The sequence below is a fragment of the Leptospira abararensis genome, assembly GCF_016918735.1.
Classification (GTDB): domain Bacteria; phylum Spirochaetota; class Leptospiria; order Leptospirales; family Leptospiraceae; genus Leptospira_A; species Leptospira_A abararensis.
In genome coordinates this window covers 115,343-173,013 of the sequence record NZ_JAFFPR010000055.1, presented here as the reverse complement: position 1 = coordinate 173,013, position 57,671 = coordinate 115,343, and the positions used below count along the sequence as shown (strand labels likewise).

The following is a 57,671-nucleotide window of genomic DNA, read 5'->3' as shown; positions in this document are numbered from 1 at the left end:
TTGTATTTGTTTATTTTTCCGCAAACCTTAGGCGTAACTTTGGGACTGGTTCGTGTTTACAAAAGGTCCGAATCCTTATCCAAAGAATTATACAAGAGAAAGGAAGCTCTCGAAAAAAAAGTCAAAGCCCGCACATTGGAATTAGAAAAAGCAAATCGTTGGAAAGCAAACTTTGTGTCTCTCATTTCGCATGACTTACGTTCGCCTCTGAATAGTGTGAATCAAATTTTAGATGTAATCGATTTTAGTTTTAGTGAAACTACAGAAGAAGAAAAAAAGAAGTTTTTAGAAATTTGTAAAACGGGAGTCACACAATCCCTTCGGATGTTAGAGCAGTTACTAGATGTGAGTCGGTTTGATGCTTTTGGAACCAAACTCATCCAAACTCGATTTTCAGTGAATGACCTCTTAAATGAAATCATAGAATCGGTAGAACCACTGGCAACATTGAAAGGAATTCGAATCCAAAAAGATACCCCCATCCAAGCAGAAATCATTGCTGATCGTACTTTGATAGGGGAGGTGTTTAAAAATATCCTCACCAATTCCATCAAATATTCTTATCTCAATTCCGAAGTATGGGTTGGTGTTTCTTTTCAGGGGAAATGGCTTTCAGTCGAAATTCGTGATCGTGGCTTGGGAATGAGCGAGGAACAAATTCACAAATTAACCGGCGAAGAAAATATCAAAAGTTTGCCAGGAACGGCTGGGGAACGGGGAACGGGACTTGGTTTACAATTATGCACAAATATTTTGGAAGCTCATTTTGGAAAATTAAGAATTAAGTCTGTACTTGGAGTTGGGTCTTCCTTTGAGATTTCTTTATCAAAGAGTACTAAGTCGGTTCTTCTGGTTGATGATTCTGGAAACTTTCGATCTGACCTAGCAGAAGTCATGCGAAGAAATCAGTGGATTGTGATTGAAGCTGGAAATGGGGAAGAAGCATTGTCACATCTTTCCCGAATTACACCCACTCTCATCATTACAGATTTACATATGCCTGGAATGAATGGAATTTCTTTAGTTCACGAATGGGAAGGCCGTCGCAATAAAAACCAAAAAATCCCTATCATTCTGATTAGTTCCGATGCTCCTCTTTCTGGTGGTGATAAATTTTTGGAAGAAGAAGGACTGGAAACGATTGTATCTGCTTATTTTTCTAAGATGTATAAGGCAGAGGATCTCTGCCAACAAATCGAATCGATTTTAGATTAATACTCGTTCCATGTGATTTTTAATGTGGAGGCTATGGGCCACATCATATTCTTCTTTGGTCAGTTCTCCATAAGCAAAATGGGGTCTTAGAGAAGATTCCTTGGCTTTGGAAAAATCATCGATTGCTTGGATGAGTCTTTGAATCCCCATTTTTAGTTCCGTAGTATTACTGATATCTTCGGCACCGGGAATTGGTTCTTCTAGTCCATGATTCATTTTGTTTTTGAAAGCAAAAATAGAAAAGGCAACCTTACCAACGGAACCCCGAAAGAGGGATGATTTCATTTCCGGATATCCATTCAATGAGTACTCAATGCTTTGGGCACAGTGGGCAAACACCTTTCCTGGACTCCAATTTCCTGAAAGTTTAAATTCTTTGGGGTCAGATCGTAATTGTACAAGCAGTGTGCGAAGATCGGAAAGATCGTCAGCGTCTAACCATGGAGATTCTTTCGCGGTTGTTTGTGGATTCGTTTCTTCCTCCGATTTGGATTCACTCAATAAAGGAAGTTGGAGGACAGTATACACCAAAGCAGATCGCTTGATAAACTCTTTTCGTTTCATTAGAATTCTCCTATTAATGTTTTTTTTCCGGTTTGGAACGAAGTTTCATATTTAAGAATTCTACCATCACAGAAAAACACATCGCAAAGTAAATGTAACCTTTAGGAATGTGTAGTTCCAATCCTTCACCGAGAAGGGCAACACCAATTAAAATCAAAAAACTCAGAGCTAAGATTTTGATAGTGGGGTGTCTGTCTACGAAATCCGAAATACTTCCACTGGATAATAACATAAACCCAACAGACAAAACAACTGCTGTGATCATAACTCCCAGTTGGTCTGTCATACCAACAGCGGTGATGACTGAATCTAAAGAAAACACAATATCTAAAATCATAATTTGGATGATGATTTTGGTAAAGGAAACTCTTTTGCCGTTCTCTTCACCTAACTCGGATTCTCCTTCCAATTTGTGATGAATTTCTGTGGTTGACTTTGCTATTAGAAATAAACCTCCCAAAATCAGAATGATGTCACGGCCACTGATGGAATGGTTTAGGACGGAAAAAACGGGAGCCGTCAGTTTCATAATTAAGGAGAGAGAAAATAATAAAAGGATACGTGTGAACATGGCTAACATCAGTCCAATTTGGCGCGCTGACTTTTGTTTTGTTTTGGGCAACCGCGAAGAAAGGATGGAGATAAAGATGATATTATCAATGCCTAGGACAATTTCCAAAGCAGTCAAAGTAAAGAGGGCAAGCCATACCGAGGGATCGGAGAGAATTTCTATCATAACGTATCCTAAAGTCTTAAAAAGAAAAATGGAATCAATCCAAATCTTAAACTTTGGTTCACAAAGCGGGACTAACGCCGGTAAAAATACCAACCTTCACATTCTTTCACCAACCGAACACCTTTCCAAACATCCAAATGTTCTTTGGTTTCTGTGATTCCCCAAGAAAACTGGTCGAAAGTTTTTTGGCCTAGTCCTTTGTCCCAAGTTTTGTTAGAAACCCACGGGTAGTAAATTCCTTCCTTTGTGAAGGGAACTAAAGTCCAGGTTTTGTCTGCAAAGGCATAACTGTATTTGATCGGCCAGTAAGTGGAGGCTCCAGGAATTGTGGAGTCAAACTCAGAAAGACATTTCATCCTGTGGACCCGTTTTGCTTCTCCTTCCTGAATTGTCTTGGCTAACAGAGGATACTTTTCATTATAAAAGAAAACGATCCCAATAAACAAAACTAAGGTGGCGACCGATCGAATGAGGGGTAACATTCCCACTAACCGAAAGACGAGAAAAAACATACAAAACGGCAAAAAGTATAAATAGCGGAAGTTAGGTTCTATTTGAAATATATAAAGAGCAACCACTGAAAGAAAAGGTGATAGAAGTAATACCAAATCTAAAAAATGTTTTTTGAATTCAAACCTTAGGAATAAAAACAAAATATAGATTACACAGAGAACAAAATACCAATAAAACCAATCGGCAAATAGGGGATGTTTGGTGATCGATTCTATTACTCCCGAAATCCAAGAGTAGGGATCTTTGGAAATCAAATCCTTAGCCACATGGATTCGGTCCATCGTGGGAAGTTCTTTGGAGGTAAAAATTCCAATCCCCCAGGTGCGAAGTCCTTGTTGCCAAAGTTTTCCTAAACCAAATCCAAGGAGTACTAGTCCGATGGGATAGATTGATTGTTTTCGCAAACGAACCACAACATAGACAAACAAGAAGGGTGCAACATTTACAAAGAACCAATACTCAGAAATCCAAATGAGAGAAAAAACGAGAAGAAATCGGAAAATTTGGATTCGATTTTTGGAATTCCAACGATGGATTTCATAGAGAGTGTAGGCTGCAAAAAGTAAGGTTACGGCATGAAAACTAGGGAAAAAAAACTGCCCGAGACTATTTGGCAAAATCCCTGCTATGGCCAAAAATCCTAAAGAAAATAGATAGGCTTTTTGGTTTTTAATCCCGAGAGCCTTTGCCAAATAAAATGGTATGATAAAAAAGAAAAACCCAAACGCAAAATGAAAGGAACCAACAGAAGAAAAAATGGGATAGATTAGGATCGCAAGTCCGATTTCCGGAAATAAACTGGAACAAGGTGGTAAATTCCAGCCCTGCAACCCTTTCCATCCTCCTATCCAAAAATCGCGAGCAAACAAATAAGGATACAAAACATCACTGTCAGTTCCCTCTCCTAAATGATTTTCATAAATGGCATCGTAAAACAAATGAAAGGTGCCAAAAAGTACCAATAGAATGAGAAGCGGTTTTAAGTTTCGAAATTTCATCACAAAATGACTGTTAATTTTAGCTAATCTTTCTCTTTATCTATCAAACTCGGATTCAAAATCAATCCTGATCCCATTCATTCAAAATATCCTTGCTCCAAAACATACCTGACATATACATTCAAAACAAACATGCATAAAAACATGTAAGAGGGATTAATAACTTGGACATTTTCGTTCAAAGGTTTTGAACCTTTCGGGAAAATCCAGCTCGACTTCGATCCGTTTGTCGGGAAGGAAGGGATGGGGAAATTCCAATCGTTTCGCAAAAAGTAAAAGTCCATATTGAGTATAATCTTTTGCGGACCTAGAATACAAACTGTCCCCCACTACAGGACAACCCAACTTCGCCATATGAACACGGATTTGGTGGGTACGACCGGTTTCCAAACCCAGTTTCATCAAACTAAATTTACGACCCGTTTGTGTTTGGACAATTTTTTCGGTTTTGTAATGAGTGATGGCCATTCGTCCATCTTCTCGCACGCACATCTTCACTCGTTCTACGGGATGACGGCCAATCGGTAGGTTGACTGTCCCTTCTCCTTCCACGGGGGCTTGGAGCACCCAAGCATAATAGGTTTTTTCCACCATTCGCTCTTGGAACATTTTGGAAAGTGCCGCATGAGCTCTATCGGTTTTGGCAATGATGAGAACTCCTTCTGTGGGTTTGTCTAACCTGTGCACAATTCCTGGACGACGTTCACCGCCTGTGCCTGATAGGTTTTTGAATTGGTGTAACAATCCATTCACAAGGGAAGGTTGGTCATCTCCCGGTCCACTATGGCAAGCGATCCCCGCTTTCTTATGGATAACCATAAATTCGTCTTCGTCGTAGAGGACAGGAATGTCCATAGCGATGGGTTCGAGTCGGGAAGGGGGTCTTGCGATCACATCCACGACATACTCTTCACCGAGAGTCACCTTATATCCGTTTTTAGAGGCCAATTGTTCTTTGGTTTTGTTTGTCACAAATCCTGAATCAATCCACTTTTGAACGGTAGAACGGCTGAGATCGTCTCCGGCATTGTCTTTTAGAAAGACATCCAGGCGACTTTGGTCATAATCTTCGGAAACAGTTACAAATATTTGCATTTTCGGTTGTTATCTAATGAAAAGAACTAAACTATGGAAACATTAAGGTAGGTCAACTGATGAAAAAAGGATTTTTTTTAAGCCTCATCCTCCTCGCAGGTCTTTCGCTTTCATTAACGAACTGTTCGTCTTCTGAAGAAAAAGAAACTCCCAAAGAAACAACTTCCACAACGGAAACAACCTCCACTGTTTCTTCCAGAGATCTGAATGCAGCTCTTTTGGACGAAATCAATGTAGCACTCAAAGACTACCGCTATCCAGACGGCGTTCGTCGCAGAGGTTTTAGCTACAAACAAGCGGACATCCAAGCAGAAGATTTCAAAACTTGGGCAAAAGACAATGTTTCTTACATCAAAGATGCTCTTGCAAAACTTCCTGAAGGTTATGCACTTGAAGTGACTGGTCATGCAGATGCTTCCGGTCCCGAAGAAGCAGAAGGTGCTAAAAAAGGAAATGGATACTACTCACAAATTCGTTCTGACGCTGTGAAAGATGCTCTTGTAAAACAAGGAATCCCTGCAGACAGAATCGTTACGAAAGCTTCTGGTTCCGCAAAACCAATCTCTGGTTTTGATGAAAAAGACGCGATCAACCGCCGAGTGACTTTCCAAGTCGTTTCTAAATAAGAAAGTTCACTTTCTAAACTAGAGATTTTCTCTAAAAGAAAACCCACCCCTTGGTGGGTTTTTTTATACCCACTCAAAGTTTAATCAGTAAATTCAATTGGTTGGTTTTGAGGTTGGGGCGCCTCGGATTGGTTATGCGAATCTAATTTTTTTCTGTAACGACCGCGCTATCCGCTCCAATCCTTCGGATTTCCGCTTCTATCGCTGGCGCGGAGTTAGGAACTGGAATCTATTTTAATCAACAAAATCAGGACTTAGTAAGATTTTTTCTACTGTTTCCATTCGGAAATCTGGTAAACTAGAGCACCATGCCAAACACTGCCCTAGAATACATCCAATCCTTACCAGAAGATCGAAGAGAGCCATTTTCTAAACTGCGAGACATCATCAAAAAAAATCTTCCCAAAGGTTTTGAAGAAACCATCCAGTACAAGATGATCGGTTATGTGGTTCCCAAAAAAACGTATCCTGCTGGTTATCATGTAACCTCGGAACTAGCACTTCCTTTTATCCATATTGCTTCACAAAAGAATGGGCTTGCTCTCTATCATATGGGAATTTATGCCGATCTAAAATTACTCAAATGGTTCCAAACCGAATATCCGAAACATTCTAAATCTAAATTGGATATGGGAAAAAGTTGCATTCGATTTAAAAAGATAGAAGAAATTCCCTGGAAATTGATTGGAGAACTTGTGTCGAAAATGAGTCCTAAAGATTGGATCGCACTCTATGAGAAAAATCAAATTTAATGATTGAATCTAAATCTATTTTGTTCCTGTTGCTAAAAACAGCGAAGCATCTTCCTTCATAAAAATATTTTTCCCATGATGAAAGGTTCTTATCTTTATATTTTTGAACCCAACTTCCTCGAGTAAGGATCTAAGTTCACTCTCCATAAATCCATTGTGGACTTTGGGGTGGTTTATCTTTTCATTTTTATCAAAATCAACCACCATCAGTTTTCCATGCGGATTTAAGATTTCATAAAAATATTTCAGAATATTTTTTGTATCGGGGATGTGCAAAAGGACAAGAGAGACAAGGATTAGATCCGCTTTTTTGGATTTTGTATTTTGCAGAAAATTGGAATGGATCACTTCTGCATTCGTAGTATTCGTTCTTTTGATTTTCTCCCTGACAATGTCCAACATAGGTTCCGAAGAATCGATAAAGACGATCCGACCAACTAATGATGACAAACTAAGACCTACAAGGCCGGTGCCACAACCGTAATCAAATAAGGTCTTTGTTTGGCTGTCCTTACATTCGTTTTGGACCGCACCCGCAATGACTTGGGCTAATTCTTTTCGTTCTGCTGTATCGTAATTGTTGGCGAGGTGGTCGAAAACATTTGGTTCCATAGTGGTATTGTATTAGACGGGAATGGAAAACTTAAAAGCATATTTTCCAAGTGCGAAAGTTAGGAAACGAAGCGGGAAATACACGTTATGCGTTCGGTGCTTCTACCTGATCGTTATGCTTTCAACTGTCGGCTTATAGTAAAGAATGACTGCTCCATTTTTAAAAACTTTTGTTTTAATAAGTTTAAGGTCTGTCTTAATGTTTAAGTTCTCAAATAATTGCAAACCGCTTTCTGCAATAACTGGGTGAATGCAAAGTTGAAGTTCATCAATCAAATTAAGTTTTATTAACTGAATAATCAAACTTCGACTGCCTACAAAAATATCTTTGCCCGATTGCTTTTTTAGTTCTAAAATTTTTTCTTCTATAGGTTTAGTCGAAAGTTTCGCACTATCCCAGCCCGTCTCTTTCAATGTATTCGAAAAAACAATTTTTTGTATTTTGTCTATGGCTACAGCAAAGTCATCCATTGATTTTTCTCCTGAAGGATTTTTTAGAAGTGATTGCCAAAATTGCATAAGTTGATATGTAATTCTTCCGTATAGTATAACTTCAGCAGTATTGAGTAAGTCAGCATAATGATAATGTATTTCTTCATCTGGAATTCCGGCGTTATGGTCGCAATTTCCATTAAGGGTCATATTGATTGCTGCAATTATTTTTTTCATAATTATTCCTTTAGTGAATTATTATCAAATTCATTCGGTAAATTGAATTGCAATGAAGATTTTTGGAATTCATAATATTTTGCAATGGCAAATTGCAAAATAGTTTAAACGATGTTATCAGAAAAAGCTAGGGCTTATCTTGAAGCTAAGTATTTAATTGATGTTAATTTTGTTTTTATAGTAAATCGATGGTTTTTGATTCACCTCTCGTCATAATTATACCCACCAATTAGAAATAAATTTCCAATTCCACAGGCGACACTTTCATTCTTAAATTTAGAATTTTTAAAAACGAAATATATACAATAGTCACCAATACAATCATTTAGCTTTTTGCCAGATAACTCTTTTAGGTAGCCTACAGTTGATTTTTATTAGAATTTACTACAATAGAGTTTGCAATCAAATCATGTGGAGTTTTCTTCGATTTATTGAAAAGTATAAATAGAATTGAAAGAATATAGTAATAAGTGGAAAAATTTGGAAAAAATTCCTGGTTCTCCAATTCCTTAAAATACTTTGAAAAATCGTAATCAGTTAGCGATTCTATAGATTGATTATAAAAATTAAGCATTAAATATACATTTATAGCGAAGAAGATATAAATGAATATGTGTGGAATCTCTCTTAATACTGAATTTCTGATATTAAGATTGTTGTTATTAGAATCGATAATCTTAATTTTTACTGCCAATTTTCCTAATGTTCCGCCGTATTTGAAAGCAAAAAATATTCTATATCCAATGAAGATAAAAGAGTATATTATAGTGGCAGCAAAATAATATATAAATCCAATTTTTTGAGAGTAAATCAGAGCTCCAATCATTATTGAGAGAAAAGGTAACATAATTAGAAAATCTACAATATGAGCCTTAATTCGTTTTCCTAAAGAGGCTAATTCAATAGCATCTGAATCATTTTCTTTTTCTATGTTCATTTTTCCCTACTTAAATTTTTGAAAATACTAATTTCATTTAACTCTATAAATTTGCGGTTCTAGCTAAATTTAATCACAACTAAACCCAAGTTTGTAGAGGCACCAGAAATTAATTCCTTAATTTCACATATCACTCGTTATTTGCAAATTTGTCAAGTAGGGAATACGATCCCCTTGACTTTAGGCATCAATCGGAAACCTAACTTGAATCCCAAAAGATCCCTTAAAAACTCACCATCATCCCCAGATAAATCCCTCTTAAAGTATCAAAGTTTTCCGATTTTTTCGGAAGATTCATCTCCCAATTTCCTGTGACAGAGGGACTAGCAGAACCTAAATTCTCTGTGCTGCGACTGAATTGAATTTCGCTATAATGGTAATAGGAAAATTTAGAGACAATCATATTGTAACCCACAAAGAATTTCATATGGGGGTGAAAAGAATAAGCGAGGGAACCATCAAATTCATATCCTCGAAAGATTCCTTCTGTACCTGCGGTGGATAAAGAATACTGGAACCGGTCTTCCGTTAGATTTGGTTGTTTGAAAAACCGAGTGCCTTGAGTGTAGAATAAATCTATTGTTAGGTGGAATGCTAAGTCATAAGGAAGTTCGTAGATACTTTGCGCAGAGACTTGTGGCCCATAAGTGAAAAAATATTCTTTGAAAGTTCCTTGCCCTAGATAATTTCCATATAGGTAACGATTGATATTACGAATCCCCCCACCCAGATAAAGTTTCCAATCTTTTGTGGGACTCAAAGATTGATAGGCATTGAATTCAAACTCCGAACGAGCCATTGGTGAAAGGTAATACCGGGAAATATTGGGTCCTTGTGATGTTTGTTGGTATAGGAGAGTGTTTGCGTTTACAATTTCCACTTCAAAGTATGAGAGTTCTAATTTAAAACCCTTCGCTAAATTTTCATAACTGAATACAAAGGGAATGAGAACCTTTCCATTTTCCTTCAAAGCAGAGCTGGAACGAGTCGGAACCAGGGATTCATTTTTATCAGTGAGAGATGTGTATTCATAAGGCAGATACTGGTAGGTCTGCCTTTTTAAGAGTAGGCTGAATTTTGAGGATTTACTTTTTTCGTCTTGTAAGGTATCTATTTTCGTCGCCGTTTCCTCTGCAAAAAGCATAGGACTGAAAGATAAAATTACAATGTAAATGAGGATCTGTTTCATTTTCCTTTGTTATAAACTGATTTTAAAAAAAGAGAAACGTTTTTTCCCATTTGGTTTTGGACTCTGTCTTTTGTGTTTCCCAAAGTCCCTGTAAAAATTCATTTACTGGAAAGAGAATTTTCATATGATAGAAGGATAGTTTAGAGGTTTCCATGCCAGAATTCTTTTATGCCGATCCCTTCCCGCTCGGGGAAGATACCACTCCTTACAAATTATTAACCAAAGACTTTGTAAGCACTGTCCCATTCGGGGATAAGGAAATTTTAAAAATTGAACCCGAGGGTTTGACTTATCTGGCACAAAAAGCCATGGAAGACATCGCTTTTTACCTTCGCCCTGGCCACTTGGAAAAAGTTCGCAAAATTTTAGATGATCCGGAAGCCACTAAAAATGATCGGTTTGTGGCAATGGCCCTTCTCAAAAATGCAGTGATTGCTGCAGACAAACAACTGCCTTCTTGCCAAGACACGGGAACGGGAATTGTTATGGCAAAAAAGGGCGAGTATGTCATCACCGGTGGCGATGATGCCGAAGCCCTCTCCAAAGGAATTTATAATACATACGTAGAGCGTAACTTGCGTTACTCGCAGGTAGTTCCTCTTTCTATGTATGAGGAAACCAACTCTGGTTCCAACTTACCGGCACAAGTTGATATTTATGCAACACCTGGTCAAAAATATAGTTTTCTATTTATGGCAAAGGGGGGAGGGTCTGCTAACAAAACCTATCTCTACCAAGAAACGAAAGCCCTTCTCAATCCGGCCTCTCTCGAAAAATTCATTTCGGAAAAAGTGGCAGGACTTGGAACTTCTGCTTGTCCTCCTTACCACATAGCAGTGGTGATTGGGGGAACATCTGCCGAGGCAAATCTAAAGACCGTCAAACTAGCGTCAGCTGGTTATTTGGATCATTTGCCCACAAAAGGAACCAAAGAAGGAACTGCTTTTCGCGATATCGAACTCGAAGAGAAGATGTTACTTGCGGCTCAAAAATCGGGAATTGGAGCGCAGTTTGGTGGAAAATATTTAGCACACGATTTTCGAATCATTCGTTTGCCAAGGCATGGTGCTTCGTGCCCAGTCGGCCTTGGAGTCAGTTGTAGTGCCGATCGCAATATCAAAGCCAAAATCACAAAAGACGGAATCTACTTAGAACAACTCGAATACGATCCGGCTCGTTATTTACCTACAGTCGAAGAATCGGATGTTGGAAATGAAACCGTTCACATCAATTTAAACCAACCCATGAAAGAGATTCTCGGAATTCTAAATAAATATCCCGTTAAAACGCGTGTTATGTTGTCCGGACGACTCGTTGTGGCGCGTGACATTGCTCACGCAAAACTCAAAGAAAAATTGGATAAGGGGGAACCTCTCCCTGATTATTTCAAAAACCATCCAGTGTATTATGCGGGTCCAGCCAAAACTCCAGAAGGAATGCCTTCCGGTTCCTTTGGTCCAACGACAGCAGGACGAATGGATAGTTATGTTCCTCTTTTCCAAGAGAAAGGTTATTCCATGATCTCTCTTGCCAAAGGGAACCGTTCCAAAGTGGTGACGGACAGTTGTAAGAAGAATGGAGGATTTTACCTCGGATCCATCGGTGGCCCGGCTGCTCTACTTGCCAAAGAAAACATTAAAAAGGTGGAAGTCCTCGACTTTCCTGAGTTAGGTATGGAAGCCGTTTGGTCCATTGAAGTAGAAAACTTTCCAGCCTTTATCGTAGTCGATGACAAGGGAAATGATTTTTTCCAGATGTTGAATTGAAAATTGATTTCTTAGAATGAACTGTATTAGGTGAATTCAAAACTTGTAACACGGTTTAAAAAGTGCAGATCAGAATTTTGAAACTGATACAAGGCAAACTAAGATGTGTAAAACGATCCAACAAAAAGTAAAATTTAAGGCTTCTCCAATAACGATCTACCAGTTTATTGCAGATTCGAAGAAAGTCACGGCCCTCACAGGGGAAACTGCGATGATCAGTAAACGGATTGGGGGTGACTTTTCTACAATGTCTGGAAAGGTATCTGGAATCATTGTAGACCTTCAACCTTCGAGAAGAATTGTGCAAGCCTGGAGAAGAAATGATTTTCCTGAAGGGATTTTTTCAATGGCTACGTTTACATTCAAAGAAACGAATGAAGGTGGAACTGAATTAACTTTAACACATCGCGGTGTACCAAAGGCTCTGATTCCAGATATAGAAGAAGGTTGGCGCCAAAACTATTGGGATAAGATTCGGAATGCTGTCAGAACTCTGTCTAGCAGCGGAGAACAAAAGAAATGATACAATCATTTCAAATCATCTCTTCCGGCTTCACCCATTCATCAAACTGTTCTGCCGTCAATATTCCCAACTGAATTCCTGCTTCTTTCAAAGTGGATTTTTCTTTATGGGCAGTTTTTGCAATCTTTGCTGCTTTATCATAGCCAATATGTGGGTTAAGAGCCGTCACAAGCATCAGTGAATTTTTTAAGTTATGTTCGATCGTTTCCAAATTTGGTTCTATCCCCCGTGCACAATGTTCTTCAAAAGAAACTGTAGAATCGGCTAACAACCGTATAGAATTCAGTACATTAAAGATAATCAGTGGTTTGAATACATTCAGTTCAAAGTTTCCAGAAGATCCACCCACGTTGACTGCCACATCATTTCCTATCACTTGAGCGGCTACCATCGTCATGGCTTCGGATTGTGTGGGGTTTACTTTTCCTGGCATAATGGAAGAGCCTGGTTCATTTTCAGGAATGGAAATTTCTCCAATCCCACAACGAGGACCTGAAGCCAACCATCGGATATCGTTTGCGATCTTCATCAGTGAACAAGCAATGGTTTTCAAAACTCCACTCACTTCCACAAGGGAATCGTGGGTAGCGAGTGCCTCGAATTTATTTTCCGCAGAGACAAAGGGAAGTCCTGTTTCTTTGGCAATGGCCGCTGCTGCTTTCACAGCAAATTCGGGATGGGTATTGAGGCCGGTTCCCACTGCTGTTCCCCCAAGGGCCAACCGGTATACAGAAGGTAATACTCGTTCGATTCTCTCTACCGAATATTTGAGTTGTTGCACATACCCAGAAAATTCCTGACCCAGTGTGAGTGGGGTGGCATCTTGCAAATGAGTACGGCCAATTTTGATGATACCAGCGAAGTCTTTTGTTTTTTGTTCCAATGTGTCATGGAGCGTTTGTAAAGCGGGGATTAGTTTGTGAACCAAACTTTCCGCGCAAGCAATGTGCATGGCTGTGGGAAAGGTATCGTTGGAACTTTGGGCTTTGTTTACATCATCATTGGGATGGATGGGATTTTTCGAACCGAGGACTCCCCCTGCGATTTCGATCGCTCTATTGGAAATCACTTCATTCACATTCATATTGGTTTGAGTTCCCGATCCGGTTTGCCATACCGCAAGGGGAAAATGGTCATCCAAAGTTCCAGCGATGACTTCATCTGCTGCCTTCGCAATGAGATCGGTTTTTTCTGCGGAAAGGATTCCCAATTCCAGGTTTGTCTGTGCAGCTGATTTTTTTAAAATCCCAAGAGCACGAATCATCTCCCTTGGAAATTTATCTGTTCCAATGCGGAAGTGGTGGAGAGAACGTTCGGTTTGTGCACCCCAATAACGAGTGGCATCCACTTCGATTTCACCCATAGAGTCGGTTTCGATTCGTGTTTTCATATTCCCTCGAGAATCAATTATAAATTGTATTCTTTATGTAGACAGAGCTGGGTTTGGGAATCGAAAAAGAAAAAGTCAGGATTGAAAAAGTCGTCACCCTCCCGTTTTAGAATCTACGGGAGGATCATCACCATAAAAATTAGAAAGGTTGGTAGAACGCAAGGTAAGCTGCAAACAAACCCAAAAGTGGAAACACAAACCAAAGGATTTTAGCAAATTTTTCTTTTTTAGAAGCCATTGCTAAAAGTCCACCAAACGCAAGCCAGATGACGATTTTCAAAATGACCCAAACTGGCATCGCCGCATGGGATATCCCTCGAAACTTCATGAGTCCAAATCCTGCAACGAAAAGAAGTATGAGGGCAACACCGTGAGTGATGGCAGCTACAGTTTTGAATTTGTTTTCCGATTTTTTCCCACCATTGATGGTGTAGAGGGTAACACCTCCGAGGGATAAAAATAACAAATACATTCCGAAAATATGGATGAGTTTATAAGCTTCGTATGACACAAAAGTCTCCTTAATTCTGCTCTATTCTTTCAGATAGAACCATTCCTTGCGAGATTTTTCTCTTTCCAGGGGAGGAAAAAGAATTAGGGTTTGGAGAATGGAATCTAAGAATTTGCAAGGTTCGGGAACTAATCCAAACTCGGCCCAATCAAAAAAAACACTCCTTGCCTTACGGGGAATTCCCGGATCGGGAAAAACTACCTTAGCAAAAACTTTGTCTTTATCCAATGGAGCACCCATCTTCTCGATTGATTCCTTTTTTGAAAATGAATCGGGTGAATATAGCTTTGATTTTAAAAAAAATCATCTAGCCTACAAAGAATGTGAATCAAAAACCAAAGAGGCTTTGAAAGAAGGAATCCCCTTTGTCATCGTTGACAATACTTTTACTTTAGATTGGGAACTAGAACCTTACGAACGTTTAGCGAAAGAATTTGGATATTTATTTTTTGTGGTCACTGTCGAAAACAGACATGGTGGAAAGAATATACATCAGATACCGGAAGAACAGATAGAAAAGATGAAGGCAAAGTATCGGGTGGTTTTGTAATCGGGTCGGGTATGAGAATTGATCAATCCTTACATTTCGAAAAATATATAAAATGTTTTTGAACCGAGGATCCTCTATTCAGTTTTTCTTTTCGAAAAAATTCACTCCTGGTAGTCCTCGAAAATCATTATCTTGAGTCCACAGAGTTGCTTTGTTTAATTGGGCCGTAGCATAAATGATGCTATCTGCCATAGGTATTGACTTTTCCGCACTGATCTTTGCGGCATAGATTGATATTCTAGAATCTAAATTGACGACCGTGCCGAGTTGCATATGAGCTACCATTTTTAGAGCAAGGTCCTCACCTCGTTCTTTATACACTTTTTTGAAGATTTCAAATAAGGACAAACTGGGCACAATTAAGATTTCTGTTTTTTCAATGGGTTCTGCAAATAGATGCGCTCGACTCGTTCCAGTGAAATATTCTAACCACCCAGAGGAATCAACAACATTCAAATCCGATCGCCATCCCTATCTAATTTTGGATCCATCCCGAATAGTGAACCCTTTAATTTTTTAATGGGTTCTATGGGGATGAGCTCCATTCGATTCCCAAAAGTTATGATTTCGAGTTTCATCCCAGCTTTGACACCGATTTGTTCGCGTATTTCTTTTGGAATGACTACTTGAAATTTTGGTGAGACGGTTACTTTACCCATATCGATACCCCTACCGTAATACTATATGGTAATCGATCAAATGTCAATGGGAATAGATGCTAAAATGTAGATGGATTTTCATCTAACAGAAACTGAGAAAAGGAAAATTAGTTTGAAGAAGGATTGGTGTGAGTTTTTCTTATTTTCAAAAACCAAGTAGGCAAAAAAAATCCGTCACTTAAACAACGTTAAGCGACGGATTTATGACAAACTAGATTATCTCCAGTTGTTAGTTTTAGGTTTTGCGATGTTTACTTTCATCTCACGGTTAAGGATGTTTTTTCCGTTAAGATCTTTGATCGCGTTATCAGCTTCTTTTCCATCTTTCATTTCGATGAATCCGAAACCTTTAGAACGGCCAGAATACTGGTCAGTGATGATTTTTGCAGAAGTTACTGCCCCGTGAGCTCCAAAAAGTTCACTGAGTTTTCCTTCAGTCATATCGTAAGAGAGGTTGCCAACATAAATGTTTACTGACATAGTTTTTATCCTGTTTGTTAAAGTTGACTCGGGAATTCTAGATTTACAATCGTCGGAACCCTTGACGGGATTTTGGGTAAGAACTCCAGAAAAATGCAGGGAAAAACTTGGGAAAGCTACCAGCGTGCAAGCTTGAAAGGACTACTTCGGCGGTGAAAATCAACAATACTCTGAATCTTCTGTCAGTCTAATTACCCTTTCTAAAAAAAGCAATCTGAAAGAAGACCCAGAGGGAAAATATCGAAAAAAGAAAATTCTAGTGGTGGTGGTGTCCGCCCGGACCATGCACATGGCCGTGTTGTAATTCTTCTTCCGTTGCTTCACGAATGGATTTAATTGTTACCGCAAAATGGAGGGTTTCTCCAGCTAACGGGTGATTGCCGTTTAGGATGACATCGGCATCCCGAACTTCTTGGAGATATAGAACCATTCTACCTTCTGGTGTGTCGGTTTGAAATTCCATTCCTACTTCTAACTCGGCTTCTTCTGGAAGTTCTGTTTTGGGAACTTGAAAGATCAGAGCTTCGTTATATGTCCCATAACCATCTTCAGGTGGTACAGTTACATTTTTAGAATCTCCGTTCACTAATCCTTCTAGTTCTTTTTCCAAACCGGGAATGATATTTTGCCAGCCGTGGAGGTATAATAACGGTTCGTCCGATTGGTCCAGAGTTTCTCCCTGGGCGTTCTTTAGGTGATAGGAAAATCCTACAACCATTCCTTTGCTGATGGTTTTTGACATATTCATTACACTTTACCAATGGAAAAAAATACTGCAACCGAATAAAAGGTTGGTACCAAATTGTAATCGAAGAAATTGAACCTTGGAAATATCACATCTATGAATTGGTCACTACTCATTCAAGTTTTAGGTGGACTCGGGATTTTCATCTACGGGATGAAATTACTAAGTGAGTCCTTACAACGTGTGGCGGGAGATCGGCTTCGTTCCTTTCTTTCCTCTATGACACGCAATAGAGTGTCCGCTGTTTTTAGCGGACTTTTTATTACATCTACAATACAATCCAGTTCGGCAACCACCGTTCTTGTGGTTGGATTTGTAAATGCTGGTTTAATTTCGCTCGCCCAAGCTATCGGTGTTATCATGGGGGCCAATATTGGAACCACCATCACCGCATGGATTGTATCCTTTTTAGGTTTTAAGTTTAACATTGCATCATTCGCTCTGCCTGCTGTTGCCGCAGGGGTGATCTTAAATTTTTCACGGAAAGAAAGTAGATCTGGTTGGGGAAGTTTTCTCATCGGATTTGGATTTTTGTTTTTAGGTTTGGATTATTTAAAAACAGCCGTTCCTGATAGTGCCAAGGATCCAGAAAGTTTTCTCTTCTTACAACAATACACAAATATGGGATTCAACACCATATTGTTGTTTGTTTTGATTGGAGCATTGCTAACCATTGTCATCCAATCTTCCTCCGCTTCCACGACGATTACCATCACACTTGCTTTTTCCGGTTATATACCAATTGATGCCGCTTATGGTATGATCCTTGGTGAAAACATCGGAACTACGATTACGGCAAACCTTGCCGCCATACCAGGAAACCGAAATGCTAAAAAGGCAGCCTTGGCGCACACAATGTTCAATGTGTTCGGAGTCTTATGGGCCTTACTTTTCTTTAAGATGTTTACGGGAATTGTAGATGACTTAATTCCTGGTGATCCACTCACAGATAAAGAATCCACAAGATTCCATATCTCTCTTTTCCATACGATGTTTAACATCACAAACACTCTACTTCTCATTTGGTTTGTGAATACAATCACCAAAGTAGTGAGTGCCATCGTAGATGGACTGGCTTCCAAATCAGGAAAAGATAAAGATTCGATTCGACTTTTGCAAGCTGGCGCTGTAAAAACTACGGAACTTGCGATGGTGGAACTAGTTGAGTTCACGAAAAAAATCATTCGTGATACATATGACTTCCTTCGTTTAACAGAACAAATTTTATTACAACCGTATGATGCGGCTCGTGTCCTTCAGGTATTAAAAAAAGAAGAAGAGTTAGACCAAGTGCGATCGGAAGTCCTTACTTACCTAAACCAAATCCAAGAGACCGGTATTACCGGAAACTATGCGAAAGATGTTTTAGGAATTATGGAAAGGGTGAAGGCCGTGGAAGAAATGGGTGATAACTTTGCATCGATTGCAAGAAAGATGCGAAAATCACACCGCCAAAAGGTATCTTTGGACAAAACGTTCGGTCATTCAGTAAAAGAACAAATGGATTTACTCAAACACCACTACGACATTCTACTTGTGAACTTGGAACAAAGTGAAACTTTTGATATCCTTGGTAATCCACAGATTCGTAACCAAAGCCGTGAATACCGTTTCCAAATGATTCGTTCTATCAAAAAGAACGATTCTAAAGTGAAAAAGAAAAAGTATCAGAAAAAAGAGAATTTGATGCCGGCTCTTCTTTATCGCGATATTTCTCGTAACTTGGATAATATTTCCAGATTATTGAATGCGGCAATTTATGCGGACGTTTAGTCCGCATTTTCTGTTATGTAATTTCAAATAGAATCAAAGTTATATCATCGTCTGCGGGACCTTCTTTGTTCCGTAGGCGAATGTGTCCATCAATCCCACCATACAAAGATTCCACCGACTCTGCTTTTCTTTCCAGTAACCAATTCAGTAGTTCCTCTTCGCCTGAATCTCCATTTTCCCACAAATCCCAAATTCCATCGGTAAATAATAAAATTTTATCTCCAGGGAATAGTTTATGAATTTCTTCATGGTATTGTACTTCTTTGGAGTAACCAATGAGTTTGCCTTTGGGGCGAATCACTTCGATGTTTGTAGAATTTTCATTGAACTTGTATAAGGCGGGATGACCTGCATTTGCAATCTTTAGCTGCTTTAATTCCAAATCGATAAAGATAGCGCTAGCAGTCAAAAATTGATTTTTATAATTTCCGGCAAGGGAAACGTTGATACTTTCCAAAACTTTCCCTGGTTTGTTAGCAAAGGCCAGAGTTTGCATATAAGCAATCTTTAACATGGCCGCTTCTATGGCTGCGGGTACACCATGTCCTGTCACATCGGCAATGAGTCCACAGATTTGGTGTTTGCCATAAACGGTAAGATCGTAAAAATCACCTCCGACTAAAGAAGCAGGAAAGTATCCCGTTTTGATGATAAGTCCAGGAAGTTTTGGAAGAACTTGCGGGAGCGTGGATTCTTGGAGTTTTTGGGCTAGTTTTAATTCTTTGCCATAAGCAATTAACTTTTGTTTGTTGATCTCTGCTTTGAATTGGATTTTATCTTTTTCTTTGCGAACAACTGATATCCTATCTCCTAGACCAAAGGCCATAAGCAAAACTTCGATCGCCATTCCCACTTGAAATGAATTTTCTGTGAATGCATTCACTGGTAAAAATCCCATATATCGGAGAACGGTGGCAAGCCCACCCACAATCACCATCAAGTATCCAGAAAAATAGAATCGTGCTGGCGGAAATTTTTTTATGAAGGCAATGTAATAAGAAACAAACAAAGCAAAAAATGCGAGTAAAAAGGAGAAAATATCTCCCGCTTGGTTCATAAGTCGATATGGTAAAAAAGGGAGGAGACAGATGCTAATGATAGGAATAGTAGCGAGAGCCAAAAACCATTTGTAAATTAGAGGAGCATTTTCCTTTAGATTCATAAAGGTGATACTCATCGGAAAACAAGTGAATAAAAATAGAAAGTAGAGGAGATTATGTACATTGTATACAAACTCAGGTGAGTTTGGAAAAAACAAAACAGGTAACAAACCTTGGAGAGAAAATTGAAACAAAATTGCAGAAATTAGTAAATATAAAACATAAAATATATATGCTTTGTCTCGTACCATAAAGTAGACAAAAAGATTATAAATACTCATCACACCAACAATCCCGAAAAAAATACCTTGGAGGAGAGTGTCGAAAGAGACAAAGGTATAAAAATTCTTTTCTTCTGCCACCATTAGCGGAACGGACATGGAACTATTGGTTTTGACACCTACAAAATAAGTAACTGTTTCGCTTGGTAATAAATCCGCTGCAAAACTAAATCCTCTATAGTCTCTGTCTCTGTTTTCAAAAGGATATCGTCTTCCTTGTTGGTTCTCGGATATATCACCTGATTCACGTAATGCGAAAAATCTAACATCGTCAAGCAAAGGATATTTGATATACGTGATGATTCGTTTGTATTGGTTTTCATCATTATGAATGATAAAACAAAACCAATATTGTTTGTCGGTGTTTCCGAAATTAGGAATGACTCCGCCTGATTTTTGTAAATCTGCCGTTTGGAACTGGTGAGAAACATCATCCACCGAATGAATGGTAGAACCTGCAGTAAAAAAAACTAAATGCTTAGAGAGGTCATAGGTAGTTCCATTCGTGACAGAAAGCGGAACTGGCTCTGTGTTTGGACAGTTTTTGGGGGTAGCGAATATGTTTGTATGAAGGAGACATAACAGAATTAAGGTGTAGGTCTGTTTCATACAGGAAGGTCACAACTATCAGACGAAGACCTTCCTTTGTAAATCTGTTTGTAGCGGAAAAAAAGGAATTAAGCGGTGACGGCAGGAATTCCTGCTAGGATACGAAGGGAGTCGTAAGCCTTTTCTTTTTGTTCCACTTTGGTTTTGTTCACAGCTTTGCGGATGATGACATCCCATTGTTTTTCTGGGTGTTCCATTTTCATGTTTTCCAGAAGTTCTAGAATGTTTTCATCATCGGCTGCGTTAAAAATCTCATCCGAATCATACCGAAACATTCCAAAAAGGGAATCTATGTAGTCACCCACGCTCATGGCTTCTTTTTCACCAGGTTGGATCTTTTTCTTTTCTGCTTTTCGCAGTTCTCGTTCCCTGCGTTCTAGTTCCGTGCGTTTCATCTGATGGCCTCTAGCTCGTTTGCATTGGTTCCAAGACCATGTTTTCAAAAGGCAGGAGGGGGGACACCAAATTTGTCCAAAAATTGGCTCGATTTTTGGCTTGGGTGGCTAAGTATGGGGTAGATGCTCTGCAAACGGTGGGTTGCCGGTAGTCTGGCCTTGTTCCTTTGCACCCAATTCCTATTTTTAGGAAGTGGGCTCCTTGGGTATTGCCTAGAGTCCAATTCTAAAATTTGCCATTGCAACCATGGATCTAAAAAAGAAAAACATGGGAATGCGGAAGACAAACTCTTTTCCGAAGGTCAGGACAGTTCTGTGTCAACGGCCCATTTGGATGAGCACGGCATCACAAAAGAACTCGCCCTGAAACCCAGTTGCCATGATGCCAAAGATGGCGAGGCCCATCTTTGTTCTTGCAAAAAGAAAAAAAAAGACGCGCTATCTTTGCGAACTCACCACCAAACTATGGATAGACCTAATTTAGCTTTGGGTTTTGCTGTTCCTGCTGTGATTTTTTATACAATTGATGAGTCTCCCTCCACTCTTCTGGATGGAAAAATCCCCACTTTACTTCGACCACCCCGCGCTTAAGTTTCTTTAACTACAATTAAGTCTATTGGTAGATGATTTCTTTATCTACTGATTCAAAGCAACAATCGTATTTTAGAATATTAGGTATTTATGAACATATTTAAGAAGTTTTTTATTATCCTTTCGGTATTAGGAGTTGTTTCCTGTGATCCGAATTCCAAATCAAATGACAACGAAACATTAGCATTGTTGGCCTTGGCAATTCCACAAGCTGTGAATTTGAATTTTGAGGCACTAGCGAATGGACAGACTTTAGTCACTGGCTCGAATATTAATGCAGATGGTCGAACGGTTCAGTTTCGTGACTTTCGAATGTATATTTCGGAAGTGAAACTTGTAAAAGCTGATGGGTCGACTACAGATGTGACTTTATCTTCTGACAATGTTTGGCAGTCCAATGGAGTGGCTCTGGTGGATTTAGAAACAACCCAGACAACGGAAACAAATACAAAGGTTTCGGGAACTGCGCTTGCAGGTAGTTATACTGGAGTTCAGTTTACTGTTGGTGTTCCAGAAACTTTGAACCATTTGGAACGTACCAATCAAACTGCACCTTTAAACAACGGCGCCATGTATTGGTCTTGGACAGGTGGTTATAAACATGCAAAGATTGAGTTTAGTCTAGATTCAGGAACAAATTGGACAAGTTTACATTTAGGGTCAACCGGTTGTTCTGGAGCGCCTAACTATGGGAACTGTACAGCAAAGTATAGAGCTTTAATTCAACTGACAGGCCAATTTAGCTCTACAAATCAAAAAGTTTCCTTTAACATAGACCAATTGATTAATAGTCATAATCCGGGTGCCGCCGCGTCATGTATGCCACTACCGATGATGGGGGGGCCTGCTCCTTGCACTACCTTAGTCCAAGCTTTTGGATTAAATACAAGTGGGTTGGTAGATAGTTCCCTCACCCAAAGAGTGTTTAGTCTAAAGTAATTTAGTTTTACTCGGTTGTTACGCTTTAGGTAGCGACCGAGTTTTTAAAGGATATTTTTTATGAATTCATTTCGTTTTCCTTTCATCATTTTTTTTAGTTTTCTTTTTGGGTGTAATGTTCTGCCGTTCCAGAAAAAAGAAAACAACCAAGATATGTTACTCGCAGCTCTTGGAATTTTGGCCACTGCATCGGACTGGGTTTGGGATTTGCCCCCGGGATTTCCTGTGCCGAATGTTCCTTCAGACAACCCAATGTCGAAATCTAAGGTCGAACTCGGCAGACATTTGTTTTACGAGAAGTCACTTTCGGGAAATGAAACGATGTCATGTGCTAGTTGTCATTTTCAATCTTTAGCATTTGCGGATGGAAAGGATTTTCCAACTGGAATCACGAATGATGCTCATCCCAGAAATGCACAACATCTATCGAATGTGGCTTATATGCCCAGACTCACTTGGAGTAATCCCAAAATGACAAGTTTGGAAATTCAGGCTCGTGCTCCTATGTTTGGAGAAAGCCCAATTGAACTTGGTTTGTCTTCCAATTCCTTTCTGGATAAACTAAAATCAAAATCTATTTACCAGACTCTTTTTCGAAATGCATTTGGTAACGCTGACGCTGCTGTCAATGAACAGAATGTAAGATTTGCTTTAGCGAGTTTTCAAAGATCTATGATTTCAGGAAATTCTAAATACGACCAATACACTTTTAGAAATAACAAAGCCGCTTTAACAGCTTCCGAAATTCGTGGATTGAACCTATTTAACGGGGAAAATGCGGAGTGTTTTCATTGTCATGGTGGATTTAATTTTACGGACACTTCCTTTCACGGTGGGGCGACAGAAGAATTCTTTTATCATAGCAATGGAATTCATAATGACGCATACTACGCAGGTGTTCCAAGCAACAAACGAGGGTTATTTGATTTAACTGGTGTTGCATCAGATACGGGAAAATTTAGAGCACCTTCCTTACGAAACATTGGTGTTACCTATCCTTATATGCATGATGGGATTTTTATGTGTGCGGATGCAAATAATCCAGACAAACCAGCGGGTGCCGGGAAATCAAAAGTAGACTGTGCTAGAGATGCACTCACCCAAGTGGTGGATCACTACCGTTCAGGTGGACAGGCACATTCAGTAAAAGATGCAACTCTGATTCGGGCTTTTACGATTACCAATTCAGAACGAGATGATATGGTGAATTTTCTTTTGGCTCTCACTGACGAAGAGTTCTTAACCAATCCCAAGTTCGCGAGTCCGTTTTGATGAAACGAATGAAGTTTAAGCCACTTTTAGTATTTCTGGTTGGATTTTTATTTTCCCACTGCACCTTCGGCTCAGTGGGAAATAGCGATGAAGAAAAGCTTACCATCCTACAGAATCTCATTTATTTCAACAATACTCAGTTGGTTTCTGTCGGAACAAACCTTCGAAGTTATGATGACCAAGCGGATGATAATTTAAACCAATTTAGTTTAACGAGCGCTGGACCTACTACATACAATATCACAATCCAATCAAGTTCTTACATTCAGTGGGAAACGGGAACGTATCGAATCAATCCGCCAAATCAGACGTTAGGTGTCTCGACAACTGCTTCGGAGAAGAGTTCTACAGCAACAGTGAAAACACATACACCCTATACAATACCCTTGGATTTACCAGCAGATGATTTGTATGGGAAAACCTATCCATTTTTATCTGCATCGACTGTTCCCAACATAACACAATTCAATAGTACGATGGAAACAGGAGCCAGTTTCCTTTATCCCAATACAAGGCTTTCGAACATGCCCCTGGGAGTGGTGGCAGTGGCCAATGTAAGTTGGGAAGAGATTTATATTCGGATGACAGTGAATGGAATAGATATAACAATTCTACTTCCACAAGGAAATAAATCTATCACACCCAAATGCAAAATTCCGATCAAATATGGACGTAGTGGTAATATTGAAATATTAATGTCACTTTCTTCTTTATTCAAAGACAGAACTGTCTCAGGAACACCAATTCAATTCTTAGATCAACTGCCCGGCGCTGGCCCCGTTGTTATATCTAAAGTCTCCAATATTCCTTTATACAATATCCTTCTCCAAAATCTCCAAGCCGAAGATATCGTTTTTAGTTTTCCTGGATGTTTCCCTGGAGTGGAACGATGAAACAAATTTTTATTGTATTAATACTTTCTTTTTTATGCATTCAGTCCCTATATTCGCATCACACGGGTTCGTCGGATAGTCCGAATGCAACGGCAAGATTTGTGGATCCCTTTACTGGGAAACGAGAGAAACCAACAAACTATTTAGTCATGACCCAAGATTATTACCAGTCCACACGAGAGAATAGCCATCTCTTTACAACCACGGCTTTTGCAGAGATGAATTTTTTTGATGGTCGGTTTGCTCTCAATGCTTCTGTTCCTTGGAATTATTACCAACAAAGAGGGAGAGAGGATGCGGCAAGGATGGGAAAAACTTACCTGGGTTTTAAATACCAACCCTTCTTTGATTTGGACAAACCTTACTTTTTTGTGATCGAAGGTTCTGTTGGTTTTCCGAGTGGACCCGACACGGATCGGTTTACTGGTGGAAATTATTATACGGGCTCAGGATTTATCAAACTTGGTTATTTGTATGAGAAGTGGTCTTTCGTTACAAAGATTGGTGGACTAAATCCGCTTTCTAGACCTCAACCAAACAACTTACAAGACAATGACGGAATTCCATTTTATCTGAGAAGGCCATCGGCTTCGCCACCGGAACCAGAATATGAATTTAAAAAAACCGCACTTGTGTCGGCTTATGTGACGTATTATTTGATGCAGGAGATTTCTCTTTTTACAGGACTCTTGTATCGCAATCCGTATAACGGTGTGGATTATTCCAAAGAAAAAGACAAAGCCAATCCCTCTTATTTTACGGAGGCCAGTGCAGGGTTTTCTTGGAATTTTTCGGAGAAGTATAATCTAAGTCTTGCCTATAGATACCCCTTACAAAGGGATCGTGAGTACAGGCTCTACCAATCAGCCTGGACATTTGCCTTTTCTATGGAGTGGGGAAGCGATTGACAACTGATGCCTTTTTTAAAACGTTCTAAGAAACTCTATAAATTTTATTCGTAAAAGGTAATCTATGAGCAACGTAGAAATCGTACCAGTAGGGGAACTTCCACCTATTGGAGTTGTGCCCAAAAAAATGCACGCGCAGGTCATTCGCCCGGAACGTTACGGCGAACCGAAAACTTCTTTCCAATCAGAAGTCATTGATGTTCCGGAGATCGGTCCGAACGAAGTTCTCGTGGCCACTATGGCTGCTGGAGTTAACTATAACAACGTTTGGGCAGCCCTTGGGTATCCGGTTGATGTAATCGCAGCTCGTAATAAAAAAGGCGAACCAGAAAAATTCCACATCGGTGGATCTGATGCTTCCGGTATTGTCTATAAAGTTGGTGCTGAAGTTAAGAATGTAAAAGTGGGTGACGAAGTCGTTGTTCATTGTGCAATGTGGGATCCAAAAGATCCATGGGTTCTTTCTGGAAAAGATCCGATGTATGCACCTTCCCAAATCATTTGGGGATATGAATCCAATTGGGGATCCTTTGCACAGTTTTGCAAAGTGCAAGACCACCAATGTTTACCACGCCCACAACACCTAACTTGGGAAGCATCCGCAGCTTATATGTTAGTTGCTGCAACCGCCTACAGAATGTTACACCATTGGAAACCGAACGATGTAAAACCAGGTGATGTTGCACTGATTTGGGGTGGAGCCGGTGGACTTGGTGCCATGGCTATCCAAATTGTAAAAGCAGCTGGTGGGGTTCCGATCGCAGTTGTTTCTTCTGATGACAAAATTGATTTTTGTAAAAACTTAGGTGCTACTGGTGTGATCAACCGTAACAAGTTTAAACATTGGGGAGCTCTTACTTCTGACATCAACAAACCAGAAGCATTTGTGGAATGGACCAAACAAGCACGTGAATTTGGAAAAGCCATTTGGGACATTGCTGGAAAAGGCAAAAACCCTCAAATCGTTTTTGAACATCCAGGCGAAACGACTCTTCCTACTTCTGTATTTGTTTGTGAAACAGGTGGTATGGTTGTGATTTGTGCGGGAACCACTGGTTTCAATGCAACAGCTGACCTTCGTTATCTGTGGATGAGACAAAAACGTCTGCAAGGTTCACACTTCGCAAACGACGACAATTGCCGTGATTTGAACCAACTCGTGATCGATAAAAAAGTGGATCCAGTTTTGGCAGAAACATACAGTTTTGAACAAACTGGTGAATGCCATCAATTGATGCGCGAAAACAAACACCCATCAGGAAACATGTCAATCCTCGTTGGTGCAAAAACTACAGGTCTTGGGAAGAAGTAATTCTTTCCAGGTTAGTATTTAGAGTACATGTCCCCGCCCTATTGAGACTGGGTGGGGTTATCCACCCGCCACCCAGTGGCTCCATCTACCATGAAACGTCCGTTTTGTGAACCAAGTTTTCATTTTCTTATTTTTTATTTTTGTAAAGTTCATGTTTTGACAAAGGAGAGAGGCAAATGTTTCCACGAATTAATTTAATTACTTTAGGGGTGTCCGATTTAAAACGCTCCATCGACTTCTATGAAATTGGCCTTGGTTGGAAACGATCAGAAGAAAGTAATGATAGTGTTGCTTTTTTCCAAATAGGTGCGGTCGTCTTTGGTTTGTTTGGTGAAGAAGATTTAGCAAAAGACATCGGTATCCCTTTTCAAAAACGTCAGGAGTTTTCGGGAATTACTTTGGCACAAAATCTTACAAGTGAAGCGGAAGTGGATTCAGTTATTGAGAAGGTGCGGGCATTAGGTGCAAAAATTTTAAAAGAACCGCAGAAAGTTTTTTGGGGTGGGTATAGTGCATATTTTAAAGACTTGGATGGTCATATTTTCGAATTAGCATTCAATCCTTTTTTCCCGTTAAATGAAAAGGGAGAAATCGTTTTAAATAAATAATTTTGAATCGAATGCACTTTGAATAAAAAATAGATATTAGCAAAGGGAATTTTATGAAACAAGCACAGATCTCTCGTTTTGGTTTGGATCATCTAGAAGTGATTGAGGTTCCAGATCCTGAAGATCCAGGTTCTACCGAAGTTTTGGTTCGATTGCGAGCTGCTTCACTCAACTACCGAGACTCCTTAGTTGTCGAAGGAAAGTACAATCCAAAATTTCCACTCCCTTTGGTTCCCTGCAGTGATGGAGCGGGTGAGGTAATAAACATAGGCTCGCAGGTGACAGAATGGAAAGTGGGAGATCGTGTCCTTCTTACCTTTGCTCCCAAGTGGATCGCGAGAGAAGCCACTCACTCCGAAATGAGACATACCATTGGAGGTCCACTTCCAGGAACCTTGCGAGAGTTAGCTTTAGCGCCAGAAACCGGACTTGTTCGAATTCCATCGCATTTATCTTACGAAGAAGCGGCAACCTTACCTTGTGCGGCCCTCACTGCATGGTCTGGACTTTTTCAATTTAGCAATTTAAAACCTGGGGAATTTGTCGTCGTACAGGGAACAGGTGGGGTTTCTATCTTTGCTTTGCAGTTTGCTAAACTTGTTGGTGCTAAAGTAATTCTTACTTCTTCCAGTGACGAAAAGTTGGAACGCGGAAAAGAATTGGGTGCAGATTTTTTAGTCAACTATAAGGAAACACCGGAATGGGGAAAGGAAGTTCGCCGTATCACGAATAAAGTGGGTGCTGATCATATCATTGAAGTAGGGGGAGCCGGAACTTTAGAACAATCCATTGCCGCCTGTCGTCCGTTTGGTGTGATCCATTTGATTGGAATTCTTGCAGGTAAATCAGGAGAATTGAATTTACTTCCGGCTGTTATGAACAACTTAAAAATCCAAGGCCTAGTTGTCGGAGGAAGAAAAGCTTTTATCGAAATGAACCAAGCGATCGAAGCCTCTGGATTACGTCCTGTTGTTGATAAAATATTTTCTTTGGATGAATCTGCGGATGCGATTCGTTATTTACGATCTGGATCTCATTTTGGAAAAATTGTCATTCGGATATAAAGAAAATCCTCCTAAGGAGTCAGCTGTCATCCACCAAACAAAAAAATAAAAGCTAGTCCACCCTGGCAATTTCCCTTGATTTTCGTTCGGTTAGTTGATACGCAATTAAACAAAAATTAAGTTATAGTTTTTAATTTATATTGAAAGTTTAACAGATAGTTGTTGACGATATACGGTCGTTAGCACCTAATACCTAAAGGTTTAATGTGAAATTCTATACTCTTTTCCTAATTTTTTCTGTATTCGTTCTAAATTGTTCGTCTTCAAAACCAGAGTCTTCTTCAGAGGATTCTTTGTTATTGTTGTTGCTCGCTGCACCAAGAAGTGGATCAAGTGGCACAGGTACAGATGGTTCTGCATGCACTTCGAATGCTAATTGTGCTTCTGGTTTTTTATGTGTAAGCGCTTTTAACTTAGATCAAACTTCTACTACCGATAGATGTAAAACAATCCCAACCACTAGCGGGAATATTGCGATAAATGGTACACCATCGAATGATTCGATTATAACACCTAGACCATTGGTTGACTTTGATCTGAATGTTACATCTGCTGGGAATCATATCATCACGGCATTTACAACAACTAGTACTGTTGATTTGGTATTGGAGCTAACAAACGCTGCAGGGACAGTAGTCATCAGTGCAACAGATACTAATCCATCTGGTAATAGTAGAGAACGCCTAAAGGAAAATTTGGCGATTGGCACATATCGTGTTAGAGTAAAAAGTTATTTTGTTTCTGGTAATTTCGGGGGGACTGTAAAGGTACAAGTTGTGAATAATCCAACTGCAGTAAGTAGTGGAGGTAGTTGTAATTTTTTGACAAATGCGGGTGGAAGTTCCTGTTTTGACTTTTCAGCAGGAAATACTTTTACTTCCGCACTCTGTGGTGCTGGGGGAACTTACAATGCAACAAGCAGTTGTGCCACGGTCAATGCAGGAGCTACTCCAACAATAAGCGGCAGATGTTCCTATTCTATAAATTCTACCACTGCAAATGGCCAGGGAATCGTTACTAGAGTGTATTATAGTGCCGGAACTGGAGTTGTTGCAGCTGTAAATAATACTGTCGCTTCTGGAGATTGTAATGGTAATACATTAGATAGTTTGGGAAGAGCTATTTTTCAATAATGCCAAAATCTCTAATTTTATTTTCGCTATAGGGAACAAATTATTTTTTTTGTTATTCTTTGTGTGATGTGTTCATTTCTATGATCTATTTGTAATATATAACTTATATTACAAATAGAAGTTCTTACTTCTGGGCAATTAATCTGTGTCAGATTTTGAATTCATTACAGAATTTCTTTCTATGTCTAACGCTATCACAGATAAATGGATTTCTATGAGAGCTAACACAAGAGAGATCACCATAAATAAAAGTGAAGAAGCAAATAAAATCCAAGCCACGATGTTATAAAAGGGAATCATACCCATAGAGCATGTACATAAAATCAAACTAAAGATTCCTGCACTTTGAGAATATAAAATCAAAGAAATTCGAAATCTTAAGTTGTGAATTTGTTTTTCTAAAATCTCAGATTTCGATTTTTCATATTCTGATAAAAGTTGTCTGGAAAGTTTAGCAAGTCCAAAAAAACGATTGGTATAAGCAAGCATCAGTAAAGAGATCGCTGGAAACAATAACCCCGGTATACTATAAGTTAAGTTGTCCAACTGGTTCTCTTATTTTGAAATCGTACAAAATGTTTTGCCATCGTAGATTTACGAATTTTGGTTTAGGTGGGAAATGAAAACACCTGGGCCTGCACTAGGCCCTGTGGTAACGAAAGTTAGAAGTCTATTCTTCAGAGAAAAGGTTGTTCAGCGAATCGATCAGAGTATCAACCTCTACACCGTAACCCATACAAACTTGTTCTATAGTTTCTACTTCATTGATGGAACAATGGGAACATCCACCTAAATGGTAGCTGGAGAAAACTAGACCTGCTTCTGGGTGGATTGCGATCGCCTCGCCCACAGTCATTTCTTTAAAAAAGCGCGGTTTTGTAGTTTCAGTCATCTTAAGAACCCTCAGAAAGGAAATTACTATACAAATATTGGACTGTGCTCTATTCGTCAATGGAATGTTTACCCAGGAAAACGGGAAATTTTATGTCAGAATTGAGGGAAGGTTTGAGTCAGCCCATTTCCTCTACCAGTACTTTGCCGATGGCTCCGATGAGCCCATCCACGGCCATTCCTGGAAGGTGGAAGTATTCTTGGAAGGGAATACAAACCTCCGGCCTGATGGCATCTCCTATGATTTCTTAACAGCGAGGACTCGCCTCACTGAGCTTGTGCATTCCATTGACCATATTCTAATCAATGACCATCCAGATTTTAAAGGGATCAATCCAACGTCAGAGAATGTCGCTCGTTGGTTTTATTACGGTTTGAAGGCCGATGTGAAATCCTCGGACGGGAGAATCCGTCGGATTGTGATCCACGAAGGACCTGAAAATCTAGCTTTCTTCGAACCCAATTTAGAACCATGATCTATCGGATTGGTAACAATGGTTAGGTACTACTCCTCAGTTTTATTCGTATGACTCTATAAAAAATCTGAAAAAAGAACATTGGCTTCAAACTACTTCCGTAGCTTAGTTTTTGACGTAAATTTTACTTCAGCGAACGTTCGTTTGTGATTTAAATTCGACATAATCTAAAGATCGATTGAAACTCTGCGAATTAAGACTGACATTCGTTCAACATTTGTCATATTTTTTTATTGCACTTGTTTTAGTTTTTTTCATAAAAATTTAACATCTTAATCGATTGCTTTTCTACCGGCTAATTATGAAAATCGATACAAGACTCCATGCCACTTACGGAAATCAAACATAGTTTAGGTCATATCCTGCTTGTGGAGGATGAAGCCATACTGGCTATCTCTCAATCAGAATTTTTGAAAAACAAAGGCTATTCCGTGCAATATGTATCAAATACAAGTGATGCTTATGACTATATAACATCAGGTGAGAAAGTAGATTTAATACTAATGGATATTAATCTTTCTGATGGTATGGATGGGATCCAACTTGCAGAAAAAATTCTTCTCTATCGTGAAATTCCAATATTATTTGTAAGTGGTTATTCAGATAACAAAATCTTGGATCGTGTTTGTAAAGTGAAGCACTATGGCTTCGTTCCAAAAATCTCCAGTCCGGATATTATAGAGTGTATGATTAGATCGGCACTCCAACTTTACAAAGCAGAACAAGCATTAGCCTTTCGGGAAAACGAACTTAGGATTACTTTTGAAGCAATGGGGGATGGTGTAATTGTTCTCACTCCAGAAGGATTCATTCGGGAGATTAATCACAAAGCTCTTGATATGTTGGGTTATCAAAAATCTGAAGTTTTAGAAAAGGACCTCAGTTCTTTTTTATATTTAGTTCAAGCAGACACAAGGTCTAGAGTATCTTATCCTTTTTTAAACTCTTCCCATGATCTAAAAACTACAGAACGAAGGAATGATTTGATTGTTGTTTCTAGCACAGGTCGCGAAACGCATGTTACTGAAACCATTTCACCCATTTTGGATACTGAACAAAATTTAAACGGAATTGTTATCGTTTTTAGAGAAACACCGGACACTCCCGTTATGGTTCCGCCAAAAGACGGGGAAAGTTTATACGCAAAGGTATTCCAACTCAGCCCTATTGCCATGGCAATCTCTACAGTTAAGGATGGAACCTATTTGGATGTGAACTCTTCTATGGAGAACATCTTTCAATTAGAAAAATCCAAGGTTGTTGGTAGAAAAACAGCAGAGTTTAAAGCATGGAGTAATCCTGAACAGAGCGAAAGACTAAATAAAATCTTTAAGGAAAAAGGCCGAATGTCCGGTGAAAGGATGTCTGTAGAACATTCCGATGGGAAAAAATTTGATGTTCTCGTGTTTAGCCAAGCTTTTGAAATTGCCGGCGAACGTTTCATTTTATGGATTAACTTAGACGTAACCAAAAATTTAGATATGGAAGACCGACTGGCAAAGTCTTTAGAAGAGAAAGATGTTTTGCTCAAAGAATTACAACATCGTGTTAAGAACACACTGGCAATCATTTCTGGGCTTTTGAATTTAGAATCTTTTAAGGTTGAAAATGAAGTCGCCAAACAGTCGTTTTTGAATGCTCAGTCACGTATCATGTCTATGTCTAAGGTTTATGAAAACCTATACCAATCAGAGGATTTAGAATCTGTAGATCTACGTAAGTACATTGAAGATTTAGTATTTAGTCTTCACGATATCTTTGTTCTCAACCCAACTAAAGTTCGATTTGATGTGAAGTTGGATGACATTCGTTTGGATTTAAAACGTACTTTACCATTGGGATTAATCCTCAACGAATTATTAACCAACGCTTTAAAGTATGCTTATCCCAATGATAAAGGTGGAGATATCCGTATTCAGTTATCACGTTCGAATGAGAGTATTATTTTATCGGTTGGGGACGATGGAGAGGGATTACCGGATTCAGTGAATATCGAAAAAGGAAATCATTTCGGTTATGAGTTGATCCGTAGTTTGACCTCTCAATTAAAAGGAGTTTTCTCTTCTGTTTCTAAAAAGGGAGAAGGGTTGAATATCATGATTTCTTTTCCAGAGCAAAACAAAGACAAAACTACTTAAACGATTTTCGTTTCCTAACTTTCCTGTCTCATCTCTCTTTTTTTTATCTTCGTTTTCTCCCTCGAATCGTTCCTATAAAAACCAGCCGAACTTGTTTGATCGTTTGTAGTTTGAGTTTTCTCATTTCGGAATGGGCATCGGTCGAAAGGTCTAAAAAATCAGAGGCCATTTGGAAACAGAGACTAACGATCAGTTCTGAGGCAAATTGGATATCGTCCACAGGAATCATTTTTGGCATTCGCATGTCTTTTGCTAGTTCAGCGGCAATGGCCTTCATGGATTCTCGGATCTTTTCTCGGATTTTCTGATTCCCACCTGTCCGTTCCCTAGCGATGAAACGGAACTGGGAGCGGTTGTTTGCTACGTAGTCGAAAAAAAATCCAATGGTCAGTCGTAAGGCAGATTTATAAGCGCCTTTGTTTCTGGCATCTCCCACAATGGCCTGGATTCGGCCCCCACAGTCATCCACCAAGGACAAACCCAACTCTTCCATATTCTTGAAATGCCGATAAAAGGCTGCCGGTACAATCCCCGCCTCACCCGCCACCTCGCGAAGGCTTAGATCACCTAACCCTTTTTCCTCTCCCATGAGTCGTAACGCTCCCTCAAGCAGATTGCTGTGGGTACGAAGTTTCTGGGCGTATCGTTTGTTGAGTTTCATGGATTGAATTCAGTAAACGATTGTTCACTTTTTTTCAAAAAGCAAGGACTAAAACTTCGTTTTGGGGTTGACGTATCTAACAACGTAAATTAACACTATTAAATATCTCTGTGAACGAGTGTTCACTTAAATGCGAAATACGAGGCGAAAATGAAAACATTTCCTTTTATCTACAACGAACCCAAGGAATTCCTGAGTTTCCTTCAGCTCAAAGATTGGGCCGATTTCCTACTGGGAGAATTCAATCCTAGGTTCTCGGTAACGGCCATCAAGGCTAAGGTTGTCGCTGTCCACGAAGAAACGGCGGATGCAAAGACTTTGGTTTTAAAACCCAATTGGTTGTGGAAAGGATTTTCTGCCGGCCAACATGTTCCTGTCACAGTGGAGATTGCAGGAAGACGAGTGACAAGATTTTATTCTTTGTCCTCTACTCCTGGCGAAAAATATTTATCTATTACCGTGAAACGTCAGTCAGGTGGTCTTGTTTCTAACTTTATCAATCAAAATATCAAAAAGGGTGATTTATTGGAACTGGGCGAGGCTTCTGGAGAGTTTGTTCTTCCAAAGACATTACCTTCTAAGTTTTTATTTTTGGCGGGAGGAAGTGGAATCACTCCAATCCATTCCATTCTCAAACAACTTCAATCATTGAAATACAATGGCAAAGCTACACTTCTTTACTTTGTTAGATCATTTGAAGATATCATCTTACGTTCTTCCTTAGAAGAAATCGCAAAAGTCACAGGTTGGTTAGAAATTCGTTATGTTTTTTCAGATGTTCCTAAAGACGGTTACGATTCTGGTTTTTTAACTAAAGAAATTTTACAAAAGTATACGGATGATTTAAAATCCTATTCTGTTTATGTATGTGGCCCGTCACCAATGCAAACCAAAGCCATTTCTCTTTTAGAAGGGAACGAAGTGAAGTCGGAGTTATTTATGTTACCCGGTCAATCGGCATTGAAGGTCCAAAAAACAGGAACCGTGGATGTATTTCTTTCCTTAAGTCATAAAACCATCCAAGTGAAAGGGGAACGTTCCTTACTAGAAGAATTAGAAGACCAAGGAATTTATCCTCAAAGTGGATGTAGAATGGGGATTTGCCATACTTGTGTTTGTAAAAAAACAGCTGGTTCTGTAACGGATTTAGCAAAAGACGAATTGTCAGAGTTAGGTGAAGAAAACATTCAGATTTGTATCTCTCGTGCTGAATCAAATTTGGAGCTGGAACTCTAGATATTTACAATCTAGAAACTAAAATTCGTGAATCAGAATTAAAAGAAATAATCATAGGAATAAAAAATGAGAACAATTAGTAAAAAATTAAACAAAGAAGAAATTGAATCTTTTGGAAAAGAAGTGGATGCCCTTAGGGAAGAAGTGATGTCCAAAGTGGGAAAAGAAGATGCAGATCATATCCGATTCATTTATAAAACATATCGATATACTGAAATATTAGGTCGTGGACTCATCCACTTTAGTTTTGAACCAATTTCATTTGTAGCCGGAACATTGTTACTCTCCATATCAAAAATTATAAACAATATGGAACTTGGTCATAATGTTCTACACGGACAGTATGATTGGATGAATGATCCTCGTTTTAATTCAAGAACGTTTGAATGGGACATTGTAAGTGATGCTCACCAATGGAAGTTTTATCACAATTATATGCACCACACTTATACAAATGTTTTAAACAAAGACCATGATTATGGATATAATTTTACCCGTTTGACCGAAGGGCAAAAATGGAAACCGGTTCATCTAACACAACCATTCACCAATTTATTCCTAGCGATGAACTTTCAGTGGGGAATTGGTGCACATGGTTACCGAGTGGAATACATGGAAATTCCAAAAAAACAAAGAAAGAAAAAATCTTTAAAAGACTACAAAGCTGTCTTCTTTAAGAAGATTGAATTACAACTTGTAAAAGATTATATTCTGTTTCCACTTCTTGCTGGTTTGAATTTTCCAAAAATCATTCTAGGGAATATGATCGCAAATTTAATCAGAAACCTTTGGACTTATGCAGTGATCTTTTGTGGTCATTTTACAGAGAATGCAGAATCCTTTTCTGTAGAGGAAATCGCTGGAGAATCGAAAGCGCAGTGGTATTTGAGACAACTCAAAGGTTCTTCTAACTTAGATGGCAGTAAATTGTTTTATACAATGACTGGGCACTTGAGTCATCAAATCGAACACCACATGTTTCCTGGTATGCCAGCAAAACGTTACCGTGAAGTGGCTCCCCGTTTAAAAGAAATTTGTGCAAAGTATGGCCAACACTACAATACGGGAAGTTTTGTGAAACAGTTCGCATCTGTGTGGAAACGTATCATTGCTTATTCTTTTCCTGATTCAATAGCAGGGAAATTAATGGGAAACCGTAAAGTGTATTTGGAACCAAAAGCCATCGTTACCCAACCGAGTTTTCAAGTTACTCTTCCCACTGGAGAGAAATCAGTCACCCTTACTTAATCTGAACAACTTTGGATTTTCCACTGGCGCATTGTGGAAAATCAATCCCTTTCCTTTCTTGGGGCTCTCAAATGATGAGGCCCCTTTTTTTTATTTCAAGTGAGTTTGATTTTGTTTGCAGATAGGATCGCTAAACTGTCTTTATGAAATTCTTTACACCACTGGGTGCGTAATTCTTTTCTATTCGTCGATTTGTTTTTAGCTCTTTCCATCAGATAACTCAGAACCACTCTTGCTGCTGACTCCACCACTTCAAAGCTATGCGCTTCTTTGGTTGGTTGGTCTGTAATGGATTTGTATGTTTCCACTATGGATTCAAAGAGAGTCCTGATTTCTTGTAGTTTGGGATTGGATTCTTTTCCTTTTGCCAAATGGTCTAGGTAAGCACGGAAAGTACCTGTTGCACTCATTCCGGAAGTGACCCCTCCTATGGCTGCATTGACTTGGATTTGTGTGGTTCCATCGTAAATGTTGGTAATCCTTGCATCTCGGTAAAGTCGAGAAAGATCATAATCTTCTGTATAACCTGCTCCACCTAATACTTGTAATCCGTCATAAACTAAATCGTTACACATTTCAGAGTTGTAGTATTTGGAAATGGGGGTAAGTGTGTTTGCTACCTTTTCCCAAAACTTTCCGATTTTGGATTCTTCTGGAGTTACCGTTCTTCCGTCTTCATACCAATAGTATTTGTCCACTGAATAAGCGGCCTCTACCATAAGGCAACGCATTGCAGCCATTTCTCTTTCCATTCGATCCAAGATACGACGGACTGCAGGAATTTCATAAATTGGTTTTCCAAATTGAATTCTTTCTTTTGCGTATTTGAGCGCCTCTTCATATGCTGCAGTCACAATCCCTGTTCCTTGGGAAGAAACGCTGAGGCGGGCACCATTCAGCATTCCCATTACATACTTCACAAGTCCGAAACCTTCTTTGCCAACTAAATGGCCTTCGCTATTTTCAAACACAGTTTCACATGTAGCTGAAGCTTTGATTCCCAATTTTTTTTCAATTCCTTGGACTGCATAATCTTTGTTTTCAACGATAAAGAAGGAAAGACCTCTCGCTCCACTTTCTTGAGTTCCTGTTCGTGCGAGTGTGAGTGTAATGCCTGGACTTCCATTGATACCACAAGCAACAGTTTGAAATCTTTTGGTTCCATTGAGAAACCATTTGTCATCCTTCTTTGTTGCTTTGGTCGTTACATTCGGCAAATCAGAACCAAAGTCTGGTTCTGAAAGCCCCATAGTGACTGTGTAATTTCCGGAGATTAATTTAGGGATCCATTCCTCTTTCATTTCGTCGGAAGCACAGACTTCTAAGATGGCGGCAAGTCCCATACTTCCCACGGCTATGGTAATGGAACTATCAGATCTATACATAAGCTCCGCTATCATCGCTTTGATGATGCTAGGTGCACCGAGTCCACCATACCTTCTTTTAAAAGCAACGGGACCAAGACCCGCATCATGGTACATTTTGATTACGTCCACCATTTCTTGGGGATGGATCACATTTCCGTTATCAAATTTAAGTCCTTTGGAATCTACCACTCCGGCCACTTGAGATACATACATCCCACTGATTTCTCCGCAAGATTTTAGAATCTCTTCGTAAAATGATTTCGCCTCATCCACATTAGATGGCGCATACTCTAGTCTAGGATTATGCTTTTCCAAATACAGTTTGGCATCCGAGAATTGATTTTCGTAGATGGGTACAATTTCATTCCAATCGATCAACTCGTAAAAATGTTCCTTTAAATCTTCATTGGTTTGAAAGTAGTTGCTTTGGATCATATAAATTCCTTTTGGATTAGAAGATAAATTTTATAGATGTGAGGCGATAAAAAAATAATCGTATAACAAAAAAAATTGGATTTAGTTTTTATGGTGAACCGAACGGTATACTGTAAATTCGGGAATGTGATCAGAAAACAAAAGAGAACGTAGTAACAAATTTTTGGCTTGGAGGAAATCTCAAAAAAATGAAGAGAAATATTGGTTTCTTTTTTAAGGTTTCGATTTAGAATTCAAGATCTATCTCCGTTGAAGGCACTGCTGATTGACGGAACAGGAGACTTATGAAACAACTCATTTCCATTCTTACCTTTGTATTTGCCATACAATGTGCCAGTGTTCCCACTTCAGAACTTTCCGTAAAATCAACAGTTTCGGGAACTCCAGTGGAATATAAATTGGACGGGAAAACCTATGAAGGTTATCTCGCTACTGATTCCTCGATTACTGGAAAAAGACCCGGCATTCTCGTGATTCATGAATGGTGGGGTTTAAACGAGTATCCGAAACAACGCGCAAGACAATTGGCTGATTTAGGTTATGTAGCATTTGTTATGGATGTTTATGGAAAAGGAATTCTTGCAAAAGACCATGTGGAAGCAGGAAAACTATCTGGTGCCAATGGAGATCCAAAAATTATCCTTAAAAAAATCTACAAAGCCCTTGAGATCTTAAAATCAAATCCAAATGTGGATTCAAGTAAAATTGGTGCGATTGGTTATTGTTTTGGTGGCGGAGGAGTCATTGAGCTTGCGTTAGATGGTGCTGACTTAAAAGGAGGAGTGGTTTCCTTTCATGGTTTTTTAGGGAGTAAAAACCTGGCATCGGGTGTAAAAAAACTCAAAAGCAAAGTTTTAGTACACCATGGTGCTGCTGATCCTTTTGTTCCAAAAACATCAGTCGAAAATTTTATCAAAACGGTAACGGATGCAAAAGCTCCTGTGACTTTTGTTTCGCACCCAGGAGCCGTTCACGGGTTCACAAGACCTGGTTCCGAAAAACATGGACTACCAGGTTTGGCTTACAATGAAAAAGCGGACTATGCGTCTTTTGATAGTATGAAGACTTTTTTTGCAGCGAACTTCAAATAAACGAGAGGAAGTACAAAGAGGGTAAGTGCACTCGCAGACACTAACCCTCCGATCACTACGGTAGCAAGAGGTCTTTGGACTTCTGCGCCGGGTGATGAGCTGATTGCCATTGGGATGAATCCAATCGATGCTAAAAGAGCCGTTGTGAGGACGGGCCGAAGTCTAGAAATGGCTGCTACTTTGACTGCCTCTTCTTTTGTGATTCCTGACTGTTCTAAACTTCGGATAAAACTGATGAGCACAAGACCATTGAGTACTGCAATTCCAAAGAGTGCTATAAAACCCACACCAGCCGAAATGCTAAATGGCAAACTCCTGAGATAAAGTGCAAAAATCCCACCTGTGATCGCAAAAGGAACATTTAAAAAAATGATGATAGCCGCCGAAACTTCGTTAAATGCGAAATAGAGTATCAGAAAAATAATTAGGAGTGTGATGGGAACAACAACATAAAGTGTTTTTGTTGCCGATTCAAATTTTTCAAACTCACCCCCAGTCGTATAATAGTATCCAGCTGGAAACTTGATTTCCTTTTGCAGAACATTTTGCACTAGACTCACCGTTCTTACCATATCGCTCCCTCGGATATTAAATTGAACTAGAGCATACCTGTTTTGATTCTGATGGTAAATTTGTACTGGTCCATCTTCGATTTGGATATCCGATAACTCATGTAAGGGAGCAAAAGTGTTTTTTCCAACCTTTACTGGAATATTTTTGATTTGATCTGGGTTGGAACCAACATCCGTTTTTACAACAATTTCAAAACGTTTCATACCTTCATAAACAATACCCGCAGGAACTCCCGAGGAAATGGATTCCGTGACTTTGTTGACATCCAATATCGATTGGTCGTATCTTGCCAACTTTTCTCTGTTAGGTTTTATTCTAAGATATTCTAGTCCATACAATTGTTCAATTCGTAAGTCCACAACGCCAGGGATGTGTTTGATTTTTGTAGAAATTTCTTCTGCAATGGATTTTAACTGAATTAAATCATCACCAAATATTTTGATCCCCACATCGGCGCGAATACCGGCCATAATTTCATTGTTTCGCATTTCAATTGGTTGTGACAGTCCATAGGCTACTTGGGGAGCGACTCTTTCTATAATCTCTTCTAACTTGGATTCGATTTCCTTTTTTGTCAGATTCCATTCTGATCTCGGTTTCATATCCATATACATGTCCGTCTTTTCTACACCCATAGGTTCGATAGCTAACTCAGGAGATCCAGTTCTTGAAACCACTTCAGTAATTTCTGGAATTTCTTTGAGGATCGCTTTTTCAATTTTCATAGAAGATTGGAGAGACTCGGTTAATGTAGTGGAAGGATAACGACTAATTTCAATGAGTAGATTCCCTTCATCTAATTTGGGAAGGAATTCTCCGCCTAATCGAAAGAACAAGATGATCGAGAGAACAAGGACGCCAATTGTAGAATAAGTTACTTTTTTAGGTTCTTTCAGACAATAATTGAGTTTCGGAGTATACCAGTTATGGATTTTTTCGAATAATTTTGTTTCTCCTTCTGCGATATGTCCCCCTTTTAGAAAATAAGATGCTAAGACAGGAATGAGTGTGAGTGTTAAAAAGAAAGCACCAAGTAATGCGAACAATACGGTCGTCGCCATGGGGATAAACATTTTTCCTTCTGTTCCACTTAAGGTAAGGATAGGGATGTAAACAATTCCGATGATGATCTCACCAAAAATGGTTGCCTTACGAACTTCAATTGTTGCTGTTAAAATTGTTTCTTTTTGTTCCTTGTCAGTAAGATCTCTTTTTAATTCTTTTCGTTTTAATCCTAAGCGCCTATGTGAGTTTTCAATGAGAATGACAGCTCCATCGACAATAAGACCAAAATCGATAGCACCCATAGACATGAGGTTAGCAGGTAGGTCTCGCAGAAACATAAGAGTAATGGCAAATAACATGGCAAGTGGAATGACCGATGCAATGACTAGTCCTGATCGAAAATCACCGATCATTAGGAATAATATGATAATCACAAGGATTGCCCCTTCCGATAAATTCCATACAATCGTATTTAAAGTACTTTTTACCATAATTGAACGATCATAGTAAGGTTTAATTTTCATACCAGTAGGAAGAGTTTTTTCAATTTGGGTGATTTTCTCTTTCACTGCCGTTGTCACTTCCAGTGAGTTTTCACCGAGTAACATCAGTGTTACGGCTCCGACCACCTCTGATTTTCCCGTGGCAGTTGCTGCACCTTTTCGTAACCTTGGGCCTTCGACAATTTTTGCAACGCTACTTAAATAGATAGGAAATCCGTCCCCCATTTTCCCTACCTGAATTTTTTCAAAATCAGAAATCTTTTTTAGTAATCCATCACTCCCAACAATCAACTGTTCGCCGGACCTTTCTATGTATCCACTTCCTGTAGATAAATTATTGGATTGGACGGCATTTACTATTTGGTTTAAAGAGATTCCGAGCGCGGCTGCTTTGAATGGGTCTACAATGACTTGGTATTGTTTTGTTTTGCCTCCAAAACTATTGACTTCCACAATGCCTGGAACTGTTTTGAGTGTTGGATTGATGTACCAATTCAAATAGGTGGTGAGTTCCATTTGGTTATGGAATTCACTTTCCAATGTAAATTGAAACACTTCACCAAGTCCAGTGGTAATAGGACCTATCACTGGTTTTCCAAATATGGCAGGGATATTTTCGGAGGCTTCAGTTAATTTTTCGCTGACTAATTGTCTACTTTTCCACAAATCAGTTCCGTCTGCAAATACGGCCGTTACAAGAGAAAATCCGTAACGAGAAACTGAACGGACCTCAATTAAGTTAGGAATTCCTGTGATGGCTCTCTCCACAGGTAAAGTAATGTACTGCTCAATTTCTAAGGTCGATAAAGCCGGTGATGTTGTAATCACTTGCACTTGAATATTAGTAATATCTGGAACTGCATCTACTTTTAAATGATTGAGCGAATAAAATCCACCAAACAAAAGTAATACTGTTAATATAATAACTAATAATCGCTTTTCTAAAGATACTTGGACAATTTTTGTTAAAAATTCCATATCATTCTCCACCAAACGTTGATTTGAAGAGAATTGCCTTGAGTTCAAAAGCCCCTTTGGTGACTATCCGATCTCCCTCAGTGATTCCAGAAATTACTTCCGTTTTTCCATCGGTAGTGCTTCCTGTTGTGATTTCTTTCCATTTGAATTCATTTGTTTGCGATTCTATAAATACAAACTTTCTATTTTGGTAAGATTGAATAGCAACTTCTGCGATTTGGATTCCTGATCTACCGTTGACACTTAAAGATGCCTTTCCAAACAAACCGATCTTTGCTTTTCGATTCTTATTTTTAAAAACAAGTCTTGCGTGAACGGTTCTGGATTCAGGATCTACTTTTTCGCCAATATGCTCCAAAACTCCTTCGAATTCTGAATCTGGGTATGCATTCAAAATGATCTTACCAGATATACCTTCCGACAAGTATTTCAAATCGTTTTCAAAAATCTTTGCCTGAAACCAGAGATGCGAAAGTTCTGCAATCGTTGTTAGGATTTGATTTCCTAAAACAATCGATCCTGGAATTGCATTTCTAGAAAGTGCGAGACCCGATCTTGGAGAAAACACTGCATACACTCCCGATGCAGAGTTATCGATAGCAAGTCCATTTGCTCTTAAATTCTCTTCTGCTGAAATTTTTTCTGATTCTATGACTTTTAGATTTGCTTCTGCATCAATAAGCTCTTGTTTGGCGGCCAAATTCATTTTTACTAATGAATTGATACGATTTGAATTTTGTTCAGCCGCAATATATTTGGATTTTGCTACTAAATATGCGGATCTGAGTTTTGCAAGTTCTGGGGAATCAATAGTTGCTAATTTTTGTCCTTTTTTGATGGAATCACCTTCTACGAAGAAAACGGCGGTAATACGTCCCGAGATTCTGGCTGGCACATCAATGATTGCATCGGGTACAGCTTCTGTTTCCCCAATCAGTTCGATTTTTGTTTGGATGGGTTGTGTTATGGCGACTTCCGTTTCTAAGGAGAGATTTTTTCTATTGTCCCCCAATAATTTTACAATGTCTTTGGGTTCCTCTGCATTATCTAAATTAACGTTTGTTCCACGGAATTTCCATAGATAAATAGAAAGGACAATAAGTAGTAGGGAGCTAAGAAGTAGTATTGTTTGTTTTTTCATGGTTTGACCCCTAATGAGTCGCTAGGTAGACCGAGAACACGAACAAGTTCAATTTGAGATAACTCAAATTCAGATTTTGTGTTCAGATAGTTCAGTTTCGTTTGTAAAAGAATTCGTTGGTGATTGATGGCATCTATGATTCTTATTTTTCCAAATCGGATTGCTTCTTGCAGATTTTTTAAATCCGATTCAGCACGTTCCATTTTTGTTGCATCGTAGAGATTGATTTCTTCGGAAAGAGTTAAATAGTTAGTCAGCGCAAATAGGACTTCTTGTTTGATATTTCTAAAAACAGATTCTTTCAGTTCTTTAGAACTATCAATTTTTGATGAAGCTATGATGGTTTCCCCCTCATAATCTCTCCAAACAGTCATGGGAAAACTTACCATTCCCCCAACGACTCTTTCATTAAATCCATCGTTTTGTGCAAAAGCCCCTAACGTTACATTGGGAATTTTCTGGCGTCTAACTTCGTTTTGTCGTAGAACTGATAATTCAATTTCTTTTTCAGACAAAGAAAGTTCGGGACGCATCTGCATTGCCATCTGAATTAAATCTGCTTTCTCTTTTGGCAAATCTTTGGGCAAAAACCATTGTTGAATCTGGGTTGTATCCATTTCTAGAGGTAAACCAAGTAAAACTTCTAGTTCCGACTTTGCATTTTCAGATAACCTATGTGTTTGGTTCCAAATTTTAAAAATCCGAATTTCTTCCGATTCAGATAAGGACTCATCAATTCCAGGAGATAAACCTTCGTTTACTCTTGCTTTGGATACTTTTTTTAACTCTTTAACAAGATTTAAACTATTAAGACTATTTTCTTCTTCCATATGAAGATAACGAAATCTTGTTATTTTTTTTAAAACATTGAATTCTAAAATTCGCCTTACAGATTCTAGGCGAATGACTTGTGCCTTAAATTCTTCGTCTGCGATTTGAACTGCAATCTCTCGTTTCCCATTGGTAAAAATTTCTTGGTTGACCATTACCTGAAAGTTATTTGCTCCAGTGGTTCCAGATAAAAAAGCAGGGCTAGACGTTTCTCCTTTTCTTGTTGCCGCATAACTATTAAAAACTGGATTTGATGGGAAGTAGTAAGAGGCAATTTTTTTTCTTCCAGAAATTTCTCTGAGTTTAATTTCTTCGATTCGATAATCAGGTTGTTTAAGGACAATACAATGACTGAGTTCCAGTAATGAACTGTATTTTTGGCAATTTCCTCCAAAGGAAACATTTGATTCCGCCTGGAGTGGGCCAGTAGTAATGTAGATATAAGGCAAACAACTTAAAACCATCTTAAGTTGTTTGGAGAAATGATAAAAATTCATAGAACCTCCCAAGTGTTCACGCAATACAATTGCGAATCAACTAAGTGAGGTTATGTTTGGGAGGTCGGAAAAAACTATTTAAAGTAACAAGTTTTGGTATGAGAAGCTCAGGTTGGTGGATGTAAACTTTATGAAGTTGAATGCGCACGTGAGAAAGATACAAATCCCAAGAGCAAGACATAATCAAATTGCAAGGACAAGAAAAACAAACATGGTCAGTGTGTTCTCCGTCTTCTTGTAAATCATGACCTGGATCCACACCTAAAGCATGGTCTAAAAATGCATAGGGACATCCACTTTCTGGAGAACCAATGAGGCCGCAATTGACTTCGTTATCAACAATGCGTTGGTACATGAAATTAGCGGAAAATAGGAACAAAAAGATAAATAGAAAAAAATGCCTCAAAAAAGTGGGTTTTTTCAGATTTAGCTTCATACCTTACTTAAAGTTTGGTATCTCCTTTGCAATTTGCAATAACTTATCTGCAATTTCGGGAACACAAACTGGTGAAACGTGACTACAGTCCACATAGGTTTTGCAATTTGTATTTCCCTCATTTAAACTTACATGACGAATATTTTTTGAATTTGAATTCACAAACTGGCGAATATACTGTTTAAAAATCCCACCTTTTGTGATCTGTTGCCGAATGTCATTGTAATAGGGGTGAATTTGTGGTTCCCAGATTACCATGGGGATATTATGTTTTTCTGCATGGTTTACTATTTTTTTGAAGAAATTTGTTTCTGTTTCTGAAATTTCAAAACGACTCAGAAAATGTTGTTTTCTCGATTCTGCATAATCGATGATTCGTTCTTGAAATTCATTAGTAGGAAATTGGCTAATATCATATCCAATATCATCCGATTTGTAAGGTCTTTTCAGATTCATATACGAAGAGATTCCAATAAAATAAGTATCATTTGTAACACGATTTCCAGTAAAAAGATTTTTAACTGCTAAAACTGGTTTGAAGTGGTAGTTATAACCTAAGAATAAAAGACGTGCAATAATATCTCGTTGCATTTCCGAATTCATTGAATCATAGATATCGATCAATTCGTTTTCATGTAACATGATCTCGGCCCATTTGGATTTGTATGAATAAATATTATTTTCGTTCAACATTTCATCTGAAAATTCTAAAAACAATACGTCCGGTTTAAAACCGGCATCAGACATTGATTTGATTAATAAATAATATAACAAAAACTCTGAAGCCTTCACCGCCGTACGAGTTTCGAAATACACTGGTTCATTCATAGTTGATTTGTTTATTGGAATTTTTGCCCATTCATGGAATGATTCTGAACGTGATGTTCCTATAACAACTGCTACTTTTTCCCCACTGTTTTGGATTTTTCTATTCTCTTCCCAAACAATAGGCATTCCCAGTAAAATATTTTGAGTAGCTTTGTAATTTCTCCGGCCACTTTCTCTGACATCGGGAATACAAATCAATTTATCGATTAAGAAGATGGTAATTAAAATGATAAATGGTAAAAAATAAGTTCTATTAGGTTTCATAAGTTCTCATTAAAATTGAAAGTATATAAATGTCTCGACTGGAGATTCAACTCTGATAAGAGCAAAATAAACAAGAAAACTTAGGATAAAAATAACCCAATTCAGATGCGGTTTGAATTTAGCAGAAAAGTAATTTTTGAATTCAAAAATTTGAATTAGGTAACTTGCAAGGATGAGTCCCCACAATTCTGGGCGATAAATGACTTTTCCCGTCAGATTGACACTCGCCGACCAAAATGTTACAATTTTGCTTAGAGTGTCTATACGAAAAAAAGTGATAAGAACGGAAAAAACAAGAAAGATCCAAATGATCGTAATTATTTTTTTTAATAATGACATAGATTTTCGATCGGGTTTTCCGAAAGCAAACCGCTCCATTGAAAGGAAAATGCCGTGAAAAAATCCCCATAGAAAAAAAGTATAAGTATTCCCATGCCAAAGACCTGATAAAGACATTACAATGATCGTATTTATACTGTATCTAAGTTCTGATACTCGATTACCACCTAACGGAATATATAAGTAATCTCTAATCCATGAAGAAAGAGTATAATGCCACCTACTCCATAATTCACTGAAGCTGACTGATAAAAAAGGAGAATGAAAATTTTCTGGAATTTTATAACCAAGTAGAAATGCCGAACCTCTTGCTAAATCTGTATAACCAGAAAAGTCACCATACACTTGAAAAGAAAAGGCAATCGCTGATAATAAAATCGAAAGGCCATCATATTCACTTGGGTTTAAATAAACTGGATTGATGATTTTGGCAATTTGATCAGCGATAAGAACTTTTTTAACTAACCCCGAAAGGATGTGTAGGATACCTCTTTGTACAAAATCTAAGGTTAATCTGGAACGATTGATCTGATCGTAAAAATCATCGTGTCGCATAATAGGGCCTGCGATGAGTTGGGGGAAAAATAAAATGAATAACAAAAAGTTAAGAAATGGTGATTCAGTAAAATTCCCTCTCCAAGCATCCACCAAATAGGCAATCATTTGGAATGTATAAAAACTGATCGCTAAAGGTAATACTATTTCTGACAAAGACTGGAAAAAGGGAATGGTTAGTTCGCCCTCTAACATTAAATATTTTATATAGGTAAGGAAATACTTAAAAAAACACAAGTTAATCAAATTGATTGATATTCCCAAAATTAGAAAAATTCTGTTTTTTGTTTTGAGAATACCGAGGACACAGAGATGAGTGAGAATAATAAAAAGTACGAAATGTATTAAAAAGGAACCACTCCAATACCCGTAGAATATCAGAGAAAAAATAATCAGGACATAATTACGAAAGCGAGAAGGTGAAATCCAATAGATAATATAGCAGGCTATAAAAAAGAAAAAATAATCTATAGAATTAAACAACATTTGCCTTAGAATAACATCGATATTTTTTCCTACCAGTCATTTTATACAATCATACTTGCCTCAAAAATCGAATCCAGAAAAATCAGTTCCCATGGCGACTCAAAATATACTTTGGACACCTCATTCAAATATCACTAATTTATCTAGTTTCCAAGGTCATTTGGAAACTAAGTTTAAAAAATCATTTTCTGATTATGTTTCCTTTCATAAGTTCTCAGTGGAACAGTATGAACTGTTTTGGAATGAGTGGTTGTCTTATTCTGGTTTTAAGTTACACAAAGAACCAGAAAAAACGATAGAACATGGGGATCATTTTTCAAAGTCGATTTGGTTTCCAGGTGCTTTGTATAATTTTGCTGAGAATTTATTGGACGTTGGGAATCCGAATGATTGGGCATTAGTATTTTATTCGGAAGATGGCAAAATTCAACGATTGAAATATTCGGAACTCAAAGAAGAAGTATTGAGGTTGCAAAAACATTTCATCTCTCTTGGAGTTAAAAAAGGAGATCGTGTGGTTGGTCTTGTACCAAATGCACCAATTTCCACAATCGGAATGTTGGCATCTACATCATTAGGTGCTATTTGGTCCAGCGCCTCACCTGACTTTGGTGTTCGAGGGATTTTAGATCGATTTGAACAGATAAATCCAAAAGTACTGATTTCGGTGGAATCCTATTTATTTAAAGGCAAAAGAATTTCCATTATAGATAAGTTGGAAGAAGTATCCATCCAATTGGCGAAAGCAAATCATTCTGAATTTAAACAGACCTTGGTATACGATTTCGTTGAGCCAACCAAAGACTTTGCTAAGATCCAATTTCCATTTCGATACAGTGAGATTAGTCCCAGAAATCCCTCAGATCAGTTGACTTATACTTCCATTGCTTTTTCAGATCCAGTGTATATTATGTTTTCCTCTGGGACTACAGGCCTTCCGAAATGTATTGTTCAAGGTGGTGGTGTTTTACTCAACCATACTAAAGAACTTTCTTTACATTGTAATTTATCCAAACAAGATCGTTTTTTTTATTATACAACTTGCGGTTGGATGATGTGGAATTGGTCTCAATCGGTATTAGCCTTGGGTGCTACACTTTATCAATTTGATGGAAATCCATTCCATCCATCTTGGGAAACTTTATGGTCAATGGCAGAAAAGGAATCTATTCAAGTTTTCGGAACCAGCGCCAAATATCTTTCCGTTTTGGAAGAAGAAAAGATATCTATTCAATCTAAGTATTCGTTGTCTGCCTTAAAGGTGATCCTTTCCACTGGTTCACCTTTGCCGAACTCAGGGTTTCGTTATGTTTATGAAAATATTAAAAAAGATTTACAACTTTCCTCTATCTCTGGCGGAACAGATTTAAATGGATGTTTTGCTCTGGGTAACCCCAACTTACCAGTGTTTGAAGGTCAAATCCAATGTAAGGGTTTGGGGATGGATGTACAAGTATTCGATGATATGGGGAAATCAGTAGAAAATCAAAAAGGAGAATTGGTTTGTCCGACACCATTTCCTTCGATGCCACTTTACTTTTGGAATGATAACTCTGGTGCAAAATACAAATCTGCTTACTTTGAAACTTATGATAATATTTGGTGCCACGGCGACTTTGCATCCATCACACTTGAGAACGGATTGGTGATTTATGGCCGCTCCGATGCTACTTTAAATCCGGGTGGTGTTAGGATTGGTACAGCTGATATCTATTCTGTAGTTTCCACCATTCCTGAAGTGAAAGACAGTGTCATCATTGGACAAGAGTATAAGGATGATGTCCGTGTGATTCTTTTTGTGGTTCCTGCGGATGGTGTTATTTTGGATGAAAGTCTGATAAAAAAAATCAAGGAACGTATTAAGTTAGAAACCTCGCCAAGGCATGTCCCTTCCTTGGTTCTTTCTGTTCCCGAAATTCCGTATACCGTCAATGGAAAAAAAGTAGAAATTGCCGTTAAACAAACCGTAGCTGGTATCGAAGTGAAAAATAAAAACGCGCTCTCCAATCCGCATTCTCTAGATTATTTTAAAGATCGAAAGGAACTGGGTGTATGATTTTTTTTCGGATCGCAATTTGGTTCTTAACTTTTTTTATTTTGGCTTCTACAAATTTGCAAGCGGAGTCGAATCGTTGGCGTTCCTGTTTTCGGACCAATTGTATTTCGTTTGAGCTTCCTTCTCAGTGGTTTCTTACGGAACGAAGATCCAATGGGTTGACCACAAAGTTTGATCATTTCAAAACCTCTCCATTGAAAGAGGAATCAGGTAGAGAAATCATTCCAGCCCTGGTCGTCCTTTTTAAAGAATCAGAAAACAAACTTCCCTTAAATCCCATTCTTTTCCATTCAGAATCCAAAAGATTTAGTTTAATCACCAATATTCGTAAATCTTTCACCTTACAAAAAATCCCAAAATCCGATAACGGGTATAAGTTTTTAGGAATGTCTGGGAGTTTTAAAGATAAAGAAGATACAATTTTACAACATTATATCACTGCTACAGAAGAAGAATTTGGATTTACCATATTAATCACATGTTACGAGTCTGTTTATCCCCAAATTGAAAAAGATATAAACTTATTTTTGGACAGTTTGTCCTGGGGGACAAGGCCGGTGCCTTGGCAGATCCAAGATCCAGAAAAACAAGTTTCTAAATCAAAGGAATTGGAAACCAGTGCCCTGAATCGACTGAAAACAAAAAAATCAGAGGAAATTACAATGGCATTGGAGGAGTTGAGCGACTCTTGCGAGTTAGGTTCTGTGACTGCTTGCGAAATGTTTACAGTGTTGATGAATTTAGGAAGATAAAGAACAAAAGAAAAATTATCTTTGCATTTTTTGAATATACTCTGCAACCGCATTAATTTCGGCTTTTCGCATATGTGAATAAGCTTTCATATATGTTCCCGGAATTCCGTTTTTAATCGATTTAGCAATAGCTTCTTTAGAGGATCCATAGATATAAGTTGACTTATCTTGGAAATTGGGAACTCGCGAATTGGATAATAATCTGGATCTTGTACCCCTTCCATTGCCCTCCATTCCATGACAGGAAGCACATCCATTTTGTACGTACATTGCTTCTGGAAAAGGAACTGTCACTGCCGGCGGGGGAGGTGGTTCTTTGATGGGAGTCTCATTTTCCGGAGAACAATAGTTAAAGATAATGGAAAAAGTAAATAATCCTAATAAACTAAAATAGAATTTTACATAAGAACTTTGGTTCCTAATCTTAATTAAGTTTCCTGAATTTCTTTTTATGAAACCAATCACTCGCAAAAGGTTCCTGAGCCTGCCAAACTTAAATTGTATTTTTGTGATAAATAACAAAAAACAATATTCCTTCCAACATTTGTTAGACTTGTTTTGTAATAAATGACTTCGCTAATATGACCAGAGAAAAATTGAGTTGTTGATTCATCGGTTCCCAAATAGACATTGTTTTGCGTAAAAGTATGCGCCGTATTTATAGTAATTCCATAAGAGAGTCCACTGGAATAAAATCCAAATAAAGAGGCACCTAAGTGTTCAACGGCAATTATATATGGAGTGAGTGTAGAAGTAAAAATGGGATTACTATATCCTACATCTCCAATTCCTGTTTTGACCATGTGGACTCGATTGCTTTGGAGATTGTAGGAAACTCCTCCAGCCGCAGATTCTAGTATTGGGCCATCGTTAAGATCGGTGCGGCTAAATGCCAAAAAGAATGTAGAATTATCAAATGGTAAGTCTAAAGCCGATCCTCTATAAAGATATTGTGAACTTGCTGCATTAAAGTTTACAGATGGTTTCCCATTGAAGCCAGCGTTGTTATAATTTGGCGGTGTTGCGCCGGCAAAGAATGAAGCTGCGTTCCCACTGCGATCATGCCATGTGGTAACTGAGGTGCCATTCCCTTGGTTTGATAAACTATCGGCACTTAGGTGGAGACGTAAACTACTGAGTCCCAATGTTGGAGACCAGGAAACTACTTGCCTCGGGTCATAACCTGATAACGCTTGGATTTCATTTGCATTTAATGCTCGATTATAAATTAAAACATCATCAATAAATCCAGGAAAATATGTGGTGAGATCGGCTTTCGTTCCAATGGTGAAGGTAGTAGGAATTGTATTCCAAGTATTTTTAATAAGCGTTTCGAGTAAAACACCATTGTGATAAACCATCGCCAAATTCCCATTAGCTGGCCCGTGAAAAACTCCACAGATTTGGTGCCATACATTTTCGTGATTGTAATAAGCGCCTTCTACATCATTTCCATATCCTGAAAATAGATACTTCGCTCCCACATTTGCTGTACCAAGTGAGATCATATTGTCTGTGCTAGGTTGGCCATAACTCACGATCGTTCCTGGATTTGCAATCGACGATTTGTAATGCGCACAAATGGTTCTTGGTTTATTTGCTTTCGGCAATTGGGTGTCGGTTGTGGATACCGAGATATAATTGGTTCCGTTTGTACTAATGGCACCGGCAGCATTTCCATATCGATCTGTAAAAAGGCCAACACCCATATTCGTGACTTGGTTTCCCATTCCACTGACATCTTGAAGGTCTTTATTAAAATCAAACCGGGCCACAAGACCAACAGGAATTTGAGCAGAGAGTCTTCTCACTTCTTTATCATTCAGTGCTTTGGAATAAACTCTTAGGTCTGCAATTTTACCGGCAAAGGTTTGTGTTGGAAAATACATCATTTTTCCGATGTACACTCCGGTTCCAGTAGTTGTATTGACAAAAGTACCGATGTCAGTGGGTCCAACGATATCAATTCCGTTCACATAGATAGATCCATAAGTACCATCAAAAGTTCCACAAAGGTGAGACCATCGGTTTAAAGGAACAGAATGCATTATAAATACTTCACCGCTACCCAATCCTCCGTAGCGAAGGAGATTGTTTCCACTTGGGTCTGTATACATTGATAGAATGAATTCAGTTTCTGGATTCGAAGTGCCATAAGAAAAAATTGCTGAGTTCTGCGAGCTCGGTGGGTATCTTTCTGGGTGGATCCACGCACAAACACTACGAGGGTGTTTGCTTAATGGCAATCCGAGTTCTGAACCCTCCGCAGAACCTAAGTTATCTGCAACAAATCTTATGCTGGAATTCGGACTTTTATCTCGTCCCGGAGCAAATACTGTCAATCCTCCATATTGAGTTAGGGTTCCTCCAATTGGGCCTGTGGGATTCAAATTCCCATTCATTTCATATAACATGAGAAGTTCAATGGGGCGAGATGCGTAGGAATTTCCCACTAAACTTGAATCGGCATTCCGAGCCAGGTCGTTGATTTCTGCTTCATTTAAAACTTTGGAGTAATACCGAACATCAGCAATCCTTCCCGGAAAAAAATTGGCAAGAGAGGCAACACCAATCGAAAAGTCTCCTGCGGGGGCATTTGTTGGAAATTGTTTTTGAAACACCAAATTACCGTTCATATAAACTCGGTAAATATCGTTGTTATCGACCGTCATAGTTACATGTGTCCATTGTCCAGGAATGACTGTTGCATGTACTGGGTCAGGTGCATAACCTCCCCTTAATATTCCCAGTTGGCTTTCGGAGGAAATAAAAAGTCCATGACCGTTGGAGCTTGCGGTTCCATTATAGAAGATCACTTTGGCAATGGCAGGATTGGTTCCATCCCAATTGATCCATGCCGACATGGTAACGTTGTTTACTGATCCAGAAGGTAAAGGAGCTATCCCTGCATTGCCTGTGGATGTGGAAGCGGCTCCGGTAGTTTCTCCAAACCGACCGAGACCAAAACCAGGGCTTCCCACAGCCGTTATGGTTTGGTTATTTAAATAATTATAAACAACACCGTTGAGAGGATAATATGCTAATAGTCCAGAGGCGTTGAGTGACCTAAGTGCATGTGTGGTTCCGAATACCAAAACATTTCCAATGTTTGCCATATACATCGGTGAATCGATCGTTGCATTTATGCCTTCTCCATTGGTAAGACCAGTTCCTCCTGAACCCGCGACAGTGATCACCTCACCTGTTAGCATGTGGATACGCCTGATTCGATGGTTTCCATAATCAGCCACATATAAAAAGATCCCGTCGTTTGTAACTCCGTGTGGCATCACAAAACTAGCATTAGTTCCAGTACCTTCGATAAATCCAGAACTCGAATTGCCGGCTAGGATGGTCGTTGCTCCTGTAACTTTATGAGTTTTTGTGATGTTATGAGTTCCTAAATTAGTAGCATAAATGTAATCACCCGAGATTGTGATTCCCTCTGGTTGGTTGATATCTCCGCCGCTTGTAAGAGTCGAAACTTCTCTTGTTCGCAGCTTCAAAATGCGGATTGTTGAATTGGTTCTTTCCGCAATGTATAATTTATCATCATCGTAAACAATTCCTGTCGGAGCGGCAAATCTGGCTAAAGTAGGATCTATAGAATCAACGTTTCCATTGGCAGGTGAAATTGTAGAATCATCACCCGCCATTGTTTCTGCAAAACCGGAACTAATGAGAATTCTTTTGATCCTGTTTCCATAAAATTCGGTAACATAGAGATAGGTTCCATCTGTAGTGATTCCTCTCGGATAATTTAAGGCACTAACAGCCCCTGATCCTGCTGTATTTCCTGCAATTCCATTTCCGACAAGGGATGTCACAGCACCAGTGCCAGGTTGGAAAATCCGGATTTTATGATTTCCTGAATCGGCAATGTATCCTCTGGTTCCATCAAATGTAATCCCACTGATACTATTGAACCTTGCTGCGGGTCCGATGGCATCTGTCGAACCACTTGTGACTTGCCCTGCGGCTAGACTCACTAGACCGCGATAATAATGCACTTGTAATGGTGCTGGTTTTTTGGCTGTAATGGCATTCCCATACCGAAATCCTGCGACACAATTCACTGCGACATTAGTGATGTTAGCTCCAAGGACAGTGCCTGAATAATCGGATTGGATGGCACAGACGTGACCTGGAGGTTCTGCTGTAATCGTGATATCATAATTGGTTCCACTGGCAATCGGTGTAACAAAGGAGATCGGAGTAGTTGTTGCTCCACCAGGAACATTGATGGAATCAATTCCGTTGGTGACAGTGAGTCCAGCAGGTAATGCGGAAGTGCTTGTGATGTTTCCACTCATCGCATACTGATTGACAGTACAAGAGATGGCAACCGAGGTAATGGGAGTGTTGGTCACTGTCCCTGATCCATTGGTGATATTACAAGTTTGCCAAGGGTTTTGCGGAGAAGAGAGGACGGTCACAGAGTAATTGGAACCTGTGGGAATGGCCGTGTTGAAGGTAAAGGTTCCATTGGCTGCAATGATCAAATCATCACCTAAATTATTTTGTAAAACAAAGGTATTTGCCCCAAACGGAAAGGTAAGGGTGCTTATGGTTCCGCCCACAGAATATACATTTGGTTGGTAGTTCAAATTTAAGATGTCGCTACTAACAAAGTTTGTTTTGCACATACGAACCTTTACATTTTGGGAAGAACCTGGAGTGGGAAAAATATAATTCCCTACTGTCCCCGTAGAACAAGTATTTGTTGTTCCTCCGCATACTGGATCTGTTGGCGTTCCTGCGGCACTTTCCGAACAAACCCATGTGGTTCCCGTAGTGGTTGTCGTAAAACTTACCGATTGTCCGGAATTCAAAAGAGAACCTGTCGCCAAACTAGGAGTCGGTGTTGCGACTTTCAGAGTATAAACCGAACTCACAACAGTTGAATCGACCCAACCGGCTTTACAATGAATGGCTTTGATCACGCCTTGGTTTGTATCGGTTAAGGATACTGTAGTTGTTGTCGCCGTTCCTGTGGCACAAGTGGGATCTGCTTGGCTTCCGTTTCCCAAAGTATAACGATACTCAGACCCAGGTATTAAAGTGGCGAGAGTTACAGTTCCATCATCATTAAAAATAGATCCACTGACAGGAGAAAAAGTGGGAATAGGAAGACTACAATTGACTATAGCAGTTCCCTGATCCGAAGTGGTTCCCGAATGGGTTCCTCCGGCTGACATCGTGCAAACTTGATTAGGTGAAGATCCAGAAACAACAATTTGGTAATCAGAACCACCGGGAATTGTGGAAGGAAAAGAAAAATTGGTCACACCTGCATTGACTGTGACAGATTGTGTGACAAATGGGGTCCCCCCTGTATTTACTAAATCCAAAGTGACCGATCCACTCAGGATACTGGTTGTAGTTCCCCCAGGACTAGAAACTGTTCCACTGACGAGAAATGCATTGCTACAATTGACTGGAACGGTATAAACACCATTGGCAACAGTGATGGTTCCAGAAGCCAATGTACATACTCCGGTTGCTATGTTACCGCCCGGGTTATCAATAGCTATAGAAAATGTTCCCCCGCTCAAATAGGTTCCAGGAAAGGCAAAGGTTCCATCTGCCGTGACATTGATTGTGTTCGATCCATCTAACGTAAGTTTTAGTTCATTGCCAACAGAAAGTGTTCCTAAAATCCCCGTCACTTGGGCATTGACTGCAAATGAGTTCGTTGTACAGTTGATTGTTGCTGGCAAATGGGCCGCAGCCATCGTTCCTGTTGTGACCCCGGGGGATGTGATGGAACAAGTTTGGCTTGGGCTTGTGGGTTGGCTTATGATGCTAAAATTATAAGTCTCTCCAGAAGGGATTGGTGGTAGGGAAAAACTTGAGGAATTGACATTGACCACATCGGTCCCGGCACCTGTTACATTTTGTATTTGGAGTCCATTTCCGAGAAGACCAGTGACCGTTCCGTAAATAAGATAAAGTGCATCCCCACAAACAATTTGAATTCCTTCGATATTGCCGTTAAGCACTGTACCGGATCCAGACGAAACTACACATTTTTGGATGGGAGCCGAGGGTTGGGTTTTGACCGTTACATTATAAGGAGAGCCGGCTTGTATTTTTTTTGAGAAAGTATAAGTTTGGTTCGCCGACACATCCACAACATCTCCATTGTTTTCGATTTGTAGGCCGGATCCCAAAAGTCCCGAGACACGAAAAGAAATAGAATAAGTAAGCGTGTTCGCTTGTAAAAAACGAAAGGTAGTATAGGTATCCAAAAAAGAGCGTTCGATCCCTGGAAATTTACAGGCAAAGAAAGGTAGTAAAATAAGACAGATACAAATTCTTCGGAAGTAACTCATTTTTTTCTGAATAGAAAGAGCCGTACATTTTTGTTTTGCGACTTTTCTATTATCGAAAACTAAAATAGAAGAACTTACAAAGTCGAGAGAATTTCTTTCCTAACCTTCGGTAATGTACCTACATAATTAGGAAAAGTAATGACAGTGCTTTTTTTGAGAAAGAGTTGCAAAAAAGAATCTAAAAAAACGAACATTTGTTTGGTTTAAAGGAGGCCTTTGGATGCCAAAAACTCAGGATTGAAAATTTTAGATTGGTATTTTGCTCCACTGTCACATAACACAGTGACTATGGTGTGTCCTGGACCTAAATCTTTGGCAATTTGATAAGCCGCAGCCAAGTTGATCCCAACACTTCCGCCCATAAACAAACCATCTTTTTTTAAAACCAAATTCAAAATTCTAAGGGCTTCTTTGTCATCAATGCGAATGGCATCGTCGGCAGGCATTCCTTCCATATTTTTAGTGATCCGGCCTTGCCCAATCCCTTCCGTAATGGAAGAACCTTCAATCGTGATTTTTCCTGTTTTGACAAAGGAATAAATTCCTGAACCATAGGGATCTGCCACAATGCATTTGATATTGGGGTTTTTTGATTTGAAAAAAAGTCCGGTTCCCGCATAGGTTCCGCCCGTTCCAAGGGAAGCCGTCCAAACATCAATTTTGCCCAGGGTTTGTTCCCAGATTTCAGGTCCTGTCGTTTCAAAGTGTGCTTTTCTATTGGCTAAGTTATCAAACTGGTTGGCCCAAACTGAGTTTGGAGTTTCCAAGGCAATTCGTTCTGACACTCGTACATAATTTCCTGGATCCGCATAAGGAACGGCAGGGACGAGAGTCACATTGGCACCTAACGTGCGTAGCATTTCAATTTTTTCTTTGGATTGAGTTTCTGGAATGACGATGACGGATTTGTAACCTTTGGCATTACAAATATGAGTGAGACCAATCCCTGTATTGCCAGCAGTTCCTTCAACAACGGTTCCACCTTTTTTAAGAAGGCCTTTCCTTTCTGCATCTTCGATAATATATAAGGCAGCTCTGTCTTTTACCGATCCACCAGGATTTAAGAATTCAGCTTTTCCTAAAATTTCACATCCCGTTTCTTCACTCAAAGAGTTAATTCGTATCAGCGGGGTATTTCCAA

At 39.0% G+C, this 57,671-nt stretch carries 52 protein-coding genes (2 of these 52 running past the window's edge); 23 read left to right on the top strand and 29 right to left on the bottom strand.

Annotation, left to right across the window (positions count from 1 at the left end; all coding sequences use genetic code 11):
* Positions 1-1,215, top strand: partial view of a hybrid sensor histidine kinase/response regulator gene (locus tag JWG40_RS16940; RefSeq protein WP_205286944.1) — the end only. Its footprint begins 1,218 nt before the window's first position; 1,215 of the gene's 2,433 nt are visible here — the last part of the coding sequence; its start codon lies off the left edge, out of view; the stop codon is at positions 1,213-1,215.
* Here the strand turns inward: JWG40_RS16940 and JWG40_RS16935 are convergent.
* From JWG40_RS16935 to JWG40_RS16920, 4 genes are all read right to left on the bottom strand, one after another.
* Entirely contained in the window at positions 1,207-1,779 is a 573-nt protein-coding gene (locus tag JWG40_RS16935; protein ID WP_205286943.1) for a DUF1569 domain-containing protein, read from the bottom strand. The two genes, JWG40_RS16940 and JWG40_RS16935, sit on opposite strands and share 9 nt — an antisense overlap.
* A 13-nt stretch (positions 1,780-1,792) precedes the next feature.
* A complete protein-coding gene (locus tag JWG40_RS16930; RefSeq protein ID WP_205286969.1) occupies positions 1,793-2,512 on the bottom strand; it encodes a TerC family protein in 720 nt (239 codons plus the stop codon).
* A gap of 74 nt (positions 2,513-2,586) precedes the next feature.
* Positions 2,587-4,026, bottom strand: coding sequence for a hypothetical protein (locus JWG40_RS16925; protein ID WP_205286942.1), 1,440 nt, complete (start codon positions 4,024-4,026; stop codon positions 2,587-2,589).
* Positions 4,027-4,182: 156 nt separating this feature from the next.
* Complete coding sequence (locus JWG40_RS16920) at positions 4,183-5,121, bottom strand: RluA family pseudouridine synthase (protein WP_205286941.1); 939 nt, start codon at positions 5,119-5,121, stop codon at positions 4,183-4,185.
* 56 nt (positions 5,122-5,177) lie between these two features.
* On the opposite strand from JWG40_RS16920, the gene loa22 reads away from it, so the two are divergent.
* Both loa22 and JWG40_RS16910 read left to right on the top strand, forming a co-directional pair.
* Positions 5,178-5,747 carry an OmpA family outer membrane lipoprotein Loa22 gene (gene loa22 / locus JWG40_RS16915; protein WP_205286968.1) on the top strand — a complete coding sequence of 190 codons (570 nt, stop codon included), beginning with the start codon at positions 5,178-5,180 and terminating at the stop codon, positions 5,745-5,747.
* A 308-nt stretch (positions 5,748-6,055) separates the two neighbouring features.
* Positions 6,056-6,499, top strand: coding sequence for a DUF1801 domain-containing protein (locus JWG40_RS16910; RefSeq protein WP_205286940.1), 444 nt, complete (start codon positions 6,056-6,058; stop codon positions 6,497-6,499).
* 15 nt (positions 6,500-6,514) lie between these two features.
* On the opposite strand, the gene JWG40_RS16905 is transcribed toward JWG40_RS16910, so the two are convergent.
* The 4 genes from JWG40_RS16905 to JWG40_RS16890 form a co-directional block, all read right to left on the bottom strand.
* A complete protein-coding gene (locus JWG40_RS16905; protein ID WP_205286939.1) occupies positions 6,515-7,111 on the bottom strand; it encodes a class I SAM-dependent methyltransferase in 597 nt (198 codons plus the stop codon).
* A 102-nt stretch (positions 7,112-7,213) separates the two neighbouring features.
* Positions 7,214-7,780: a dihydrofolate reductase family protein gene (locus JWG40_RS16900; RefSeq protein ID WP_205286938.1), complete on the bottom strand. Its 567-nt coding sequence runs from the start codon at positions 7,778-7,780 to the stop codon at positions 7,214-7,216.
* 358 nt (positions 7,781-8,138) lie between these two features.
* A complete protein-coding gene (locus tag JWG40_RS16895) occupies positions 8,139-8,717 on the bottom strand; it encodes an RDD family protein (RefSeq protein ID WP_205286937.1) in 579 nt (192 codons plus the stop codon).
* 223 nt (positions 8,718-8,940) lie between these two features.
* Complete coding sequence (locus tag JWG40_RS16890; RefSeq protein ID WP_205286936.1) at positions 8,941-9,906, bottom strand: LA_2444/LA_4059 family outer membrane protein; 966 nt, start codon at positions 9,904-9,906, stop codon at positions 8,941-8,943.
* A gap of 152 nt (positions 9,907-10,058) precedes the next feature.
* Here JWG40_RS16890 and JWG40_RS16885 point away from each other — a divergent pair, with 152 nt between their 5' ends.
* Positions 10,059-11,672 carry a fumarate hydratase gene (locus JWG40_RS16885; protein ID WP_205286935.1) on the top strand — a complete coding sequence of 538 codons (1,614 nt, stop codon included), beginning with the start codon at positions 10,059-10,061 and terminating at the stop codon, positions 11,670-11,672.
* Positions 11,673-11,775: 103 nt separating this feature from the next.
* Positions 11,776-12,195 (top strand): SRPBCC domain-containing protein, encoded by a 420-nt coding sequence (locus JWG40_RS16880; RefSeq protein ID WP_205286934.1) that lies wholly within the window; start codon positions 11,776-11,778, stop codon positions 12,193-12,195.
* Positions 12,196-12,205: 10 nt separating this feature from the next.
* On the opposite strand, the gene fumC is transcribed toward JWG40_RS16880, so the two are convergent.
* Both fumC and JWG40_RS16870 read right to left on the bottom strand, forming a co-directional pair.
* Positions 12,206-13,585, bottom strand: coding sequence for a class II fumarate hydratase (fumC, locus tag JWG40_RS16875; protein WP_205286933.1), 1,380 nt, complete (start codon positions 13,583-13,585; stop codon positions 12,206-12,208).
* A gap of 139 nt (positions 13,586-13,724) precedes the next feature.
* Complete coding sequence (locus JWG40_RS16870) at positions 13,725-14,057, bottom strand: hypothetical protein (protein WP_205286967.1); 333 nt, start codon at positions 14,055-14,057, stop codon at positions 13,725-13,727.
* Positions 14,058-14,193: 136 nt separating this feature from the next.
* Between JWG40_RS16870 and JWG40_RS16865 the strand changes: the two genes are divergently transcribed.
* Complete coding sequence (locus JWG40_RS16865; protein WP_232369449.1) at positions 14,194-14,646, top strand: ATP-binding protein; 453 nt, start codon at positions 14,194-14,196, stop codon at positions 14,644-14,646.
* A 78-nt stretch (positions 14,647-14,724) separates the two neighbouring features.
* Here JWG40_RS16865 and JWG40_RS16860 read toward each other — a convergent pair whose 3' ends face one another.
* The 4 genes from JWG40_RS16860 to JWG40_RS16845 all read right to left on the bottom strand — a co-directional run bounded on the left by JWG40_RS16860 (position 14,725) and on the right by JWG40_RS16845 (position 16,533).
* Complete coding sequence (locus tag JWG40_RS16860; RefSeq protein ID WP_205286932.1) at positions 14,725-15,102, bottom strand: type II toxin-antitoxin system VapC family toxin; 378 nt, start codon at positions 15,100-15,102, stop codon at positions 14,725-14,727.
* A complete protein-coding gene (locus JWG40_RS16855; RefSeq protein WP_205286931.1) occupies positions 15,099-15,305 on the bottom strand; it encodes an AbrB/MazE/SpoVT family DNA-binding domain-containing protein in 207 nt (68 codons plus the stop codon). Before JWG40_RS16855 ends, JWG40_RS16860 begins: the two co-directional genes overlap by 4 nt.
* A 216-nt stretch (positions 15,306-15,521) precedes the next feature.
* The gene (locus tag JWG40_RS16850) at positions 15,522-15,785 is read right to left on the bottom strand and encodes an RNA recognition motif domain-containing protein (RefSeq protein ID WP_012390051.1); all 264 of its coding nucleotides are present in this window, start codon (positions 15,783-15,785) and stop codon (positions 15,522-15,524) included.
* 256 nt (positions 15,786-16,041) lie between these two features.
* Positions 16,042-16,533 carry an FKBP-type peptidyl-prolyl cis-trans isomerase gene (locus JWG40_RS16845; protein ID WP_205286930.1) on the bottom strand — a complete coding sequence of 164 codons (492 nt, stop codon included), beginning with the start codon at positions 16,531-16,533 and terminating at the stop codon, positions 16,042-16,044.
* 93 nt (positions 16,534-16,626) lie between these two features.
* On the opposite strand from JWG40_RS16845, the gene JWG40_RS16840 reads away from it, so the two are divergent.
* Positions 16,627-18,303, top strand: a complete 1,677-nt coding sequence (locus JWG40_RS16840) for a Na/Pi cotransporter family protein (RefSeq protein WP_205286929.1) — start codon at positions 16,627-16,629, stop codon at positions 18,301-18,303.
* Positions 18,304-18,316: 13 nt separating this feature from the next.
* On the opposite strand, the gene JWG40_RS16835 is transcribed toward JWG40_RS16840, so the two are convergent.
* Together JWG40_RS16835 and JWG40_RS16830 are read right to left on the bottom strand one after the other, a co-directional pair.
* On the bottom strand, positions 18,317-20,293 hold the full coding sequence (locus JWG40_RS16835; protein ID WP_205286928.1) for a 7TM diverse intracellular signaling domain-containing protein: 1,977 nt from the start codon (positions 20,291-20,293) through the stop codon (positions 18,317-18,319).
* 68 nt (positions 20,294-20,361) lie between these two features.
* Positions 20,362-20,688 (bottom strand): LB_289 family protein, encoded by a 327-nt coding sequence (locus JWG40_RS16830; protein WP_205286927.1) that lies wholly within the window; start codon positions 20,686-20,688, stop codon positions 20,362-20,364.
* 123 nt (positions 20,689-20,811) lie between these two features.
* Between JWG40_RS16830 and JWG40_RS16825 the strand changes: the two genes are divergently transcribed.
* From JWG40_RS16825 to JWG40_RS16785, 9 genes are all read left to right on the top strand, one after another.
* On the top strand, positions 20,812-21,279 hold the full coding sequence (locus tag JWG40_RS16825; protein WP_205286926.1) for an LIC_11090 family protein: 468 nt from the start codon (positions 20,812-20,814) through the stop codon (positions 21,277-21,279).
* Between the two features lie 90 nt (positions 21,280-21,369).
* Complete coding sequence (locus JWG40_RS16820; RefSeq protein ID WP_205286925.1) at positions 21,370-22,218, top strand: MbnP family copper-binding protein; 849 nt, start codon at positions 21,370-21,372, stop codon at positions 22,216-22,218.
* Positions 22,219-22,278: 60 nt separating this feature from the next.
* Entirely contained in the window at positions 22,279-23,490 is a 1,212-nt protein-coding gene (locus JWG40_RS16815; RefSeq protein ID WP_205286924.1) for an MbnH family di-heme enzyme, read from the top strand.
* Positions 23,491-23,498: 8 nt separating this feature from the next.
* The gene (locus tag JWG40_RS16810; protein ID WP_205286923.1) at positions 23,499-24,383 is read left to right on the top strand and encodes a hypothetical protein; all 885 of its coding nucleotides are present in this window, start codon (positions 23,499-23,501) and stop codon (positions 24,381-24,383) included.
* Positions 24,380-25,291 carry an LIC11086 family outer membrane transporter gene (locus JWG40_RS16805; protein ID WP_205286922.1) on the top strand — a complete coding sequence of 304 codons (912 nt, stop codon included), beginning with the start codon at positions 24,380-24,382 and terminating at the stop codon, positions 25,289-25,291. Before JWG40_RS16810 ends, JWG40_RS16805 begins: the two co-directional genes overlap by 4 nt.
* A gap of 64 nt (positions 25,292-25,355) precedes the next feature.
* Complete coding sequence (ccrA, locus tag JWG40_RS16800) at positions 25,356-26,603, top strand: crotonyl-CoA carboxylase/reductase (RefSeq protein WP_205286921.1); 1,248 nt, start codon at positions 25,356-25,358, stop codon at positions 26,601-26,603.
* A 176-nt stretch (positions 26,604-26,779) separates the two neighbouring features.
* The gene (locus JWG40_RS16795) at positions 26,780-27,211 is read left to right on the top strand and encodes a VOC family protein (RefSeq protein ID WP_205286920.1); all 432 of its coding nucleotides are present in this window, start codon (positions 26,780-26,782) and stop codon (positions 27,209-27,211) included.
* 53 nt (positions 27,212-27,264) lie between these two features.
* Positions 27,265-28,275: a zinc-dependent alcohol dehydrogenase family protein gene (locus tag JWG40_RS16790; protein WP_205286919.1), complete on the top strand. Its 1,011-nt coding sequence runs from the start codon at positions 27,265-27,267 to the stop codon at positions 28,273-28,275.
* 293 nt (positions 28,276-28,568) lie between these two features.
* Positions 28,569-29,408: a hypothetical protein gene (locus tag JWG40_RS16785; protein ID WP_205286918.1), complete on the top strand. Its 840-nt coding sequence runs from the start codon at positions 28,569-28,571 to the stop codon at positions 29,406-29,408.
* A 138-nt stretch (positions 29,409-29,546) separates the two neighbouring features.
* Here the strand turns inward: JWG40_RS16785 and JWG40_RS16780 are convergent, their stop codons facing one another.
* The gene (locus JWG40_RS16780; RefSeq protein WP_205286917.1) at positions 29,547-29,954 is read right to left on the bottom strand and encodes a DUF2721 domain-containing protein; all 408 of its coding nucleotides are present in this window, start codon (positions 29,952-29,954) and stop codon (positions 29,547-29,549) included.
* A gap of 124 nt (positions 29,955-30,078) precedes the next feature.
* Positions 30,079-30,300: a DUF1858 domain-containing protein gene (locus tag JWG40_RS16775; protein WP_002973441.1), complete on the bottom strand. Its 222-nt coding sequence runs from the start codon at positions 30,298-30,300 to the stop codon at positions 30,079-30,081.
* A 64-nt stretch (positions 30,301-30,364) separates the two neighbouring features.
* Between JWG40_RS16775 and JWG40_RS16770 the strand changes: the two genes are divergently transcribed.
* Both JWG40_RS16770 and JWG40_RS16765 read left to right on the top strand, forming a co-directional pair.
* The gene (locus tag JWG40_RS16770) at positions 30,365-30,775 is read left to right on the top strand and encodes a 6-carboxytetrahydropterin synthase (RefSeq protein ID WP_205286965.1); all 411 of its coding nucleotides are present in this window, start codon (positions 30,365-30,367) and stop codon (positions 30,773-30,775) included.
* A gap of 323 nt (positions 30,776-31,098) precedes the next feature.
* Positions 31,099-32,913: a PAS domain S-box protein gene (locus JWG40_RS16765; protein WP_205286916.1), complete on the top strand. Its 1,815-nt coding sequence runs from the start codon at positions 31,099-31,101 to the stop codon at positions 32,911-32,913.
* A gap of 43 nt (positions 32,914-32,956) precedes the next feature.
* Here JWG40_RS16765 and JWG40_RS16760 read toward each other — a convergent pair whose 3' ends face one another.
* Entirely contained in the window at positions 32,957-33,574 is a 618-nt protein-coding gene (locus tag JWG40_RS16760) for a TetR family transcriptional regulator (RefSeq protein ID WP_205286915.1), read from the bottom strand.
* A 150-nt stretch (positions 33,575-33,724) separates the two neighbouring features.
* Here JWG40_RS16760 and JWG40_RS16755 point away from each other — a divergent pair, with 150 nt between their 5' ends.
* Positions 33,725-34,810, top strand: a complete 1,086-nt coding sequence (locus tag JWG40_RS16755) for a flavin reductase family protein (RefSeq protein ID WP_205286914.1) — start codon at positions 33,725-33,727, stop codon at positions 34,808-34,810.
* 66 nt (positions 34,811-34,876) lie between these two features.
* Entirely contained in the window at positions 34,877-36,058 is a 1,182-nt protein-coding gene (locus JWG40_RS16750; protein WP_205286913.1) for a fatty acid desaturase family protein, read from the top strand.
* A gap of 95 nt (positions 36,059-36,153) precedes the next feature.
* On the opposite strand, the gene JWG40_RS16745 is transcribed toward JWG40_RS16750, so the two are convergent.
* The gene (locus tag JWG40_RS16745) at positions 36,154-37,860 is read right to left on the bottom strand and encodes an acyl-CoA dehydrogenase family protein (RefSeq protein WP_205286912.1); all 1,707 of its coding nucleotides are present in this window, start codon (positions 37,858-37,860) and stop codon (positions 36,154-36,156) included.
* A 284-nt stretch (positions 37,861-38,144) separates the two neighbouring features.
* Here JWG40_RS16745 and JWG40_RS16740 point away from each other — a divergent pair, with 284 nt between their 5' ends.
* Complete coding sequence (locus JWG40_RS16740) at positions 38,145-38,951, top strand: dienelactone hydrolase family protein (protein WP_205286911.1); 807 nt, start codon at positions 38,145-38,147, stop codon at positions 38,949-38,951.
* Here the strand turns inward: JWG40_RS16740 and JWG40_RS16735 are convergent.
* The 6 genes from JWG40_RS16735 to JWG40_RS16710 all read right to left on the bottom strand — a co-directional run bounded on the left by JWG40_RS16735 (position 38,900) and on the right by JWG40_RS16710 (position 47,096).
* Positions 38,900-42,010, bottom strand: a complete 3,111-nt coding sequence (locus tag JWG40_RS16735) for an efflux RND transporter permease subunit (protein WP_205286910.1) — start codon at positions 42,008-42,010, stop codon at positions 38,900-38,902. The genes JWG40_RS16740 and JWG40_RS16735 overlap by 52 nt on opposite strands.
* A 1-nt stretch (position 42,011) precedes the next feature.
* Positions 42,012-43,151 carry an efflux RND transporter periplasmic adaptor subunit gene (locus JWG40_RS16730; RefSeq protein WP_205286909.1) on the bottom strand — a complete coding sequence of 380 codons (1,140 nt, stop codon included), beginning with the start codon at positions 43,149-43,151 and terminating at the stop codon, positions 42,012-42,014.
* Positions 43,148-44,479: a TolC family protein gene (locus tag JWG40_RS16725; protein WP_205286908.1), complete on the bottom strand. Its 1,332-nt coding sequence runs from the start codon at positions 44,477-44,479 to the stop codon at positions 43,148-43,150. The genes JWG40_RS16730 and JWG40_RS16725 overlap by 4 nt, the downstream gene beginning before the upstream one ends.
* Before the next feature lie 40 nt (positions 44,480-44,519).
* Positions 44,520-44,834 (bottom strand): hypothetical protein, encoded by a 315-nt coding sequence (locus JWG40_RS16720; protein ID WP_205286907.1) that lies wholly within the window; start codon positions 44,832-44,834, stop codon positions 44,520-44,522.
* A gap of 84 nt (positions 44,835-44,918) precedes the next feature.
* On the bottom strand, positions 44,919-46,007 hold the full coding sequence (locus JWG40_RS16715; protein ID WP_205286906.1) for a DUF1574 family protein: 1,089 nt from the start codon (positions 46,005-46,007) through the stop codon (positions 44,919-44,921).
* Positions 46,008-46,016: 9 nt separating this feature from the next.
* A complete protein-coding gene (locus JWG40_RS16710; RefSeq protein WP_232369446.1) occupies positions 46,017-47,096 on the bottom strand; it encodes an MBOAT family O-acyltransferase in 1,080 nt (359 codons plus the stop codon).
* Between the two features lie 382 nt (positions 47,097-47,478).
* Here JWG40_RS16710 and JWG40_RS16705 point away from each other — a divergent pair, with 382 nt between their 5' ends.
* Complete coding sequence (locus JWG40_RS16705) at positions 47,479-49,443, top strand: acetoacetate--CoA ligase (RefSeq protein WP_205286904.1); 1,965 nt, start codon at positions 47,479-47,481, stop codon at positions 49,441-49,443.
* Entirely contained in the window at positions 49,440-50,195 is a 756-nt protein-coding gene (locus JWG40_RS16700) for a hypothetical protein (RefSeq protein ID WP_205286903.1), read from the top strand. The genes JWG40_RS16705 and JWG40_RS16700 overlap by 4 nt, the downstream gene beginning before the upstream one ends.
* A gap of 15 nt (positions 50,196-50,210) precedes the next feature.
* On the opposite strand, the gene JWG40_RS20100 is transcribed toward JWG40_RS16700, so the two are convergent.
* The 3 genes from JWG40_RS20100 to JWG40_RS16685 all read right to left on the bottom strand — a co-directional run.
* Entirely contained in the window at positions 50,211-50,660 is a 450-nt protein-coding gene (locus JWG40_RS20100) for a c-type cytochrome (protein WP_332470967.1), read from the bottom strand.
* Positions 50,657-56,446, bottom strand: coding sequence for a LamG-like jellyroll fold domain-containing protein (locus JWG40_RS16690; RefSeq protein ID WP_232369445.1), 5,790 nt, complete (start codon positions 56,444-56,446; stop codon positions 50,657-50,659). Before JWG40_RS16690 ends, JWG40_RS20100 begins: the two co-directional genes overlap by 4 nt.
* 287 nt (positions 56,447-56,733) lie before the next feature.
* A protein-coding gene (locus tag JWG40_RS16685; protein ID WP_205286901.1) for a cysteine synthase A crosses the window boundary here: on the bottom strand, positions 56,734-57,671 show its 3' portion. Its footprint extends 37 nt past the window's final position; 938 of the gene's 975 nt are visible here — the last part of the coding sequence; the start codon falls outside the window, past its right edge; the stop codon is at positions 56,734-56,736.

Excerpts from the sequence above, each read along its gene's own strand:
- JWG40_RS16865 (WP_232369449.1), top strand. The coding sequence starts at position 14,194 with ATGGAATCTAAGAATTTGCAAGGTTCGGGAACTAATCCAAACTCGGCC.
- JWG40_RS16920 (WP_205286941.1), bottom strand. The coding sequence starts at position 5,121 with ATGCAAATATTTGTAACTGTTTCCGAAGATTATGACCAAAGTCGCCTG.
- JWG40_RS16710 (WP_232369446.1), bottom strand. The coding sequence starts at position 47,096 with ATGTTAGAGGGCGAACTAACCATTCCCTTTTTCCAGTCTTTGTCAGAA.
- JWG40_RS16755 (WP_205286914.1), top strand. The coding sequence starts at position 33,725 with ATGAAAACATTTCCTTTTATCTACAACGAACCCAAGGAATTCCTGAGT.
- JWG40_RS16830 (WP_205286927.1), bottom strand. The coding sequence starts at position 20,688 with ATGAAACGCACGGAACTAGAACGCAGGGAACGAGAACTGCGAAAAGCA.
- JWG40_RS16715 (WP_205286906.1), bottom strand. The coding sequence starts at position 46,007 with ATGAAACCTAATAGAACTTATTTTTTACCATTTATCATTTTAATTACC.
- JWG40_RS16770 (WP_205286965.1), top strand. The coding sequence starts at position 30,365 with ATGTTTACCCAGGAAAACGGGAAATTTTATGTCAGAATTGAGGGAAGG.
- JWG40_RS16885 (WP_205286935.1), top strand. The coding sequence starts at position 10,059 with ATGCCAGAATTCTTTTATGCCGATCCCTTCCCGCTCGGGGAAGATACC.
- JWG40_RS16720 (WP_205286907.1), bottom strand. The coding sequence starts at position 44,834 with ATGTACCAACGCATTGTTGATAACGAAGTCAATTGCGGCCTCATTGGT.
- JWG40_RS16745 (WP_205286912.1), bottom strand. The coding sequence starts at position 37,860 with ATGATCCAAAGCAACTACTTTCAAACCAATGAAGATTTAAAGGAACAT.
- JWG40_RS16700 (WP_205286903.1), top strand. The coding sequence starts at position 49,440 with ATGATTTTTTTTCGGATCGCAATTTGGTTCTTAACTTTTTTTATTTTG.
- JWG40_RS16730 (WP_205286909.1), bottom strand. The coding sequence starts at position 43,151 with ATGAAAAAACAAACAATACTACTTCTTAGCTCCCTACTACTTATTGTC.
- JWG40_RS16870 (WP_205286967.1), bottom strand. The coding sequence starts at position 14,057 with ATGTATTTGTTATTTTTATCCCTCGGAGGTGTTACCCTCTACACCATC.
- JWG40_RS16925 (WP_205286942.1), bottom strand. The coding sequence starts at position 4,026 with ATGAAATTTCGAAACTTAAAACCGCTTCTCATTCTATTGGTACTTTTT.
- JWG40_RS16880 (WP_205286934.1), top strand. The coding sequence starts at position 11,776 with ATGTGTAAAACGATCCAACAAAAAGTAAAATTTAAGGCTTCTCCAATA.
- JWG40_RS16790 (WP_205286919.1), top strand. The coding sequence starts at position 27,265 with ATGAAACAAGCACAGATCTCTCGTTTTGGTTTGGATCATCTAGAAGTG.
- JWG40_RS16765 (WP_205286916.1), top strand. The coding sequence starts at position 31,099 with ATGCCACTTACGGAAATCAAACATAGTTTAGGTCATATCCTGCTTGTG.
- JWG40_RS16825 (WP_205286926.1), top strand. The coding sequence starts at position 20,812 with ATGCTCTGCAAACGGTGGGTTGCCGGTAGTCTGGCCTTGTTCCTTTGC.
- JWG40_RS16840 (WP_205286929.1), top strand. The coding sequence starts at position 16,627 with ATGAATTGGTCACTACTCATTCAAGTTTTAGGTGGACTCGGGATTTTC.
- JWG40_RS16900 (WP_205286938.1), bottom strand. The coding sequence starts at position 7,780 with ATGAAAAAAATAATTGCAGCAATCAATATGACCCTTAATGGAAATTGC.
- JWG40_RS16835 (WP_205286928.1), bottom strand. The coding sequence starts at position 20,293 with ATGAAACAGACCTACACCTTAATTCTGTTATGTCTCCTTCATACAAAC.
- JWG40_RS16815 (WP_205286924.1), top strand. The coding sequence starts at position 22,279 with ATGAATTCATTTCGTTTTCCTTTCATCATTTTTTTTAGTTTTCTTTTT.
- JWG40_RS16775 (WP_002973441.1), bottom strand. The coding sequence starts at position 30,300 with ATGACTGAAACTACAAAACCGCGCTTTTTTAAAGAAATGACTGTGGGC.
- JWG40_RS16810 (WP_205286923.1), top strand. The coding sequence starts at position 23,499 with ATGAAGTTTAAGCCACTTTTAGTATTTCTGGTTGGATTTTTATTTTCC.
- JWG40_RS16795 (WP_205286920.1), top strand. The coding sequence starts at position 26,780 with ATGTTTCCACGAATTAATTTAATTACTTTAGGGGTGTCCGATTTAAAA.
- JWG40_RS16895 (WP_205286937.1), bottom strand. The coding sequence starts at position 8,717 with ATGAACATAGAAAAAGAAAATGATTCAGATGCTATTGAATTAGCCTCT.
- JWG40_RS16910 (WP_205286940.1), top strand. The coding sequence starts at position 6,056 with ATGCCAAACACTGCCCTAGAATACATCCAATCCTTACCAGAAGATCGA.
- JWG40_RS16845 (WP_205286930.1), bottom strand. The coding sequence starts at position 16,533 with ATGAATATGTCAAAAACCATCAGCAAAGGAATGGTTGTAGGATTTTCC.
- JWG40_RS16820 (WP_205286925.1), top strand. The coding sequence starts at position 21,370 with ATGAACATATTTAAGAAGTTTTTTATTATCCTTTCGGTATTAGGAGTT.
- JWG40_RS16890 (WP_205286936.1), bottom strand. The coding sequence starts at position 9,906 with ATGAAACAGATCCTCATTTACATTGTAATTTTATCTTTCAGTCCTATG.
- JWG40_RS16740 (WP_205286911.1), top strand. The coding sequence starts at position 38,145 with ATGAAACAACTCATTTCCATTCTTACCTTTGTATTTGCCATACAATGT.
- JWG40_RS16705 (WP_205286904.1), top strand. The coding sequence starts at position 47,479 with ATGGCGACTCAAAATATACTTTGGACACCTCATTCAAATATCACTAAT.
- JWG40_RS16760 (WP_205286915.1), bottom strand. The coding sequence starts at position 33,574 with ATGAAACTCAACAAACGATACGCCCAGAAACTTCGTACCCACAGCAAT.
- JWG40_RS16805 (WP_205286922.1), top strand. The coding sequence starts at position 24,380 with ATGAAACAAATTTTTATTGTATTAATACTTTCTTTTTTATGCATTCAG.
- JWG40_RS16850 (WP_012390051.1), bottom strand. The coding sequence starts at position 15,785 with ATGTCAGTAAACATTTATGTTGGCAACCTCTCTTACGATATGACTGAA.
- ccrA (WP_205286921.1), top strand. The coding sequence starts at position 25,356 with ATGAGCAACGTAGAAATCGTACCAGTAGGGGAACTTCCACCTATTGGA.
- JWG40_RS16725 (WP_205286908.1), bottom strand. The coding sequence starts at position 44,479 with ATGAATTTTTATCATTTCTCCAAACAACTTAAGATGGTTTTAAGTTGT.
- JWG40_RS16935 (WP_205286943.1), bottom strand. The coding sequence starts at position 1,779 with ATGAAACGAAAAGAGTTTATCAAGCGATCTGCTTTGGTGTATACTGTC.
- JWG40_RS16750 (WP_205286913.1), top strand. The coding sequence starts at position 34,877 with ATGAGAACAATTAGTAAAAAATTAAACAAAGAAGAAATTGAATCTTTT.
- JWG40_RS16855 (WP_205286931.1), bottom strand. The coding sequence starts at position 15,305 with ATGGGTAAAGTAACCGTCTCACCAAAATTTCAAGTAGTCATTCCAAAA.
- JWG40_RS16905 (WP_205286939.1), bottom strand. The coding sequence starts at position 7,111 with ATGGAACCAAATGTTTTCGACCACCTCGCCAACAATTACGATACAGCA.
- JWG40_RS16735 (WP_205286910.1), bottom strand. The coding sequence starts at position 42,010 with ATGGAATTTTTAACAAAAATTGTCCAAGTATCTTTAGAAAAGCGATTA.
- fumC (WP_205286933.1), bottom strand. The coding sequence starts at position 13,585 with ATGAAAACACGAATCGAAACCGACTCTATGGGTGAAATCGAAGTGGAT.